At 59.1% G+C, this 57,671-nt stretch carries 46 protein-coding genes, 2 other RNA genes and 1 pseudogene; 26 read left to right on the top strand and 23 right to left on the bottom strand.

Annotated elements, in window-relative coordinates:
• Nucleotides 1-222 precede the first annotated feature (222 nt).
• From ccoN to AC07RO_RS11760, 12 genes are all read left to right on the top strand, one after another.
• Nucleotides 223-1,665 carry a cytochrome-c oxidase, cbb3-type subunit I gene (gene ccoN, locus AC07RO_RS11815; RefSeq protein WP_282372521.1) on the top strand — a complete coding sequence of 481 codons (1,443 nt, stop codon included), beginning with the start codon at nt 223-225 and terminating at the stop codon, nt 1,663-1,665.
• Nucleotides 1,665-2,276 (top strand): cytochrome-c oxidase, cbb3-type subunit II, encoded by a 612-nt coding sequence (ccoO, locus tag AC07RO_RS11810; RefSeq protein ID WP_282372522.1) that lies wholly within the window; start codon nt 1,665-1,667, stop codon nt 2,274-2,276. The genes ccoN and ccoO overlap by 1 nt, the downstream gene beginning before the upstream one ends.
• Nucleotides 2,277-2,281: 5 nt before the next feature.
• On the top strand, nt 2,282-2,503 hold the full coding sequence (locus tag AC07RO_RS11805) for a cbb3-type cytochrome oxidase subunit 3 (RefSeq protein ID WP_192174250.1): 222 nt from the start codon (nt 2,282-2,284) through the stop codon (nt 2,501-2,503).
• Entirely contained in the window at nt 2,500-3,480 is a 981-nt protein-coding gene (gene ccoP / locus AC07RO_RS11800; RefSeq protein ID WP_495086092.1) for a cytochrome-c oxidase, cbb3-type subunit III, read from the top strand. Before AC07RO_RS11805 ends, ccoP begins: the two co-directional genes overlap by 4 nt.
• A gap of 56 nt (nt 3,481-3,536) precedes the next feature.
• Complete coding sequence (gene ccoG / locus AC07RO_RS11795) at nt 3,537-4,952, top strand: cytochrome c oxidase accessory protein CcoG (protein WP_495086091.1); 1,416 nt, start codon at nt 3,537-3,539, stop codon at nt 4,950-4,952.
• Nucleotides 4,953-4,964: 12 nt separating this feature from the next.
• Nucleotides 4,965-5,498: a FixH family protein gene (locus AC07RO_RS11790; protein WP_495086090.1), complete on the top strand. Its 534-nt coding sequence runs from the start codon at nt 4,965-4,967 to the stop codon at nt 5,496-5,498.
• Nucleotides 5,499-5,514: 16 nt separating this feature from the next.
• Nucleotides 5,515-7,986 carry a heavy metal translocating P-type ATPase gene (locus AC07RO_RS11785; protein ID WP_495086209.1) on the top strand — a complete coding sequence of 824 codons (2,472 nt, stop codon included), beginning with the start codon at nt 5,515-5,517 and terminating at the stop codon, nt 7,984-7,986.
• 25 nt (nt 7,987-8,011) lie between these two features.
• Nucleotides 8,012-8,227 carry a cbb3-type cytochrome oxidase assembly protein CcoS gene (gene ccoS / locus AC07RO_RS11780; protein WP_495009876.1) on the top strand — a complete coding sequence of 72 codons (216 nt, stop codon included), beginning with the start codon at nt 8,012-8,014 and terminating at the stop codon, nt 8,225-8,227.
• A gap of 297 nt (nt 8,228-8,524) precedes the next feature.
• Nucleotides 8,525-9,283, top strand: coding sequence for a sulfite exporter TauE/SafE family protein (locus tag AC07RO_RS11775; RefSeq protein WP_495086089.1), 759 nt, complete (start codon nt 8,525-8,527; stop codon nt 9,281-9,283).
• Between the two features lie 89 nt (nt 9,284-9,372).
• Entirely contained in the window at nt 9,373-10,755 is a 1,383-nt protein-coding gene (gene hemN, locus AC07RO_RS11770) for an oxygen-independent coproporphyrinogen III oxidase (RefSeq protein WP_495086088.1), read from the top strand.
• Nucleotides 10,756-10,887: 132 nt separating this feature from the next.
• Nucleotides 10,888-11,622, top strand: a complete 735-nt coding sequence (gene fnr, locus AC07RO_RS11765; RefSeq protein ID WP_192174209.1) for a fumarate/nitrate reduction transcriptional regulator Fnr — start codon at nt 10,888-10,890, stop codon at nt 11,620-11,622.
• A gap of 63 nt (nt 11,623-11,685) precedes the next feature.
• Nucleotides 11,686-12,234 (top strand): adenine phosphoribosyltransferase, encoded by a 549-nt coding sequence (locus AC07RO_RS11760; protein WP_133775824.1) that lies wholly within the window; start codon nt 11,686-11,688, stop codon nt 12,232-12,234.
• 224 nt (nt 12,235-12,458) lie between these two features.
• Here AC07RO_RS11760 and recR read toward each other — a convergent pair whose 3' ends face one another.
• The 4 genes from recR to dnaX form a co-directional block, all read right to left on the bottom strand.
• The gene (gene recR, locus AC07RO_RS11755) at nt 12,459-13,061 is read right to left on the bottom strand and encodes a recombination mediator RecR (RefSeq protein WP_495009873.1); all 603 of its coding nucleotides are present in this window, start codon (nt 13,059-13,061) and stop codon (nt 12,459-12,461) included.
• Between the two features lie 69 nt (nt 13,062-13,130).
• Nucleotides 13,131-14,159 (bottom strand): NADPH-dependent curcumin/dihydrocurcumin reductase, encoded by a 1,029-nt coding sequence (gene curA / locus AC07RO_RS11750; protein ID WP_192174207.1) that lies wholly within the window; start codon nt 14,157-14,159, stop codon nt 13,131-13,133.
• Between the two features lie 183 nt (nt 14,160-14,342).
• Nucleotides 14,343-14,669 (bottom strand): YbaB/EbfC family nucleoid-associated protein, encoded by a 327-nt coding sequence (locus AC07RO_RS11745; RefSeq protein ID WP_037011416.1) that lies wholly within the window; start codon nt 14,667-14,669, stop codon nt 14,343-14,345.
• A gap of 100 nt (nt 14,670-14,769) precedes the next feature.
• Entirely contained in the window at nt 14,770-16,923 is a 2,154-nt protein-coding gene (gene dnaX / locus AC07RO_RS11740) for a DNA polymerase III subunit gamma/tau (RefSeq protein ID WP_495086087.1), read from the bottom strand.
• 210 nt (nt 16,924-17,133) lie between these two features.
• Here dnaX and AC07RO_RS11735 point away from each other — a divergent pair, with 210 nt between their 5' ends.
• The gene (locus AC07RO_RS11735) at nt 17,134-17,910 is read left to right on the top strand and encodes a substrate-binding periplasmic protein (protein ID WP_282372538.1); all 777 of its coding nucleotides are present in this window, start codon (nt 17,134-17,136) and stop codon (nt 17,908-17,910) included.
• Nucleotides 17,911-18,161: 251 nt separating this feature from the next.
• A complete protein-coding gene (locus tag AC07RO_RS11730) occupies nt 18,162-19,868 on the top strand; it encodes an acid phosphatase (protein WP_495086086.1) in 1,707 nt (568 codons plus the stop codon).
• 61 nt (nt 19,869-19,929) lie between these two features.
• Here AC07RO_RS11730 and AC07RO_RS11725 read toward each other — a convergent pair whose 3' ends face one another.
• The 3 genes from AC07RO_RS11725 to coaA form a co-directional block, all read right to left on the bottom strand.
• On the bottom strand, nt 19,930-21,126 hold the full coding sequence (locus AC07RO_RS11725; protein ID WP_495086085.1) for an MFS transporter: 1,197 nt from the start codon (nt 21,124-21,126) through the stop codon (nt 19,930-19,932).
• 99 nt (nt 21,127-21,225) lie between these two features.
• Nucleotides 21,226-21,594 (bottom strand): Rap1a/Tai family immunity protein, encoded by a 369-nt coding sequence (locus tag AC07RO_RS11720; protein ID WP_282373434.1) that lies wholly within the window; start codon nt 21,592-21,594, stop codon nt 21,226-21,228.
• Nucleotides 21,594-22,520: a type I pantothenate kinase gene (gene coaA, locus AC07RO_RS11715; protein WP_074889248.1), complete on the bottom strand. Its 927-nt coding sequence runs from the start codon at nt 22,518-22,520 to the stop codon at nt 21,594-21,596. Before coaA ends, AC07RO_RS11720 begins: the two co-directional genes overlap by 1 nt.
• 313 nt (nt 22,521-22,833) lie before the next feature.
• On the opposite strand from coaA, the gene AC07RO_RS11710 reads away from it, so the two are divergent.
• A complete protein-coding gene (locus AC07RO_RS11710) occupies nt 22,834-23,049 on the top strand; it encodes a hypothetical protein (RefSeq protein WP_495086084.1) in 216 nt (71 codons plus the stop codon).
• A gap of 351 nt (nt 23,050-23,400) precedes the next feature.
• Here the strand turns inward: AC07RO_RS11710 and AC07RO_RS11705 are convergent.
• Together AC07RO_RS11705 and ffs (AC07RO_RS11700) are read right to left on the bottom strand one after the other, a co-directional pair.
• Nucleotides 23,401-24,484 (bottom strand): annotated as a pseudogene (locus AC07RO_RS11705) (type I restriction endonuclease).
• A 396-nt stretch (nt 24,485-24,880) separates the two neighbouring features.
• Nucleotides 24,881-24,977, bottom strand: an RNA gene (gene ffs, locus AC07RO_RS11700) — signal recognition particle sRNA small type.
• A gap of 123 nt (nt 24,978-25,100) precedes the next feature.
• Here ffs (AC07RO_RS11700) and AC07RO_RS11695 point away from each other — a divergent pair.
• From AC07RO_RS11695 to AC07RO_RS11685, 3 genes are all read left to right on the top strand, one after another.
• Nucleotides 25,101-26,402: a site-specific integrase gene (locus AC07RO_RS11695; protein WP_495086083.1), complete on the top strand. Its 1,302-nt coding sequence runs from the start codon at nt 25,101-25,103 to the stop codon at nt 26,400-26,402.
• Nucleotides 26,403-26,902: 500 nt separating this feature from the next.
• Nucleotides 26,903-27,604, top strand: coding sequence for a hypothetical protein (locus AC07RO_RS11690; RefSeq protein ID WP_495086082.1), 702 nt, complete (start codon nt 26,903-26,905; stop codon nt 27,602-27,604).
• Nucleotides 27,605-27,701: 97 nt separating this feature from the next.
• The gene (locus AC07RO_RS11685) at nt 27,702-28,424 is read left to right on the top strand and encodes a hypothetical protein (protein WP_495086081.1); all 723 of its coding nucleotides are present in this window, start codon (nt 27,702-27,704) and stop codon (nt 28,422-28,424) included.
• Between the two features lie 503 nt (nt 28,425-28,927).
• On the opposite strand, the gene AC07RO_RS11680 is transcribed toward AC07RO_RS11685, so the two are convergent.
• Both AC07RO_RS11680 and AC07RO_RS11675 read right to left on the bottom strand, forming a co-directional pair.
• A complete protein-coding gene (locus AC07RO_RS11680; protein WP_495086080.1) occupies nt 28,928-29,113 on the bottom strand; it encodes a hypothetical protein in 186 nt (61 codons plus the stop codon).
• 63 nt (nt 29,114-29,176) lie between these two features.
• Complete coding sequence (locus AC07RO_RS11675) at nt 29,177-29,494, bottom strand: hypothetical protein (protein ID WP_495086079.1); 318 nt, start codon at nt 29,492-29,494, stop codon at nt 29,177-29,179.
• A 102-nt stretch (nt 29,495-29,596) separates the two neighbouring features.
• On the opposite strand from AC07RO_RS11675, the gene AC07RO_RS11670 reads away from it, so the two are divergent.
• Together AC07RO_RS11670 and AC07RO_RS11665 are read left to right on the top strand one after the other, a co-directional pair.
• Nucleotides 29,597-29,860 (top strand): helix-turn-helix domain-containing protein, encoded by a 264-nt coding sequence (locus AC07RO_RS11670; RefSeq protein WP_495086078.1) that lies wholly within the window; start codon nt 29,597-29,599, stop codon nt 29,858-29,860.
• A gap of 475 nt (nt 29,861-30,335) precedes the next feature.
• Nucleotides 30,336-30,551 carry a hypothetical protein gene (locus AC07RO_RS11665; RefSeq protein WP_495086077.1) on the top strand — a complete coding sequence of 72 codons (216 nt, stop codon included), beginning with the start codon at nt 30,336-30,338 and terminating at the stop codon, nt 30,549-30,551.
• Nucleotides 30,552-30,577: 26 nt separating this feature from the next.
• Here AC07RO_RS11665 and AC07RO_RS11660 read toward each other — a convergent pair whose 3' ends face one another.
• A complete protein-coding gene (locus AC07RO_RS11660; protein WP_495086076.1) occupies nt 30,578-31,561 on the bottom strand; it encodes a hypothetical protein in 984 nt (327 codons plus the stop codon).
• Nucleotides 31,562-31,753: 192 nt separating this feature from the next.
• On the opposite strand from AC07RO_RS11660, the gene AC07RO_RS11655 reads away from it, so the two are divergent.
• Complete coding sequence (locus AC07RO_RS11655) at nt 31,754-32,296, top strand: recombinase family protein (protein ID WP_495086075.1); 543 nt, start codon at nt 31,754-31,756, stop codon at nt 32,294-32,296.
• 429 nt (nt 32,297-32,725) lie between these two features.
• Here AC07RO_RS11655 and AC07RO_RS11650 read toward each other — a convergent pair whose 3' ends face one another.
• The 5 genes from AC07RO_RS11650 to ffs (AC07RO_RS11630) all read right to left on the bottom strand — a co-directional run bounded on the left by AC07RO_RS11650 (nt 32,726) and on the right by ffs (AC07RO_RS11630) (nt 37,783).
• The gene (locus AC07RO_RS11650; protein ID WP_495086074.1) at nt 32,726-33,658 is read right to left on the bottom strand and encodes a hypothetical protein; all 933 of its coding nucleotides are present in this window, start codon (nt 33,656-33,658) and stop codon (nt 32,726-32,728) included.
• A 205-nt stretch (nt 33,659-33,863) separates the two neighbouring features.
• Nucleotides 33,864-34,430 carry a hypothetical protein gene (locus AC07RO_RS11645; protein ID WP_495086073.1) on the bottom strand — a complete coding sequence of 189 codons (567 nt, stop codon included), beginning with the start codon at nt 34,428-34,430 and terminating at the stop codon, nt 33,864-33,866.
• A 13-nt stretch (nt 34,431-34,443) separates the two neighbouring features.
• Nucleotides 34,444-36,183 carry a DNA-processing protein DprA gene (locus tag AC07RO_RS11640; protein ID WP_495086072.1) on the bottom strand — a complete coding sequence of 580 codons (1,740 nt, stop codon included), beginning with the start codon at nt 36,181-36,183 and terminating at the stop codon, nt 34,444-34,446.
• Nucleotides 36,180-37,436 (bottom strand): HAD hydrolase-like protein, encoded by a 1,257-nt coding sequence (locus AC07RO_RS11635; RefSeq protein WP_495086071.1) that lies wholly within the window; start codon nt 37,434-37,436, stop codon nt 36,180-36,182. The genes AC07RO_RS11640 and AC07RO_RS11635 overlap by 4 nt, the downstream gene beginning before the upstream one ends.
• Before the next feature lie 250 nt (nt 37,437-37,686).
• Nucleotides 37,687-37,783: signal recognition particle sRNA small type (gene ffs, locus AC07RO_RS11630), an RNA gene on the bottom strand.
• A 236-nt stretch (nt 37,784-38,019) separates the two neighbouring features.
• On the opposite strand from ffs (AC07RO_RS11630), the gene AC07RO_RS11625 reads away from it, so the two are divergent.
• Entirely contained in the window at nt 38,020-38,514 is a 495-nt protein-coding gene (locus tag AC07RO_RS11625) for a GNAT family N-acetyltransferase (RefSeq protein ID WP_495086070.1), read from the top strand.
• Between the two features lie 3 nt (nt 38,515-38,517).
• On the opposite strand, the gene AC07RO_RS11620 is transcribed toward AC07RO_RS11625, so the two are convergent.
• From AC07RO_RS11620 to AC07RO_RS11595, 6 genes are all read right to left on the bottom strand, one after another.
• Entirely contained in the window at nt 38,518-40,323 is a 1,806-nt protein-coding gene (locus AC07RO_RS11620; RefSeq protein ID WP_495086069.1) for a putative bifunctional diguanylate cyclase/phosphodiesterase, read from the bottom strand.
• A gap of 172 nt (nt 40,324-40,495) precedes the next feature.
• Entirely contained in the window at nt 40,496-41,662 is a 1,167-nt protein-coding gene (locus AC07RO_RS11615) for a zinc-binding metallopeptidase family protein (RefSeq protein WP_192174198.1), read from the bottom strand.
• A gap of 944 nt (nt 41,663-42,606) precedes the next feature.
• On the bottom strand, nt 42,607-44,955 hold the full coding sequence (gene ligA, locus AC07RO_RS11610) for an NAD-dependent DNA ligase LigA (RefSeq protein WP_495086068.1): 2,349 nt from the start codon (nt 44,953-44,955) through the stop codon (nt 42,607-42,609).
• Between the two features lie 74 nt (nt 44,956-45,029).
• On the bottom strand, nt 45,030-45,878 hold the full coding sequence (zipA, locus tag AC07RO_RS11605) for a cell division protein ZipA (RefSeq protein ID WP_495086067.1): 849 nt from the start codon (nt 45,876-45,878) through the stop codon (nt 45,030-45,032).
• Between the two features lie 275 nt (nt 45,879-46,153).
• Nucleotides 46,154-49,642, bottom strand: coding sequence for a chromosome segregation protein SMC (gene smc / locus AC07RO_RS11600; RefSeq protein WP_495086066.1), 3,489 nt, complete (start codon nt 49,640-49,642; stop codon nt 46,154-46,156).
• A 3-nt stretch (nt 49,643-49,645) separates the two neighbouring features.
• Nucleotides 49,646-50,305 (bottom strand): GntR family transcriptional regulator, encoded by a 660-nt coding sequence (locus tag AC07RO_RS11595; protein ID WP_192174194.1) that lies wholly within the window; start codon nt 50,303-50,305, stop codon nt 49,646-49,648.
• 319 nt (nt 50,306-50,624) lie between these two features.
• On the opposite strand from AC07RO_RS11595, the gene xdhA reads away from it, so the two are divergent.
• The 4 genes from xdhA to guaD all read left to right on the top strand — a co-directional run bounded on the left by xdhA (nt 50,625) and on the right by guaD (nt 56,857).
• The gene (xdhA, locus tag AC07RO_RS11590) at nt 50,625-52,094 is read left to right on the top strand and encodes a xanthine dehydrogenase small subunit (protein WP_495086065.1); all 1,470 of its coding nucleotides are present in this window, start codon (nt 50,625-50,627) and stop codon (nt 52,092-52,094) included.
• Complete coding sequence (gene xdhB / locus AC07RO_RS11585) at nt 52,087-54,528, top strand: xanthine dehydrogenase molybdopterin binding subunit (protein WP_495086064.1); 2,442 nt, start codon at nt 52,087-52,089, stop codon at nt 54,526-54,528. Before xdhA ends, xdhB begins: the two co-directional genes overlap by 8 nt.
• Nucleotides 54,529-54,676: 148 nt before the next feature.
• Entirely contained in the window at nt 54,677-55,516 is an 840-nt protein-coding gene (gene xdhC / locus AC07RO_RS11580; RefSeq protein WP_495086063.1) for a xanthine dehydrogenase accessory protein XdhC, read from the top strand.
• A gap of 24 nt (nt 55,517-55,540) precedes the next feature.
• Entirely contained in the window at nt 55,541-56,857 is a 1,317-nt protein-coding gene (gene guaD / locus AC07RO_RS11575) for a guanine deaminase (protein WP_495086062.1), read from the top strand.
• Nucleotides 56,858-57,671: the final 814 nt, after the last annotated feature.

Here is a 57,671-nt window from a genome sequence, read left to right as displayed (position 1 = left end):
TGTATCCAATCCCTCCCACTCACGCGCGCGATCCAGCTCGACCTGTCTTCCTTCCCTCAGGCCACTCAGTCAGAACCCAATTGCGCTTCGGCAAACGGGCCTCTGCGTGCACCGCGTCCCTCGCTTCCGTCGATCCCCAGCCACGCCACTGCGTGATGGGTTACGCGCGATCGAAGGTGCGGCTGTGACCACACTAATAAAATACACACCGTGGAACCTGACATGAGCACAGCACCCAGCCCGACTGCTTATAACTACAAGGTCGTCCGCCAGTTCGCCATCATGACGGTGGTCTGGGGCATCATCGGCATGGGCCTGGGCGTCTTCATCGCCGCCCAACTCGTGTGGCCTGACCTGAATTTCGGTTTGCCGTGGACCACATTCGGTCGACTGCGCCCCCTCCATACCAACCTGGTGATTTTCGCGTTCGGCGGCTGTGCCTTGTTCGGCACGTCCTATTACGTCGTCCAGCGCACCTGTCAGGCCCGGTTGATTTCCGACGGCCTGGCGGCCTTTCATTTCTGGGGCTGGCAGGCGGTGATCATCGGCGCCATCGTCACCCTGCCGATGGGCTACACCACCACCAAGGAGTACGCCGAGCTCGAATGGCCGATCGCGATCCTGCTGGCGATTGTCTGGATCGCCTACGGCGCGGTGTTCTTCGGCACCATCGTCAAGCGCAAGACCCGACACATTTACGTCGCCAACTGGTTTTACGGCGCGTTCATCGTGGTGACGGCAATGCTGCACATCGTCAACCACATCTCGCTGCCGGTGAGCCTGTTCAAGTCGTACTCGGCCTATGCCGGCGCTACCGACGCCATGATCCAGTGGTGGTACGGGCACAACGCCGTGGGCTTTTTCCTCACCACTGGCTTTCTCGGGATGATGTATTACTTCGTGCCGAAACAGGCCGAACGCCCGATCTATTCCTATCGCCTGTCCATCGTGCATTTCTGGGCGCTGATCACCCTGTACATCTGGGCCGGCCCGCACCATCTGCACTACACCGCCCTGCCCGACTGGGCGCAATCACTGGGCATGGTGATGTCGATCATCCTGCTCGTGCCAAGCTGGGGCGGCATGATCAACGGCATGATGACCCTATCAGGCGCGTGGCATAAATTGCGCACTGATCCAATTCTGCGGTTCCTCGTGCTGTCGCTGGCGTTCTACGGGATGTCGACGTTCGAGGGGCCGATGATGGCGATCAAGACCGTCAACTCCCTCTCCCACTACACCGACTGGACCATCGGCCATGTTCACGCCGGCGCGCTGGGCTGGGTGGCGATGATCTCCATCGGCGCCGTCTACCACATGATCCCGAAACTCTACGGCCGGGCGCAGATGCACAGCGTCGCGCTGATCAACACGCACTTCTGGCTCGCGACGGTCGGCACCGTCCTCTATATCGCCGCGATGTGGGTCAACGGCATCACCCAAGGCCTGATGTGGCGCGCCATCAACGACGACGGCACCCTCACCTACTCGTTTGTCGAGGCCCTGCAGGCCAGTCATCCGGGGTACATCGTCCGCGCGTTGGGCGGAGGGATTTTCGCCAGCGGCATGCTGTTCATGGCCTACAACGTGTTCCGCACCATTCGTGCAGCGAACACGGAAGAAGCGGAAGCCGCCGCCCAGATTGCCGTCGTGGGGGCTCACTGATGATCAAGCACGAAGCACTGGAAAAAAACATCGGCCTGCTGTCGATCTTCATGGTCATCGCGGTCGCGGTCGGCGGGCTGACCCAGATCGTTCCGCTGTTCTTTCAGGACGTCACCACCCTGCCCGTCGAAGGCATGAAGCCGCGCCCGGCGCTGGAACTCGAAGGCCGCGACGTCTATATCGCCAACGGCTGCGTCGGTTGCCATTCGCAGATGATCCGGCCGTTCCGCGCCGAAACCGAACGCTACGGGCACTACTCGGTGGCCGGTGAAAGCGTCTGGGATCACCCATTTCTCTGGGGTTCCAAACGCACCGGGCCGGACCTGGCCCGGGTCGGCGGTCGCTACTCGGACGACTGGCACCGCGCCCATTTAAACAATCCGCGGGACCTGGTGCCGGAGTCGATCATGCCGGCCTACCCCTTCCTGGCGGACACCAGGATCGACGGCACGCTGACCGGCAAGAAGATGGAAGTGCTGCGCAGCCTGGGCGTGCCCTACACCGATGCCGACATCGCCGGCGCAGCCGACGCGGTGAAGGGCAAGACCGAAATGGATGCGCTGGTGGCCTACCTTCAGGGCCTGGGTACCCTCATCAAGAGCAAACGGTGATCGCCATGGACATGGGAACAATACGAGGCCTGGGCACCGTCGTCGTGATGGTGGCCTTCATTGGTCTGGCGCTGTGGGTGTACAGCCCGCGGCGCAAAGCGGAATTCGACGATGCGACGTTGCTGCCGTTTGCCGACGATCCGGAGGCGATTGCGCAGGTCAGGCAGGCTCAAGACCAGAGCAAAGCCCACGCCCCGTCAACACCCGAAAGGAGCCAGAAACCATGAGCGCCTTCTGGAGCATTTACGTCACGGTGCTGACGCTGGGCACGATCTTCGCGATGGGCTGGCTGCTGATCGCCACGCGCAGGGGCCAGCGCGCCGACACCACCGATGAAACCGTCGGCCATGCGTTCGATGGCATCGAGGAATACGACAACCCGCTGCCCAAGTGGTGGTTCTGGTTGTTCATCGGCACTATTATTTTCGCCCTGGGCTACCTCGCGTTCTACCCTGGGCTGGGCAACTGGGCGGGGCTGCTGCCGGGTTACGACTACGCCGACAACGACAAAAAAATCCCGTTTTCCGACGGCACAACCGGCTGGACCGGCGTGCACGAATGGGAGAAGGAGATGGCGCAATCCGAGGCGCGCTTCGGGCCGATATTCGCAAAATTCGCGGCGATGCCGATCGAGGAAGTGGCCAAAGACCCACAAGCGCTGAAGATGGGCGGTCGGCTGTTCGCGTCGAACTGCTCGGTTTGCCACGGCTCCGACGCCAAAGGCGCCTATGGCTTCCCCAACCTCACCGACGCTGACTGGCGCTGGGGCGGCGATCCGCAGTCCCTCAAAACCACCATCATGAACGGCCGTCACGCCGTGATGCCGGCGTGGGGTGCGGTGATTGGCGATCAAGGCGTGCGCGACGTGTCGGCCTATGTGCTGACGCAACTGGGTGGCCGTACGCTGCCCGCCGACGCGAACGCCGACCCGGCGGCGGGCCAGAAAATCTACGCCACCACCTGCGTGGCCTGCCACGGTCCGCAGGGCAAAGGCGTTGTCGCATTAGGCGCGCCAGACCTGACCCACCCCGGCGCGTTCATTTACGGCGCCAGCTTTGCCCAGTTGCAGCAGACCATCCAGTACGGCCGCCAGGGCCAGATGCCGGCACAGGCTTTGCTGCAGGGAAACGACCGGGTGCACCTGCTGGCGGCTTACGTGTATAGCCTGTCCCATGGGGACGAACCGGCGGCTAAGCCCGAGTGAAGGATATCGCCGTCGCACACGCTGATGATTCGGCCCGAAGGGCGCAGGACGCTGCCATGAGCAATCAGATTCCGCTGCACAACGTCACGCCGCCGACTGAAAAGGACGGCGACACCGTCGACCTGTATGCCTCGCGGGAGAAGATCTACACCCGCGCGTTCACCGGGGTGTTCCGCAATGTGCGCATGGGGGGCGGCGTTGTGCTGTTCCTGCTGTATTTCGGCACGGTCTGGCTTAACTGGGGCGCCCATCAGGCGGTGTGGTGGAACCTGCCGGAGCGCAAGTTCTACATCTTCGGCGCGACGTTCTGGCCCCAGGATTTCATTCTGCTGTCGGGCATCCTCATCGTCAGCGCGTTCGGGCTGTTCTTCATCACCGTGTTCGCCGGGCGGGTCTGGTGCGGTTACACCTGCCCGCAAAGCGTGTGGACGTGGGTGTTCATGTGGTGCGAAAAGGTCACCGAAGGCGACCGCCATCAGCGCATCAAACTCGACAAGGCGCCCATGAACGGCAACAAGTTCGCGCGCAAGTGTGCCAAGCACAGCCTCTGGCTGCTGATCGGCCTTGTCACCGGCCTGACCTTCGTCGGCTACTTCTCGCCCGTCCGCCAACTGCTGCAGGCGTTCTTCACCGGCGAGGCCGATGGCTGGTCGTATTTCTGGGTCGGTTTCTTCACCCTCGCCACCTACGCCAACGCCGGCTGGCTGCGGGAGCAGGTGTGCATTTATATGTGCCCCTACGCGCGTTTCCAGAGCGTGATGTTCGACAAGGACACCCTCATCGTTTCCTACGACCCACGGCGTGGCGAGCAACGGGGCGCACGCAAGAAGGAAACGGACTACAAGGCTGAAGGCCTCGGCGATTGCATCGACTGCACGATGTGCGTGCAAGTCTGCCCTACCGGCATCGACATTCGCGATGGCTTGCAGATTGAATGCATCGGCTGCGCGGCGTGCATCGACGCCTGCGACTCGATCATGGACAAGATGGACTACCCGCGCGGCTTGATCAGCTACACCACCGAGCACAACCTTTCCGGGCAAGTGACCCATACACTGCGGCCCCGTTTGATCGGCTATGGCCTGGTGCTGCTGGTAATGATCGGCGTGCTGACCAGTGCGTTTTACATGCGCTCGCTGGTGGGTTTCGACGTCAGCAAGGACCGCGTGCTGTACCGGGAAAACGCCGAGGGACGGATCGAAAACGTCTACAGCCTCAAGATCATGAACAAGGACCAGATCGACCACACGTATGTGCTCGACGCCACCGGGCTGCCGGACCTGAAGCTGCAAGGCCGCCGCGAGATCAAGGTGCCGGCTGGCGAGATCGTCAGCCTGCCGGTGGAGCTGTCGGTCGCGCCCGAGCAACTGCCGTCGGGCACCAACGAGGTCAGTTTCGTTCTCAGGGACATCGAGCAAAGCGACACTGAAGTCCACGCCCAGAGCCGTTTCATCGGCCCGTCCATTCGCTGAGAGAGGTCGGAAATGACCCCAGTCACCGCAGCAACACCTTGGCACCGGCATTTATGGCCGTGGATCATCATCGGCATTCTGACCTGCTCGGTGGCATTGACCCTGGCCATGGTGACCATCGCCGTCACCCACCCGGACAACCTCGTTACCGACAACTATTATGAGGCCGGGAAAGGCATCAACCGCTCCCTGGATCGCGAGTTGCTGGGCCAGTCCCTCAACCTGCAAGCCCGCGTGGGCCTGGATGAGCTGACCGGCGAAGTGGATGTGCAGCTGAGCGGCGCCAGTCAGCCGGAAACCCTGGTGCTGAACCTGATTTCTCCGACTCAGCCGGACAAGGACCGCAAAATCGTGCTGGCGCGTAATCCTTCGCAACCGGGGCGTTATGTCGGGCAGTTGAGCGACAGGGTCGAAGGCCGGCGTTTTGTCGAATTGCTGGGGGTGGAAAACGGCCAGACCTGGCGCCTGTTCGAGGAAGAACGGATCGTCCCCGGCCAGCCACTGACCCTGGGCGACGAGCCGATTCAGGGCGCGGGCAGGCATTGATGTGAACGCCACTCAAATGCCGACCACCGAGATCAAACACCTGCGGTCTTGCTACCACTGCACGTTGCCGGTCCCTCCGGGCGGGCGCTTCATCACGTCGGTGCTGGGCGAGGCGCGGGAGTTCTGCTGCCCCGGTTGTCAGGCCGTGGCCCACGCCATCGTCGCCGGCGGCCTGGAAAGCTATTACCTGCACCGCAGCGAAGCATCGATCAATCCTCAGGTATTACCGACGCCTCTGGCCGACGAACAAGCCCTCCTTGATCGTCCCGACGTGCAGGCGCCCTTTGTCCGCCATGAGTCCCCCGCCGGCGATGTGGCTGAAACGACGCTGATGATCGAGGGCATCACCTGCGCGGCCTGCGGCTGGTTGATCGAGCGACATCTGCGCACGTTGCCCGCCGTGGTCGAGGCGCGGCTGAACCTGTCCAATCATCGCCTCCACTTGCGATGGCATGACGTGGGGTTGCCCTTGAGCGAGGTGCTGGCCGAGCTGCGCAGCATCGGTTACGCCGGCCACCCTTATCAGGCGGACAAGGCGACCGAGCAGCTGGCCCGGGAAAACCGCCGCAGCCTCCGTCAACTGGGCGTCGCCGGGCTGCTGTGGTTTCAGGCGATGATGGCGACCATGGCGACCTGGCCCGAATTCAACATCGACCTCAGCCCCGAGATGCACACGATCCTGCGCTGGGTGGCGATGTTTCTGACGACGCCCATCGTGTTTTACAGCTGTGCGCCGTTCTTCAAAGGGGCGCTGCGCGACCTGCGCGCGCGCCATCTGACCATGGATGTTTCGGTGTCACTGGCAATTGGCGCGGCGTACCTCGCGGGCCTCTGGACAGCGGTCACCGGCGTGGGCGAATTGTATTTCGACGCGGTCGGCATGTTCGCGCTGTTCCTGCTCACCGGCCGCTACCTGGAACGCCGCGCCCGGGAACGCACCAGCGCGGCGACGGCGCAACTGGTCAATCTGCTGCCGGCTTCCTGCCTGCGGTTGAACGCGGACGGCCAGACCGAGCGCGTCTTGACCCATCAGTTGCGTTTGCACGATCACGTGCTGGTGCACCCCGGCGCTTTGTTGCCGGCGGACGGCCGAATCATCGCGGGCCGCTCGAGCATCGACGAATCGCTGCTCACCGGCGAGTACCTGCCGCAGCCCCGTCAGGTGGGAGACGCCGTCACCGCTGGCACCGCCAATGTGGAAAGCGTGCTGACGGTGGAAGTACTCGCCCTCGGCGCTGACACGCGACTCTCTGCCGTCGTCCGATTGCTGGAGCGCGCCCAATCGGAGAAGCCGCCCCTCGCGCAAATGGCGGACCGCGCAGCGCAGTGGTTCCTGCTGATCTCGCTGGTGCTGGCGGCGTGTGTCGGCGTCGTCTGGTGGCAGCTCGACGCAAGCCGCGCGTTCTGGATTGTGCTGGCGATGCTGGTCGCCACCTGCCCGTGCGCCTTGTCACTGGCGACGCCGACCGCCCTGACCGCCGCCACCGGCACGCTGCATAAACTCGGGCTGCTGCTCACCCGCGGCCATGTCCTGGAAGGGCTGAACCGGATCGACACGGTGATCTTCGACAAGACCGGCACGCTGACCGAAGGACGCCTGACGTTAAGGGCCATTCGCAGCCTCGGCGCGCTGAGCAGTGACGACTGTTTGAGCCTGGCGGCGGCACTGGAAAGTCGGTCTGAACACCCGATTGCCCGGGCGTTCGGTAAGACGCCGCTGACCGCTGAAGGGGTCGTCGCCACGCCAGGGCTGGGGCTCGAAGGCGTCGTTGATGGGCGCCCGTTACGCATCGGTCAACCCGGGTTTGTCTGCGCCTTGAGTGGCGTCGCCGTGCCATTGATGCCCGACGAGCCCGGTCAGTGGTTGTTGCTGGGGGATGACACGCAGGCACTCGCCTGGCTGGTACTGGATGATCGGCTGCGGGACGACGCGGCAAGGCTGGTCACCGCGTGCAAACAGCGCGGCTGGCAGACGTTGTTATTGTCCGGCGACAGCTCACCCATGGTCTCCAGCGTCGCGACTCAGTTGCAGATCGATGACGCCCGAGGCAGCCTGCGGCCGGATGACAAGCTCGCCATTCTGCAACGGCTGCGGGCGGAGGGCCGGACCATTCTGGTGATCGGCGACGGGGTTAATGATGTGCCGATGCTGGCGGCGGCCGACATCAGCATCGCCATGGGTTCGGCCACCGACCTGGCCAAGACCAGCGCGGACGCGGTGTTGTTGTCGAACCGTCTGCCCGTGTTGGTCGATGCGTTTGGCCTCGCTCGGCGCACACGGCGGATCATTCTGGAAAACCTGGCGTGGGCCGGGCTGTACAACGGGCTGGTGCTGCCCTTCGCGGCGCTGGGCTGGGTCACGCCGTTGTGGGCAGCGGCGGGGATGTCGGTGAGTTCGCTGGTGGTGGTGTTGAATGCGTTGCGTCTGACGCGGATGAAACCGCTTTCTGCAGAATCCCTACCTGCCCATCAGACGGTGACCCCATGAATGCACGACCCAAGCCGGAGGCCCGATGCCTGCGCTCTACATCATGATTCCGGTGGCGCTGCTGATTGTGGCGGTGGCGATTTACGTTTTTTTCTGGGCAGTGGACAGCGGTCAGTACGACGACCTCGACGGCCCGGCTCACAGCATTTTGTTCGACGATCAGGATCCGGGGCACAAGGCCGGAGTGGATGAGATGTCGGGGAAAGAGAAATCGGGCGATAAAAAGGATTCGGCCAAGTGAACCCGGTCCCTGTGGAAGATCTCCCGTCGTCCAGACGACGCGCTGTCTCGCAGCAAACACAACCCCTGTGGGAGTGAGCTTGCTCACGAAGACGGCGTTCCAGCCGCTAGAGATGCAGCGGCTATCTCGACCCCTTCGCGAGCAAGCTCGCTCCCACAATTTTTATGTCCGCAGGTAGATCTGCGGTGTTGTCATGTTTGATGAGAGTGAGCTTGCTAACGATGGCTGACTATCGACCGCGGGATATCTGTCGCGATGGCGTAATAACACTCACCGGAACGCTTTCGGATAATGCCCATGCATGACCTCATCCCCCAACTTTTCTCCGCCCTCGTGCTGGGCCTGCTCGGCGGCGGCCATTGCCTGGGCATGTGCGGCGGGCTGATGGGCGCGCTCACCTTTGCCATTCCCAAGGAGCAACGCGGACGACGCTTGCGCCTGCTGATGGCCTACAACGTCGGACGTGTTTTCAGCTACGCCTGCGCCGGTTTGCTGACGGGCATGCTCGGCTGGGCGGCCGCCAACAGTCCGGGGGCGATGCTGTTGCGGGTGATCGCCGGGCTGCTGATGATCACCATGGGCCTGTACCTGGCCGGATGGTGGAGCGGCCTGACCCGCATCGAAGGATTGGGCCGCGGGGTCTGGCGTCACCTGCAACCGCTGGCCAGCCGCCTGATGCCGGTGTCGACGATGCCTCGGGCTTTACTGCTTGGCGCGGTGTGGGGCTGGCTGCCCTGCGGACTGGTTTACAGCACGCTGCTGTGGTCGGCGAGCCAGGGCAATGCGCTGCACAGCGGATTATTAATGCTCGCGTTCGGCGTCGGCACCTGGCCGGTACTGCTCGCCACGGGGCTGGCCGCCGAGCGCATCACCGCCCTGCTCCGTCGGCGCAGCGTGCGCGTGGCCGGCGGGATGCTGGTGATTCTGTTCGGCCTGTGGACACTCCCCGGCCCCCATCAACAGTGGCTGATGGGCCACACGCCTCACACGATGAGTCACGGGATGGATCACACGATGAATCCTCACATGAACCATGCAGACATGGCCCACGAGTAATCGCTGCCCCATCCATTGACCCAGATCAACGCCTTGATCTGCGCGCGCCTTACACTTCCCGCACCGCCAGCCTTCACGGGAACGCCCCCATGCTCGACGACCTTCGTTGGGATTCTGAACTCATCCGCCGCTACGATCTGGCAGGGCCGCGTTACACGTCCTACCCCACCGCCGTGCAGTTTCATACGCAGGTTGGCGCCTTCGATCTGCTGCAGGCACTGCGCGACAGCCGCATGGCGTCGCGGCCATTGTCGCTTTACGTGCACATCCCGTTCTGCGCCAACATTTGCTATTACTGCGCCTGCAACAAAGTCATCACCAAGGACCGCGGTCGCGCCCAGCTCTATCTGCAGCGCCTCGAGCGCGAGATCAGCCTGATCGCCGCTCATGTCGATGATCGCCAAGTGGTCGAGCAGTTGCACTTCGGCGGTGGCACGCCGACCTTCCTCAGTCACGTCGAACTGCGTCAGCTCATGGCCCATTTGCGCCAGCACTTCACCCTGCTGGATGACCACTCCGGCGACTACGGCATCGAAATCGACCCCCGCGAGGCCGACTGGTCGACCATGGGCCTGTTGCGCGAACTGGGTTTCAACCGCGTCAGCCTCGGCGTGCAGGACCTCGATCCGCTGGTGCAGCGGGCGATCAACCGTTTGCAGAGCCTGGAAGAAACCCGCGCCATCGTTGAGGCCGCGCGCACCTTGCAGTTTCGTTCGGTGAACATTGACCTCATTTACGGCCTGCCGCTGCAAACCCCGGAGGGTTTTGCCCGTACCGTCGAGCACGTCATCGCCCTGCAGCCCGACCGTCTTTCGGTGTTCAACTACGCCCACCTGCCCGAGCGATTCATGCCCCAGCGGCGCATTGACACGGCGCAGTTGCCCAGCCCTGAGCACAAGCTGGAGATGCTCCAGCGCACCATCGAGCAACTGACCGGCGCCGGCTATCGCTACATCGGCATGGACCACTTCGCCCTGCCCGATGACGACCTGGCCATCGCTCAGGAAGAAGGCACGCTGCAGCGCAATTTTCAGGGCTACACCACCCACGGTCACTGCGACCTGATCGGCCTCGGCGTCTCGGCCATCAGCCGGATCGGTGGGCTTTATGCGCAGAACACCAACGATCTCACCGAATACCAGACCCTGCTGGCCAGCGACCAACTGGCGACCAAGCGCGGCTTGCGTTGCAACGAGGACGATCAGCTACGGCGCACCATCATCAGCCAACTGATCTGCCACTGCCGCCTCGATTTCGCCCCCGTCGAGGACGAATTTTCCATCCACTTTCGGGAATATTTCCGCGAGCAGTGGCCGCAGTTGCTGACCATGGCCACGGATGGGCTGATTCACCTGGATTCGAAAGGCATCACCGTCACCCCGGCGGGACGTCTGCTGGTGCGCTCGATCTGCATGGTGTTCGACGGGTATCTGGGCGCGCAAAACCGTCAGCGCTATTCCCGGGTGATATAGGCCCGCGTGATCCAGGCATTTCCGCCTGGAGCGGAGGAATCATTTCTGGCCATGGAGGCGCGTGGTAGTCGCAGGGTTAACCGCTGAGTTACCCTTACGACTTATGTGTGTTTCTGCAAAAGGAATTACCCGATGTCTGAGCCAGTCAAACTGCGCGCTCCCACCCAGGCTCACTGCAAGGACTGCAGCCTGGCCCCGTTGTGCCTTCCGCTTTCATTGAACCTGGAAGACATGGATGCACTGGACGAGATCGTCAAACGCGGCCGGCCGTTGAAGAAAGGCGATTTTCTGTTTCGTCAGGGCGACACCTTCGCTTCCGTCTACGCCGTCCGTTCCGGCGCGCTGAAAACCTTCAGCCTCAGCGACAGCGGCGAAGAACAACTCACCGGCTTTCACCTGCCCAGCGAACTGGTCGGGCTGTCCGGGATGGACGCCGAGGCGTATCCCGTCACGGCGCAGGCCCTTGAAACCACATCGGTGTGCGAAATCCCCTTCGAACGGCTGGACGAACTGTCGGTGCAACTGCCGCAATTGCGTCGCCAGTTGATGCGCGTGATGAGCCGGGAAATTCGCGATGACCAACAGATGATGCTGCTGCTCTCGAAGAAAACCGCCGACGAGCGCATCGCCACGTTTCTGGTCAACCTCTCCGCCCGCTTCCGCGCCCGGGGCTTCTCCGCCAACCAGTTCCGCCTGAGCATGTCGCGCAACGAGATCGGCAACTACCTGGGCCTGGCAGTGGAAACCGTGTCCCGGGTGTTCACCCGCTTTCAGCAGAACGAGTTGATTGCCGCCGAGGGCAAGGAAATCCGCATCCTCGATCCGATTCAGCTCTGCGCGCTGGCCGGGGGATCGCTGGAAAGCTGATGCATGATGGTCCGGGCGGGCTTAGACTGGCGTCTTTTGAGTCATGTCCTGCCCGAGATCCATATGATTTTCGATGAATTCAGCATCAAATCCCTCATCCGCCCTGTGGTGGATTTCCCCAAGCCCGGCGTTATTTTTCGTGACATCACCCCGCTGTTCCAGTCACCCAAGGCCCTGCGCCTGGTCATCGACAGCTTTATCCAGCGTTACATTGATGCCGAGTTCACCCACGTCGGCGCCATGGACGCGCGCGGGTTTCTCATCGGCTCGATCGTTGCGTATGAGCTGAACAAACCGCTGGTGCTGTTTCGCAAGCAGGGGAAATTGCCGGCGGACGTGTTGGCCGAGGCCTACCAGACCGAATACGGCGAAGCGCTGCTGGAAGTCCACGCCGACAGCTTGTGCGACGGGGATTCGGTGGTGATGTTCGATGACCTGATCGCCACCGGCGGCACGCTGGTCGCCGCCGCCAACCTGATCCGCCGCATGGGCGCGAAGGTTCACGAAGCCGCTGCGATTATCGATCTGCCTGAACTGGGCGGCTCACAACGTCTGCGCGACATGGAAATCCCGACGTTCTGTTTGACCGAGTTTGCGTTGACGGATAAGTAGGAAGCCACCAATGGAAGACGTCTGATCACAGCACCAGACGTCAGGCCAGCTGGCACTGCTGCTCGTGAGCGAACACGATATTGTGGGAGTGAGCTTGCTCACGAAGAGGCCGGTACCGCCGCCAGATATCTAGCGGTAGGAAGGCCACCTTCGCGAGCAAGCTCGCTCCCACAGGTCCTCATTCGCTGCAAGACAGCGGCGCGTATTGAAGACAGGGAACTCACCTACAACTGAATCGGCTTGCGCCCTGCGAACGAGTGGGCGAGCGTGCCGCCGTCGACCAGTTCCAGCTCGCCACCCAGCGGCACGCCGTGGGCAATGCGCGAGGTGATAAGACCTTTATTGGTCAGCAGTTGGGCGATGTAGTGCGCCGTCGCTTCGCCTTCCACCGTCGGGTTGGTGGCGAGGATGACTTCGGTGAACGAGCCCTGCTCCTCGATCCGAGCGACCAGCTGCGGGATGCCAATGGCTTCAGGCCCCAGACCGTCCAGTGGCGACAAGTGGCCCTTGAGCACGAAGTAGCGCCCGCGGTAACCGGTCTGCTCCACCGCATACACATCCATCGGGCCCTCGACCACGCACAGCAGCGTGTCGTCGCGACGGACGTCCGAGCATTGCGGGCAAAGTTCTTCTTCGGTGAGGGTGCGGCATTGTTTGCAGTGACCAACGCCTTCCATCGCCTGACTCAGTGCCTGGGACAGACGCGAGCCACCGCTGCGATCACGCTCCAGCAGCTGCAACGCCATGCGCTGGGCGGTTTTCTGACCGACGCCAGGCAGAATGCGCAGGGAGTCAATCAACTGGCGAATCAGGGGGCTGAAGCTCATTGGAGAAACGTCCGACAAAAACACGAGACGCGGTTTATACCCGCGCCTCCGATTACCGTCAAATCAGGGTCACGAGACCTTGACCACCAGCTTGCCGAAGTTCTTGCCGTCGAGCAGGCCAATGAACGCGTCCGGCGCGTGCTCCAGACCTTCCACCACGTCTTCGCGGAATTTCACCTTGCCGTCCTTTACCAGCGGAATCATGGCCTGCATGAATTCTTCCAGACGGTGGTAATACTCTTCGTAGACGATGAAGCCCTGAATCTTAGCGCGCTTGGTCAGCAGCGTGCGCATTAACAACGGCAGTTGATTCGGCCCTTCCGGCTGGCTTTGGGCGTTGTAATGGGCGATCAGTCCGCACAACGGCACCCGCGCACGCTCATTGAGCAGCGGGATGACCGCTTCAAGCACCTTGCCGCCGACCAGTTCGAAATAGATGTCGATGCCGTTCGGGACGGCCGCTTTCAGCTGCTCGGCGAAATCATCACTGCGGTGATCAATGCAGGCATCGAAGCCCAGCTCGTCGACCACATAACGGCATTTGTCTTCACCACCGGCAACACCCACCACGCGCAGGCCATTGAGCTTGGCCACCTGACCCACCACCGAGCCGACCGCCCCGGAAGCCGCGGCGACGACCAGGGTCTCGCCCGCTTTCGGTTTGCCGATGTCCATCAAACCCATGTAACCGGTGATGCCCGGCATGCCGAGCACGCCCACCGCCATCGACGGGCTGGGCAGATCTTTCGGCGCCATCAATAGGTTGCTGCCGTCGGAAATGCTATGGGTCTGCCAGCCGGTCTGACCCACCACCAGATCGCCTTCCTTGAATTTCGGGTTGCGCGACTGCTCGACCACGCTGACCGCGCCGCCTTCCATCACCGCATCGATTTCCACCGGTGCCGCGTAGGACGGGGCGTCACTCATGCGACCGCGCATGTAGGGGTCAAGGGACAGGTAGAGGGTGCGCAATTGCACCTGGCCGTCTTGCAGGTCAGGCAACGCCTCGCGCTCAAGTCGGAAGTTTTCCGGGGTCGGTGCGCCCTGTGGACGGGATGCCAGGACCACACGCTGGTTGAGGATCAATTCTTGCGTCATCGGAATGGGCTCCATGATGAAGGGTTGCGAGGGTATAGACAGCAGACCGTGGGCAGCCGGACGGGTTCGGTCGAATGTGGGGCTCCATATGACGCGCGTAATCCGGGGCGGCCCTGGCGCCGTCCCCACACAAAAATGCCAGGCACGAGGGCCTGGCATTCGGGTGTCACAACGGCAGTCCGATCAGAACGGCAGTTTCATGCCCGGGGGCAGCTGCATGCCGGCGGTCATGCTGGCGGTCTTCTCCTGGCTGGCCGCTTCGATCTTGCGCACGGCGTCGTTGACGGCTGCAGCGATCAGGTCTTCGAGAATTTCCTTCTCTTCCTGCATCAGGCTGTCGTCCAGGCTGACGCGCTTGACGTCATGACGCCCGGTCATGACCACGCTGACCAGACCGGCGCCGGATTGGCCCGTCACTTCAGCGTTGGCCAGCTCTTCCTGCATCTTGGCCATTTTTTCCTGCATCTGCTGAGCCTGCTTCATCAGGCCTGCCATGCCACCTTTCATCATGGGAGTTACTCCTCGGAAGTCATTGGATAGAAAGTCGTTGAACAATCGGGGCGCCCCATCAGCTTAGCGCCCCCGGAAATCATTGGTCCTGAATCAGCATCTAGACCGGCGCCTGCGCCGGCGCATCCACCGGCACAATCGTGTCCTCGCGAATGGACGCACCGAACTGCTGCATCATCTGCTGAATGAACGGATCGCCGTGAATCGCCGCCTCGGCCTGCTTCTGCCGATCGGCACGCCGACGCGCCGCTGCCTGAGCCGGGGTTTCCTGCTCGGGCTTGATCAGTTCGATACTCAGGTTGAGGGTGCGTTCATGGTATTGGTTCAGCGCGTCGTTCAGACGGCGCTGCTGCGTCGAGTTGAACAGCGCGCTGTGGGCCGGGTCCAGGTGCAGCAGCCAGTTGTCGCCCTCCACCGAAATCAGCGTGCAGTTGGCGGCGATGCTGCCGGTCATGCCGGAAATCGGCAGTTTCGGGAACAGCTCAAGCCAGTCGGCTGCCAGCCCGGTGGCGGGCTTGGCGGCCGGCAACAGCTCGGGCTCCTTCTCCACCGCTTCGACCGCTTCGTGGGCCAGGTCGTCAAGATAAGCGAACGATGCCGGGTCGATGTCGATGTCCGGCTCGTTGTAGTCGTCATCGGGCGGCGGCTCGTCGTCACGCTCCATGGGCGCAGGCACATAAGGCGTCGCGTCGGGCACGTGCTCAATCATCTGCAATGTCACGGCGTCGGCGGCGGCTTGCCGTTGCTCTAACGACTCGACTTCAGGCGCCTCAGGCACAGGGCTCGCGGGGACCGGCGCCGGCATTGGCGTCAGATCAGGCTGCTCGGCCACGGTGTCGAGGACGGGCTCGGGAATCTCGGCGACGGATTCGGAAGCGGGCTGCGAGGACGGCTCTGGTTCAGGCTCTGCTTCGGGCTCGGCAGCAGCGGCTGGCGGCGTAACCTTCGGCTCGTTCCAGGGCAGGTCGATCTCCTCCTCAGCCTTTGGCTTAGCAGGTTGAGCATCGGGCACGGCCACCGGAGCAGGCTTGTCGATAACAGGCGCTGGCGACGGGGCGGTGACGGGGTTGGGTGCTGCGGATGCTGAACTCGCCACCGCTGTCCGGGAATCAACCGTGGCCGGGTTGATCCCCACTGACTTTAACGGCTGCGTCGGCGCGTTGTCGGCGTCTGCGGGCCGGAACGCCAGCATGCGCAGCAGCACCATCTCGAAGCCGCCTCGGGGGTCCGGCGCCAAGGGCAGATCGCGGCGACCGATCAGGCCCATCTGGTAATAGAACTGCACGTCTTCGGCGGGCAATGACTGGGCCAGAGCCAGCACGCGATCCCGATCGCCATGGCCGTTGTCGACACCTTCAGGCAGCGCCTGGGCGATGGCGACCCGGTGCAACACGTTGAGAATCTCCGACAGCACGCCGCTCCAGTCAGGGCCCTGTTCGGCCAGATGGCGCACGGCTTCAAGCAACGAGCGGGCATCGCCCTCGATCAACGCAGCCAGCACGTCGAACACCTGGCCGTGATCCAGCGTACCGAGCATGGCGCGCACATCGGCCGCCAGCACTTTGCCTTCGCCAAAGGCAATCGCCTGATCGGTGAGGCTCATGGCGTCACGCATCGAGCCATCGGCCGCGCGGCCCAGCAGCCACAGCGCGTCGTCTTCGAACGGAACGTTTTCGACGCCAAGGACGTGGGTCAAATGCTCGACTACACGCTCGGGCGTCATGTTTTTCAGGGAGAACTGCAGGCAGCGGGACAGAATGGTCGCTGGCAGCTTCTGCGGATCGGTGGTGGCGAGGATGAACTTGACGTAGGGCGGCGGCTCTTCCAGCGTTTTGAGCAACGCATTGAACGAGTGGCTGGAGAGCATGTGCACTTCGTCGATCAGGTAGACCTTGAAGCGGCCGCGACTGGGTGCGTATTGCACGTTGTCGAGCAGCTCGCGAGTGTCCTCGACCTTGGTGCGGCTGGCGGCGTCGATCTCGATCAGGTCGACAAAGCGGCCTTCATCGATCTCGCGGCACACCGAGCATTCGCCACAGGGCGTTGAAGTGATACCGGTTTCACAGTTCAGGCACTTGGCAATGATCCGCGCGATGGTGGTCTTGCCGACCCCCCTTGTGCCCGTGAATAAATAGGCGTGGTGCAGGCGCTGGCTGTCCAGCGCGTTGATCAGGGCCTTGAGCACATGGGTCTGGCCGACCATTTCGCGGAACGAGCGCGGACGCCATTTACGTGCAAGAACCTGATAACTCATTGAAAACCGTCGCGACTGGGTTGCGGAAGACCGCCAATGCTAGCGGAGCAGGGGCAAAATTGCATCTGGTGTCCGACGCTTATCGCTTTATTATGGCTGGCCTGGCTCCGCAAGACGGCTCCGCGAGATGGTTCCCCCATAAGGTTCCGCACCTGGATTCCGAAGACACAGCAGGCTTGAAGCGTCGCACTGTTACTTCGAGGGATCCGGATGCGAGTGTGGGTGAGTGGCTTGGGACTTTTGGGCGCCGTGGAGTTACTGAGCGCACCTGCTGCGGCGCAAGGCCCGCCCCTGCGTTTCGCCGTGGCCGACAGTTGGTCGATGCCGCTGATGCAAGTGGGTCCCGACGGACCTGAGACCGGCATTCTTTTCGACATCATGGAAAGCCTGGCCCGGCAGATCGGCCAGACTGCCGAATATCGCGTGTATCCACGGCTTCGGGTGCAGGCGGCGACCGAGCGCGGTGACGTCGATGTGCGCTGTTACGCCGCGCAATCCTGGTTGCCGGACATGTCGGGCGACTACACCTGGAGCCTGCCACTGCTGACCCAGCGCAACGTGCTGGTCGGCAGTGCCTACGACACCGCACCCTTTCAGTTGAGCGCGATTCTCGGCGATCACATCGGCACCGTGCTGGGCTATGCCTACCCGGTGCTGGACCCACTGTTCGCCACGCGCGATTTGATCCGCGAAGACGCCAGACTCCAGGAACAGGTCCTGCAAAAGCTCTCGGCCCATCGCTACCGATACGCCGTGGACACCCAGTGGTCGCTGGACTGGTACAACCGCGACCAGAAAGCCGACGAGAAGCTCAGGGCCGTGTGGATCATCGATGAACAGCCGGTGGGTTGCGTCGCCCGCAACGACCCGAGCGTACCCGCGCAACGCATCATGCGCACGCTGCTGAGGATGAAGATGTCCGGGGAGATCGAGCGGATTGTCGAGCGGTATCAGGTGCATTCGGGCAACCCCGACGACCCGTATTGAGGCTGCGCCGCTTTCCTGTTGTGAGACTGGCTGCGACTTTCGATTGTGGGGCTGGCGCCGATCGTAGGACCGGCTTTAGCCGGGAAAGCGTCACGCGTCACACCGCAAATTGGATGTCGCCTGCACTGGCCCTTTCCCGGCTGATGCCAGTCGCACTGGGGGGCGCGCCCATCGCTGTAGCAATCCCGTCATATTCCCTCGCTAGGCTCCGGCGACACATGTTGTAACAACTCGACCTGCGAGCGCCCGCCATGACCAAGAAACCGGAAGATCCCGCACAGGCTTCGGCCCCCCAGACACCGGTGGATGGCAGCCGTCGACGCTTCCTCGGCGGCGTCGCGGTACTGGGCGCCGGCGCGACCCTCAGCGGTGTGGTGGGCGCGGCCGAAGCAGCCCCTGAAGGCAAGCCTGCGACGGACACCCTGTTGACCGGCCCGGCGCTGGACAAAGCGCTGCAGGACAACATCAAAACCATCGTGGTGATCTACGGCGAGAACCGCAGCTTTAATAACCTGTTCGCCAATTTCCCGGGCGTTGAGCACCCTCTTTCAGCCGTGAAAGCCGAGCAATACCGCCAGCGCGACCGTGACGGCAAGGTCCTCGACAGCCTGCCGCAGTGCTGGGGGGGCGTCTGCCAGATCGGCCCGCAAAGCGTCGACGGCGTCACCTACGCGACGGGCGTGCAGTATCAGGAAAACCTGCCCAACGCGCCCTTCCCCCTCAAAGGCCCGAGCGGCGAAGACCTGCCCCTGAGCGTCGTCACCCGCGACCTGTGGCACGTGTTCTATCAGAACCAGATGCAGATCAACGGCGGCAAGAACGACGCCTTCGTCGCCTGGGCGGATTCCGGCGGTCTGACCATGGGCTACTACGCCCAGACCCAATATTCCCTGCGCCTGTGGGACGTCGCCAAAGAGTTCGTGCTCTGCGACAACTTCTTCCAGGGCGCTTTCGGCGGTTCGTTTCTCAACCACCAGTACCTGATCTCGGCCCGGGCGCCCTTCTACCCGGACGCGGTGAACTCCCCCGCCAAGTCACAGATCGCCGTGCTGGAAAGCAGCGATCCGCTGGACTACCGGCTCAAACCGCTGGAGAAATCACCCGCCAGCGCCATGACCGGCCCGCCGCAATTCGGCCCGAGCGCGTTGACGCCGGACGGTTATGGCGTCAACACCATGGCCCCGCCCTACTGGCCGACCTGGCTGCGGGACAAGGAAAAGCCGGATTACTCACAGCCGGGGCTGGCCAACGTGCTGGTGCCGCAAACCCATGACCACATCGGCGACAAGCTGTCGAAGAAGAACGTCGACTGGGCCTGGTACGCCGGCGCCTGGCAGGTGACGCTGGACGAGTACAAGGACTCGACCGGCATTCCGAAGATTCCGAACTTCCAGTACCACCACCAGCCGTTCAACTACTTCAAGCAGCAAGGGCCGGACAATCCGGCAGAGCGCAAGAAGCGACTGCGCGACGGTGGCCTGGGGGATGAATCCAGCACCAATAAATTCCTCGCCGACGCCGAGGCCGGCAAGCTGCCCGCGGTGACCTTCTACAAACCCCAGGGCAACCTCAACATGCACGCCGGTTACGCCGACGTGGCTGCGGGTGATCGACATATTGATCGCGCCATCAAAGTGCTGCGCAACAGCCCGCAGTGGAAAAACATGGTGATCGTCATCACCGTCGATGAAAACGGCGGCTGGTGGGACCACGTCGCGCCGCCGAAGGGCGATCGCTGGGGACCGGGCACGCGGGTGCCGGCGATTGTCATCTCACCGTTCGCGCGCAAGGGCACGGTCGACCACACGGTGTACGACACTGCCTCGATACTGCGTCTGATTACGCGGGTGCATGGTCTGGAGAAACTGGAAGGATTGACCGAGCGCGACAACGCCATGGCGGCACGGGGTCAAACGCCGATGGGTGATCTGAGCAACGCGCTGCAGTTTCCGGTGTAGCTCGTTCCAGTGTAGCCGCGCGCGCAACCATCGCTGGCAGGTGGGCTGATCTTATATGTAATCAAGCCGCCTGCCGACCGCCGGGCTCGTTCGGCAAGCAAACCGTTAGCACCGCCAGCACCACCGCGACCCCCGCAATCACCCCATACACCGCAACGAACGAACCGCTGACGCTCGCCAATAGCCCGGCGCAGTAATTTCCGAGCATGCCGCCGACGCCTTGCATGATGTTGGCGATGCCGAAGATGGTCACGGCCAGCGCCGCACGGGACGCCATCTTCGACACGTACGCCGGGATCAGTCCGAAGATCGGGTAGAAGGCCACGGCGAACACGACGCCTGCCACGAGCGGCCAGTAGCCGGTCGGCGCGATGACCAGAATCAACGCCGCCGTCGCCACGCAGACGTACACCAGCAACATCGCCGCCCGCAGGCCGATGCGGTCCGACAACGCGCCGAGCGCCAGGCCGCTGAACATGCCGACGAAACCGATGCTGGCCCAGATCTGCGCGGTGTACTCGACGCCGAAATGCAGCTCCGTGCGCAAGTAGGACGACAGGTAGTTCTGAAAGGGAAAGGTCGAGAAGCCGATCAGAAAATTCATCGACCAGACTGCGTACACCCAGCCCTGCAGCGCCTCACGCAGAACGCCTCCACGTGGCGCGCCATCACTGGCACTTTCATCGTTGCTCATAAAGAGCAGCGCACGTTTGAAGACCAGAAACACGCCGACGGCCAGCACGACCGTGATCAGCCCAACGATCCACCACACCGTGCGCCACTCGCCCTGGGGCGCATAAAACGGCACCAGCAGGCTATTGATGAACACGCCGTAACTGGTGCCGCTCGACACCAGCCCCATGGCCATGCCGCGGTACTTGTAGGGCACGGCGCGCGCGATCACGTCGACCATCGGCACGAATACCGTCGCCGCCGTGCCAGCCAGAATCGTCAGCAGCAGACCGATCAACACCACGTTCTGTGCCAGGGGCATAAGGAGCAAGGCCAGCGCACACACGGCGCCCGATCCGAAAATCACCCAACCGCCGCCAACGCGAGGCGTCAGCCATGCCGCCAGCAACGCACTGGCGAGAAACCCGGCCTGCCCCGCTGCGGTGATGGTGCCCACGTAGGCGATATCGAAGCCCAGGCTGGCGCGCATGTCCGGCACCAGTTGGGCAAAGAGGTAAATCCCGAAACCGTATGTCGCGGCCACGAGACCGGTAAGCAGTAACACAATCAGTGCGTTGATCCGCATCGTCGGCATCCTTGCTGAAGGCCGTCGCAGACGCGGCGGCACAGGTCGACCCGGAGCATCTCGTCTGGATCAAGCAAAGGCTAGCGCAAAACGTGAGGGTTACTGGCAGGGAAACGCGTTTTTCAACGCCGCGACGACCAGCACGGACTCATTCAGATGCAGACTCTCGGGATGCGCCTGCAAGGACTGCACAATGATGCGCATCGACTGAATCATCGGAATACCGCCCTCGGGCACGCACACCAGTCGGGGCAATCCGCCCGCTTCGTGGAACAGGTCCAGGGTGTCCATCGTCGCTTGCAGCACCCCGACGCAATGGCCGACACCCACGCCGTTCTGCGCCACGGCGCCGCTCATGCTGCTGATCCCGTCCTGGCATTCAAGCAGCAACTTGTTGCCGTCCGCCAGAGCGCCAGCGCTGACGCACAACGCGAATAGCGCCGACGCGGCCGCGATGGACTTCCTCATCAGCGTAGCCACAGTTCCTTCACCGAATGATCCGACGCCTTACGCACCACAAGGCTGGCGCGCTCGCGGGTCGGCAGGATGTTTTCCAGCAGATTGGGACGGTTGATGTCGTGCCAGATCTTGCGCGCCGCGTCCGGGGATTTCTCCGGCGGCAGGTCGGCCAGCTCGCGGAAGTAAGCGCCTCGCGCGCGAAACGCGGTGCGTTGCAGCATCAGAAAACGCTCAACGTACCAGCGCTCGATGTCGCCTTCTTCGGCGTCCAGATAGATCGAGAAATCGAAGAAATCCGAGACGATGCTGCCCGGCTTCTGCCCGTCGTTGCCCTCGGTCTGCAGCACATTCAGCCCTTCGAAAATCAGAATGTCGGGCTGGCTGACCTTGAAGAACTGGTCCGGGACGATGTCGTAGCTGATGTGGGAATAGACCGGGGCGGTGATTTCCGGCGTGCCGGCCTTCAGGTCGGAGAGAAACTTGACCATGCGCTTGCGATCGTAGCTTTCCGGAAAACCCTTGCGGTGCATGATGCCGTCGGCGACGAGCCGGGCGTTGGGGTGCAGAAAGCCGTCGGTGGTGATCAGATCCACCCGGGGATGATCCGGCCAACGCGCCATCAGCGCCTGCAGCACCCGGGCGAAAGTGCTCTTGCCCACCGCGACGCTGCCCGCCACCGCCACCACATAGGTCTGACGTTTGGCAGGGCGTCCGAGAAAGGTGTCCTTGATGCTGTCGAGGTTGCGTGCAGCACTGACATGCAGATTGATCAGGCGCGACAACGGCAGGTAGATGTTGGCGACATCCTCCAGCGAGATGTCCTCATTCACGCCTCGCAATGCGGCGAGGTCTTCTTCGGACAACGTCAATGGCGTACTGGCGCGCAGCCCCGCCCACTCCGCGCTGCTCATTACCAGATAGTCATCAGGGGCCATCAATCGCGTTCCAGTCAGGTGTCCGTATCGACAATGGTGCGAAGACTATCGTATTGATCCAAATGGAGGGCAGATTTATTTGGGTCTGTCGGGGCGATTGGCTTTGCGCCGAGTGTCGAGGGCCAGACGATACGGTGCCGGGTTCGGCTTGCAGAATCTGGCTGAAACGCCTGAAACCGCTTCTGAGAAACTGAATGGCGGCCCTGCCGCAGAACCTGACATCAGGGCCCGCAGACCTCTTTAATTCGTCCCGAAAAACCTACCTCAGGCTAGGCTGTACGGTGAGATTTCCAATTGATGAGGGGAACACCGTATGCAATTGCTATCAGCTGAAATCAAGCTTCTGCTCGCCCTTCAGGCAGGACAGTCTGTGGTCAAGGGTGACGATGTGCACACACTTCGCCAGTTGATCACCAAGGGGTATGCAGTGAGTAAGGATGCTTCTGATGAAAACGGGGACGAGTTCATCGAAGTGCGCCTGTCGCCATCAGGCCGGGAGGTTGTGAGCGACCTATATACAGACGAATGACAGTCCAGCGGCCTGAGCGCGAGGTGAGAGCATGATTGCAGGACAGCTTGTAATGAGACTTCTGGGATTCCAGCCCCGCCTTTGCTTCCGGCCAGAGTGGGACCATTCTAGCGGCAGTCGTCAGGAACTTTACGGCCTTAACTCTGTGATTCAGCGTGGGTTGGCAACGGGCTGGTCGGATTAAACTGACCAGATTGGGCGCATGTCAATTCTTGGGTGGGGCGCGGCATGATGCCAAACGCGGACTATGTGAGTCACCATTGCGATAGCGCTAGCTCGTCCGCCCGCCCCCTACGCTGGAAACGCACCTAAGCATTTGCCAGCGCAGGCATCTCGTACCGACTGACTGAATTAGCTGTAGTGTGAAATCACACCCTTCAGGTGATCGGAGAAGCTATATATATATCGTCGACCGAATCAATTGCATGCCGGGTTTCGTTTTTCTCGCGATCAAAAATACCTATGTACTTTTGACTCCGATTGAAATGTAGCCGGCATATGGGTTTCCTATTGTTGTCGTCAAGCAGGATGCCGAAATAGCTCTGCGTATCCCGGTGCACAATGCGCTTGGCGTCAACGACCGATCTCACGATAGCTTTAACGACATGGAAACCTTCCAGTTCTTCGAGCGTGGTTTGAACCCGATCGTCCTCTGTCTCTTCCACCGTTTCACTCGCTGGATTGCTATCAACAGGGGCCATCGCGAATGTCGGCTGGATCGGACCACTGATGGCGGACTTAAGCCGGTCATTGACTTGATCGCCCAAGAACTGCGCAGCAGCCTTTCGCGTCAACACTGCGAATTGCTCACGAACTTTCTGGGTGATGATTCCTTCGTAAACACGGGCCGCGAAAAACTTAACAAATTCATCGTCAGGTTTGGTGAATTGAGCGGCAATCTCCCTCTTAATCTGGCCTACGTACTTCAGCTCCCCAGCCGCGCTGATGATGGAGTCCACGTCAAAAGCGGATTTTGTGAGCTTCTCCAGCTCGGGCAGGGCGTGTTCGTCGAGATCGAGCAGATCCAGCTCCAGAAACGGCTTGTCGTCCATTTTATTGGGCGCGTCGAGGTCGGTATAAAACCGGTAGACCCGGCCGTTGGTGAGTATGGAAATTCGCGCACTGGTGACGTGGAAGTAGCGAAACAATTGACTGGCATGATTGATATGAAGGGGTTCGCCGATTTTTTTGCACTCGATCAGGATTTGCACCTCGCCATTTTTCATAATGCGTAATCGATTTTCTCCCCTTTTTTGGTTCCAACATCGCAGATGTATTCTGGGACTACTTCCAGCGGATCAAATACATCATATCCAAGCACAGAATTGATGAACGGCATCACAAATGCTGTCTTGGTTGCTTCCTCAGTCTGGATGGCAGCAGATTGCTGCTGGATTTTGGCCGATAACGCGTTGACTCTCGCTAGAAATTCCATAGCTCGCTCCTTGCTCGGGAAAATCAGAGTAGTACCAAGACCCCATACCGGCAATTCAAAATCAAAACGAAATTTTCAGAATCAGAGACGTCTTTCACGAACGCCACCACAGTCCTACAAAGCGCGATCACGCGCTGGCTAAAACTCAGCGCAAAACAAGCTCAAAGGCTTACAAGCCGTGATCATTGCAATTCCTTCAGATGGAACCCGCGCAAAGACTGGATCACCATGAAACAGGTCTGTTGCAGTGGATTGGAAGGAAGATTCCGGAAAAATGAAAACGTTGGGCCGGGGGAACGCAAATGACGCAGACAGTCGCATCATGCGCGGTGCAGTGGGAATTACTAAAAGCAGAAGAAACGGCGGAATCTAGAGAGGAGAGCGTTATGGAGGCAACCCCACCAGCCACACCCCGGCACACAATGTTCCCGCTGTGGCTGCTGCCTTCCGGCTCTGACCAGGTTCACGGGTAATCGTTGCGGGGGCTCTAGGGCAAGGGTTTGAAGGTAGTGGGGTTGCCAGATATCTATCGTGCGTATTCATTGCACGGGCAGTCAAAACTCTGAGGTGTAGCCAGCATTGTCACACTTTGCTGTCACACATCGGTGTCACACACATGGCATATCTGATCCGTCGCGGAGCCTTCTATTACCTGAATCTCCGGCTGCCCAAACACCTGTTCCCAAGGTGTCACACCTTACGCCTGAGCTTGAACCTGACGACTCGACAAGCTGCAACATTTGTTGCCGCCTCAATTGCTCAGCAGGTGCATCAGCACTTGTCCACCCACCCTACAGAGCCTCTCGAAACGCTTCGCACGCTGTGCATGAAATGGCGTAGTGCAACCCCTACGCCTCCTTCGGCAAACGCTCCAGATTACACAATGAAGCGACTACCGAAGCAGGCTTTCCGAGGCCCAATGCTTGGCGAGCTTTCAAAGAAGTACCTAAGTGAAGGAAAAGCGGGAGGAACGTGGCGAGAAGTCAGCACGCACGAGGTTGAACGGGCATTGCGAGACTTGTTCGAGCTCATGGGGGACATGCCTGCTGGTGCATTCGACGCGCATCAAGCCCGACTCTTAAAGGAACGCTTAGGCCGGTGCCCCCAATACTTCGCTCTGCTGCCACAATTCAAGGGCAAGACGTTAATCCAAGTGATTGAGTCCGGCGTCACATACAAGACCATCACTGCCGTGACCGTGAATAACCGCCTTCGCAAGCTCTCGGCGTTCATGAACTGGTGTAAATCCAATGGCTACGTTGCGGAGAATCCGCTGATGGGGATCAAGGTCATGACGGGCGCTGCCAAGGACGCTCGATTGTCGTTCGAATCAGCTGACCTAACGGTCTTGCTCGATTTGGATGCGCTTATGACTGAGGCCCGCAAGCATCCGTGGCGCTTCTGGCTCCCCTTGCTTGGAAGGTTTACAGGCGCTCGATTGGAAGAGCTATGCCAACTGCGTATCGATGACTTCATCCAGTTTCAAGGCATTCCGTGCATCCGTATCGATGACAGCAACGAAGGCCAAAATCTGAAGAACTCCAGTAGCCGCCGCACGATACCCCTTCACCCATCTATGGTCGAACTTGGCATCCTGCGGCATGTTGATTCAGTCAAAGCCAGCGGTGCAGATAGACTGTTCCCTGAACTTGAGGCTGTGCGAGGAAAGCTTGGTCATGCCCCCTCCAAATGGTTTGGCAGGTACAAGACGAAACGCGGAGTCACCGATCCTCGCAAGACCTTCCACAGCTTCCGTCACTCGTTTATTGACGACCTACGGGATGCAGGGGTTCAAGACTCGTTGATCAAGCGGATGGTGGGACATGAGGACGGCTCCGTCACCTTCGGTATCTACGGCAGCAGGATACCAATCAAGGCAATGAACGAGGCATTAAGGCACATCAATAACCTCCGATAAACTCCAGAAAAGTACAGTGAAATTGCCCGCTCACTCGACTGCCCCACCTCACACAAAACGGTAAACCCAATGATTACGAGGCGAATTGATGGTCTGGACTAAGCAAGGGGCGTTCTTCACCGTGAAAACCAGTTTTCAAAACGCGGCAACCGAAAATGTCAACCCATAGGGGTTGCTTTTCGTCTGAATTCGTGTAGTATTAACGACCTGCCTCAGTGGGCAGAACAGATCGCCGAGAAACCTCTACGTGGCCAGTGCTGAAAATGCATGAAACCGCAGGAGGTTTTTTAACGCCTGATTTGTGGCTGATCACCATTTGACGATCACAGCAAACCATGAGAACTGCCATGACCATTGCGAAGCAATTGAATACCAACATGAGGTTAACGACATCGAATAGCTAAGTTCCTGACCCTCCGAGTGAGAAGAATGACGAGCCTCCGATGCCGACCGTGAGTCGGTTTTTTATTGCCCATTTTTCAACCAAACGGAGGTAAACCATGCAACAACACAGCATCAATGACTTCACCCGAACCATTTACGTCTTGCCCAGCGCCGCTGGAATCCACCTCGACTACAGCCTTGGTGAGGAGATTCCACTCTTCGCCCCATTACCGACAGATACTTTGGTATGTGGCGTAGGCTACAACTCGATCAGCAGACGTAAAGCAATTGGCCTGACCTACCACGCAACCACATGTCGCGCTTACAGGCGCTGGATTGACATGCTTCGTCGCTGCTACGAATCAGATGCTCCGGCATATTCGGGATGCACAGTATGTAGGAAGTGGCATGACTTTCAAGAGTTTGCTGACTGGTTCACTGCTCAGCCCTATGCGAATGAGCCGGACGCGGAGCTGGACAAAGATATTCTCGACCCACTCAACAGAATCTACTCACCCGAATTCTGTTCACTGGTTCCCAGGCTGATAAATCAGATGTTTCGAGACACCCGTAGTCAGCGCGGCAGACTGCCGATCGGAGTGAAAGAAGGGCCAAGGCGCAAGGGCTTTACTGCACGCATCTCAAGATATGGTAAACAGGTTCATCTCGGCACTTATGGGGATGTCTTTAGTGCTTTCGAGGCTTACAAAGAAGCATTTTCGGCATACTGCTCTGAAATCGCGGATAAGTACGAAGGGATGGTTGACCCTCGTGTGCTTGAACGCCTTCGTACCTGCTACCGGCATATCCACGACTGATCCACACCACGCTCTACCGCAGGCTGCTCCTTAGCCTGCGGCAAACAACACCAATGAGGCCAACGCCTATGAAATGAACTGACACAGGAGAGAACTGATGACCACGCTCGTCCGCAATAACGCACTTCCCCACGCCGCATCATCTACCGACATCCGTCGCACACTAACCAAGCTCCGAACCGCTACAGTCGACCAATTCGTCGTCGACAAGGCCACTGGAGAGGTCTTGGGCAGCTACACCACTCATGATCTTGATCCGATTCCTTACGAGTACGAACAGCCTCAGATCAATAAAACCCGAGCGGAACATCCTTGCTATGAGCTTGATCCCGCTCTACGCCCTGATGTTGCCGAGATTGAAGTGGAGAGTTTGCCAGATGGTGTCGTTGACCTCGACGCCGAGCGCAGCAAACGCGGACCCAAGCCCAAGGTTAAATCCAACCAGCACGCGAGCCTATTCAAGATGGCATATGCTGAACACCATGGCTGGGTTGATGATTACGTTTTTGGTGCCTGCTACACCGTGGCTGGCGACAGCAAGGGGACGCTGAACGTGACCCCTTCCTACGTATTATTGGCGTGCCTTCTGGATGCGATCAGTGTCGAAATCGTAAAGCGCGTGATTCGCCTTCAGGCATTGCGCACCATGAGCGACCAGCAAGCACGGAGAATCTGTCAGTGTGCACGGCTTGCCATTGGCGGAATGGAACTCTATCTTGAACGGCATCCGCTTGTACTCCAGCAGCTACGATTCGAAGTGGATTTTGCCGCCTCGTACCGCCGAAAAGACGACATCGAGCTACTGCAAGGAATGCCGTGATTTAATTACGCTAGGATAAGAGAAGCAAACGGCCTGAGTAAGAGATCGCACCGGGTTGATGAATTACGCTCGGATATGGATGTGAAGCATTTGCAGCATGAGGCTTATGCCTCAGACCGATAGGTCTAAGCTTGAAACATCTTGACCGGAGGTGGGGGCTCAATCTTCAGAAGTGTTACTGGGGAATAATATTGATGACAATCAATTCCCCAAAAAAGGACAAGTATCACCTGTGTCGTTGCGAGACAGAGTCATCCTCAATAACTCCGTTGATTTTCTCTGCACCATGCCCTCAAGAGCGGAAAGCTCATCTGGTGTGGTTGTTATGTATTTTTCTTGATGGGGATATCCATCTGTACTGACGTACAGGTTGGAACTTCAGTGGTGCGAAGATTGACCCAAGGACCGTAGTGGACACCCCGCATTGTGGGCTGATGACTGCACAAACCCAAGCTGGGCGGAAAACTGATCGCCGTCACATCTCCCCTCCCAAGGGATGACCCCTATCGCTGGCGCAGCATAACTTGTTTGATCTGTTTGTCGATCTTCCTGTTGTGCCAATCATTGCTACGCATGGTTATGCCCCAGATGAATAGCCACAGACCGCAAGTCGGGATGCTGAGCAGCAGGTGCAAGATGTGATTGGTCTTCCTCTTCTGACTGGTCAGATAGTAGTGCTGATCGTTCATGTTCGTCCTTGTTCGGCTGGAGGTTGGTCCGAGTAATTAGTTCACGTCAGTTCTTGAGCAGATTCAACGCAACCAACCATTAGCTGTCATGGCTGTTTTCCCGCTGGGAAGCTGAATCAATGCTGACTTGTCGCCGTCCTTGGGACCTTCGATGAAATTGACCTTGGTAGCAGTTGAGATCGTTCTGCACTTACCTGACTCAATCAGGCGGCCAGCCTCATCTTCGTCCTGATCTAGAGACGCCTCAACCATCTTGGTCCAATCCCCTGCCTTGTAACAAACCATCGAACCAGCAACGAGGGTCCGTTTAGGGTAGGTGTCGGCCATCGCTGTAGATGCGATCAGAGGCAGCAGGCACAGCACGCGAGTAATGGTGTTCATCAAGCGATCCTAGAATACGGAGGTAAAGACAATAATATCTGATATTCAGATATCCGGAAAGCAGATATAGGTTGAGCAGCTACCCCGCCGTAGCAGACAGCCATGCCAAAGACGATCCATCGCACCGAACACGAAATTTTTTTGTCGATACTGAAACGACATAGGAAGGAAGCAAAGCTGACTCAGGTGCAATGCTCGAAGGAGCTAGGACGACCTCAATCGTTTATGAGCGATGTGGAAAGCGGATCACGAAGGTTAGACATCGTGCAAATCCGTGATCTATGTAGGGTCGTGGGGATCACGCTGGTGGAGCTTATCGGGGAGTTTGAGGAGCGTCTTTCCGAGGATAACCATCCAAAGCTCTAAGGGATATTTTGCTAACTCACTATCGACTCACCCTCTAGCCAGATCAAGAAGGTCATGGAGTGTTTTCCAAGGCTGCTCCGTCTGATCGTCAGCATGCTTACACCCCGGCGAGTGCGGGAACCTTTCTTCTGACTGACTCAATGGCTGAGCAACCATGCAGCCGGAGCAAACGACACTCCCCCCCATGAGCACGAAAACAGCATTCCATTCGTAAATATCCATGTGCTGCATTCTCCATGTTTGAAGCAGCAGGATAACTGTGTCTAAACCCCCTGAACACCATCGAAAACGTACATCCGAATGAGGTTTCCAAGCTGGGGTGAAAGTTGTAGCACGCCTGCAGCCCAGTAACGAAAAGGCCTGTGCTGGTCTCAGATCAAGGCGGCCACGTTGAAAGATGGTTTCTGGACGTTTCCAGACGGGAAAACCGTTCCAACTAGGCCAGACTCAGTGTTTTCTGCGTGAAGAATGCACCATGGAACTGCTATCTGTCGAAATCAAGCTTTTGCTCGCCATCCATGCTGGCCAGCCCGTTGTAAAAGGCGAGGACGTGTATACGCTCCGACAATTAATCGCTAAGGGTTACGCAGCGGGTGCGGACGCTTCTGACGAGGACGCTGACGAGTACATCGAAGTGCGTCTGACGCCATCAGGTAGGGAAATCGCAATCGACCTCTATACGGATGAGTGACGGCCCGCATGTCGATCAACAAGCATTCACTGGTCCTTTTTCAAGGAACGAGACTTGCGCCCCTTGATCCCCTTGCGTGGAGCTTCCGTCACATTCCTAAAAACGACAGTAGGGCCGGTGATGTCAGGAGATTCATGGATTTCCATCTGTAGATTCAGACCTAAAACCTCCAGCGGTTCAAACATCCGCAGGCGAGAGATCGTTTCGCCAGTGTGGCTGCGAGAATACTCACCTGAGAACACTAAGGGCTTATGCTCCTCAAGCCATTGAATGCTGCCTGTACACCTCAGCAGTGCCACAGGCACAGGGCCCTCGGCTGTATCCAGAGCGTGAGGTTCATTCAATGTGACGTTGAAATGCACCGGAACCGCTGGACCATTTATCTCCAGTGCATTCAATAACTCCGGATGGTTGCCAAGCGTCTTCGTAAAGACTTCACGCGGGGTGACGGTCACGCCGGTATTCAAATTGCGAAGCGTAAGGTTTGCTTGATCCCCGTCTAAGGCCTCGTTCAAGCTGTCTGTGCTGACTGTCGGGGGCAGTGACTCTATGCCAAATTCGACCCTATCAAGGTTACGAATCTCAGTCCGGTGAGGCATGCCGACAAGCTCTGGCCAGCTCTCGAATTCAGATGGCGATAACTTCTTGAACTCCCGAGTATCAATTGCAAAACGCTCCGCCTCCTCGATTGCGGCAGCACTGAAGCCGGACGTGGACACAGCTGTAACGCGGGAAAGATTGAATCGTTGTCTTCTGCCAACCAGCTGCTCAATCCAAGCTGCGTTGGCTGGTCCCTCTGATGGGCGGTCTCGACACTCAATGAGCCACTTGAAGTCGATAGTACCGACTTTCCCTTCGACCATTATATCCAGCTCTGCTGCTGGCCTTCCCTCAATAGTATTGCTGAGCACTCGGGGCGTGATCGTCCAGTCCGGTGGTAGCTTCAAGCTTTCAATGTATATGACGACGTTTTCTAACTGCTTGCCATCGTTCTTGGTCTTCTTTGCCATAGGTAATTCGCCTACCGGTAGGGTTATCCCTTAAAGATATACGGTTGCAAAGAGATTAGGCGTGTTCAATTGGGTACACCCTTGGGACCACTGGTCGATGAATACGCTAGCCGTGTTCAATAGGCTTGATTTAGATAATGAACACAGAGATACTGCAAGCCTCTAAACCCTAATGAACACAGGAGACAGCAAATGGCACAGGTAGCGTATCGCCGGGTATCGTCGCTGGATCAATCCACGGCTCGCCAGTTGGACGGCCAAACCTTCGACGAAGTGTTCGAAGACAAGGTGTCAGGCGCTACCACTGAACGCCCTGCATTGCAGGACATGCTTCGATTCGTCCGCAAGGGTGATTGTGTCCACGTGCATAGCATCGACCGTCTCGCACGCTCTCTTGAAGACTTGCTGTCATTGGTCAAAGGATTGATCGCAAAGGGCGTGGCCGTCAGATTCCATAAAGAACAGTTGCACTTCACCGGCGAAGCCAATCCCATGCAGGAATTGATGTTGTCCCTACTGGGTAGTGTTGCCCAGTTCGAACGCTCGATGATCCGTGAGCGCCAACGTGAAGGCATCGCCAAAGCCAAGGAGAACGGTGTCTATAAAGGACGTGTGAAGACCATCGATGATGCTGCTATCCGCACTGCAATGGCTCAGGAAGGGGCGACCTTTCGCAAGGTTGCTAAAGCCCTTGGTGTTGGCGTCTCGACTGTACAGCGTGCAATGAAAGCCTGATCTACACACATGACACCAGAGCCCGCTATGCGGGCTTTGTCGTCTCTACTCCTGAGACAACTATGATCAAACCTCAGCAATCACCACGCCGTCAGCAAGCCCAACGGGGCCGTCAGGACTTACTTTTGGATTACCCAGAGCCACGGCTTGTGAGCGAGTAACCTGCTTGATAGCTCAGGTGATGACCCCGTTTCCAAATGCCATACATTCCAACATTATTTTTGCCAGACAGATTCGAAGCTGTCAGCACAGTGCAAGGTCTCTCCGGGCGGCGGCGGAAATTCTGCCGGGGAACAGTGGTGAACCTTCTGGACGGGACCAATCGCCACCTCATCGCGCGCTCTCATGGCGATCCTAACTTCAGATCATCAGACTCAACTTTATCCGCCCGCTCAACCCACAATTCGCGAATATAAATAAGTGTACGAATCACTTCGCAATGTAGTGGAACGCTAGCCTTGAGTCAGATATTGTTTTGTCCCAACGCTCAACAAAAACCTCAAACTTAGTAAAGTCTTGTGCGTAGGTTTCTAACCACTTACATATCCCATCGCATACAGCCAGATAGAGAGTGTGTAAGTCAAAGTAGAAGGTGTCATCTTCACCTGTCTGCTGTCCTGCGGGCACATGCCCAATAGATATGGAGATTCTACGAGTGATCTTCCTTTCAACCTTCGTGGAGCTAAGGTTCGACATATGGAGCAATCCATTCCTCAGCTCCCAAAGTTCATCAGATGTAATCGATACTGATTTGAGATCGACGTATGTATCTAGCCAACGCCTGAAAACTGGCTGTTCTGCTCGGGTTTTTTCGTATCCATATTCGACATGTGCAAGGCTATCGATGCAAGACATCAATAACTTGGCAGCAGATGCGTAGAGTCTATTATTGAATAAAAGCCTGTACGCGATGATGAAATCATCGTTAATGAGCTGGGTGAAGTGGAAGTTATTACCTTCCGTATATTTAACAAGCCAATCCTCCATTTTTCCGAGTGCTCCCGTTTTCTGTTGAACATCGTCCATATCCAGAGGTGCATGGCTTGCCTCGTAATTAATTCTTACCTCCCCATCCACAACGCATGTAATAATTGATAGAGGTCTTGCTGACTGATGCTTTTCGAAGACATATTCAAATAAACGCAAATGAGTTCCTAGCCTACACATCGAATTATATTTTTCCAATGTCAAGCCAGACGGAGCTTTAGTTATTGTGGATTTCTTATAGTCCCTTGTCGCCGCCATTTTCAGAAACGAATTCTTTTCTTCGTCGGTGCCCTCTCGCTCATAGAGAATATACCCTAGATTCGTCACTATCCCTTGATTTATCAGAAGGTAAAAATTATAGATTACTTCTCTCATGTGCTGCCCCTCGCTTACTTCATCCCTTTCTACGCAGGCTCCACCTCGCCTGTCTCTCGGTTAAACATTAACCCTTCTCGCTTCAGCTCCCCAGACTCATAACGTGCTTCCTCTTCAATATGTGACCCTCATTGAACCTGCCGGAACTTAGCATCAATGTTTTGCAGGTCATTAATTCGTTCCGGCCAATAACATCATTTGCAGACTACCAACCATTGACACTGCTGAAGCTAATGTACTTAGCTAATTGCTGCTCTAGGACTAGCAAAGTTGGTTCAAACTCACGTAAGGCGGCGTCACTTTTATCCTTGAGTGCGCCCATGTGGGCAAGGTCATTTTGTAAAGGGTATGTCTGACTAGCCAAACAATTTTTATAGAAAGCTATAGCAGCTCCAAGGTCTTTTATTTCTTCTAGAGTCTTATGGATCCCGTCATTATCGTCAAACAGAAAAACAGACTCCCTGAACGCCCTTATGAAGTCCGCACCTGCTTCAGTCATGCTTTTTTTTATCTTTCCCCATGCGGCTTGATGATAATCTAGAGCAGCAATATAGATATTGAATCGTCTGTTGTACAGATCTAGCTTTATCTTGGCGCTGGCAATTTCCTTCTGAGAGCGCACTACTCTATAAGTCGCAAGTCCTATGACGAAACTTGCAACCGCCACTACAGCGACAATCCCGCTAATAATAATTGTGGCAGTTGGAGTCGGGGCAGTATTGGCAGTCTCGCCGGTGGAAACAAAAACACTACAGAAGCTGCAATACATCATGCCCTGACCTCACTCATACTGCATCTATCAGTGAAATGCTGTACTCGCCATGGGTCAGTGTTTGATGCAATTCAATGTTAGAAGCCGCAACCCATTCGCTCCAGATTCGGTCGATGTCGTCGGAGCATTGCCTTGTAAAGGATATGGTAAGATACGCTTCCCAATCCCCCCTAAGATCGAAATCGTCATAGTTAGTACCTGCCTGAAAGTCCACTGTTTCATCTACTTCTATGGTGTCTGGCTTGCCATGAGCGATGGTGTCACGAAAACTCTTCAACTCTTTGATTGTCGAGTACGGACGCTCTGAAAAGTTAGGATTCAGTCCGAGCACCTTCAACACGGTCTCGACCTTCTTGTCGAAAGCCCGCCGCTCTTTAAAATCCACAACGATTTGCTCGCCGATAAAATTCAGACGCGATTCAAAAGTGAAGGCTAACATAACGAGACAGGCAGTTATGTCGAGGGCTATACCTTGCCGTTCCCCCTTTGCCTCCATTTCTTCTATACGGGTCTTGAGGTGGTGAGCCGTATTGGATATATCGTTGTGGATGTGAACCCTCTTCTTCGCAGTCTTATGTACTCGGAGCGTTGTCGTTTCAGGCCCTTGATGCGGTAGTTTCGTCTGCAAGAGACTATTCTGTCGAGTTACTGGCTCAGAACTCGTTACACATACATTTTCCTCATCCAACCGTTTCCCATCATGATCGTCAGCAGGCCCTTCGAGACTATCGCTTTCCGATGCTTGTAACATCTCACTAAGCAACGGAGGCTTGTCAGCTGCACTCAAAGCTTCCTTCGGGGATGAGTTGGATAGAGAATTGGAAAGCATTATTGGGTAGTCGTCTTTTGTCCTCAGCACCAATATGTTGCCGAGCTTTTCCCGCTTACACTTTAGCAAGTTAGCTTTATCCACCCATTCACCTTCGGCGATTAGCAAGTTAGCCATCACCTTTGGCTCTTGATTGCTTCTATCCACAGAAGTGGGCAGAGGCACTGCAAGCCATCTATCGTAGTCAAGGGCAGCGCGTGAGGCATGCAAGCTCCCACCCTTTATATCGGATTGAATCATCACGACACCCTGAGCCATACCCGCCTGAATGCGATCACGCTTGACAAACTGTTGCGGAAAAACTTTTTGTCCAAATGGATATTCTGAAATCAGCGCCCCGCCACTCTCTAGAATATCCTCAGCAAGTTTCTTATGCTGACTCGGCGCTATCATCTGCAAACCATGGGCTAATACAGCAACGGTGTGCCCGCCCGAGTCAAGCGCAGCCCTGTGTGCCAGACCATCGCACCCTAGAGCTAATCCACTCACAATACTCCATTGATTCTCAACAAAGTACTCAGTTATTCGGCGCGTAATAACTTGGCCATGCGGAGTAGGTTCCCTAGTGCCAATTATGGCAACAGATTTCAGCGTACTGGAATGTAAGCTTCCACGGACATATAGAATGAAGGGATCATCCTTTGTTGATGACAGCAATGCCGGATAGCCGAAATCAAGTTGACTAATAATTAACGCTTCGTTCTTTTCAGCAAGCTCCACTTGCACTTCTGCTTGCTCGTTTGCCAAAGACCAAGCATCCGGATTGGACAGCGCCTTATTAAGAGATCCATTTATCCGAACTAGAGCATCAATGGGTAGCTCTTCGAAACCAGCAATGTTCGCAACCTTTTTTAATGTCGCCGGCCCAACACCCGGAAGCATTGATAGCGTCAAAAGCTTTCTTGTTGCGATAGAAACCGTCATCTGTTACCTACATTTTTTGTCAACGCGAGCAATGTTACACCAGAAGCACCCGCTGCTCGCAGAGCCGTTTCGGCATAGATCAGGGACGCTCCTGAGGTCACCACGTCGTCAATCACTACGACGTGCTTCCGAGCAAAACCAGAGTCCGGGATCGCTCTGAGATGGTCACGTACGTTTACAAAACGCTGCTCTCTGTTTAGCCCGCCATTACCGTGATGCGACAAAGCTCCAGCCCGATACTCCAAGATGTCCGGGATGAACTCGAGATTCACACCTGTGATTGGCGACTCCTCGTGCGAGGCCGCAAGCTGAGCCAGCATTGCCTCCAGACGTCGCACACGACCCGGCTTAGCAGGCACAACAGCTACTACCAACTCTCCCACGCCGAAAGCGAACAGTGGATTGCGGCCTATAACCACATTTCGGATAAACTTACGCACTGCCTGTATCCAATAGTCTGGAACTATCAGCAAATCCTTCATCCGGTGAATATCGTTGGTAACCCCATGCCAAACCACCCGTCTCTGAGCATCCCGAGAAAAATGCCGACCAAGAAAATGAATTTGGGTTGGTCTGCCACCCTGCACTAGCGGATTAAAATAATTTGCCTTCTCAAACCGCAAGCCCACATCTTGAGCCGCCGGACCGTTGAGCATTTGTAAACGCTCGGCTATTGGCAAATATTCCGCTGGCCTTTCAAGCACGCTCTGCAAGTCATCTGGGGTCTGAATGATTGCATCAGGCATACGCTCCAACGCTTTCCAGTCATCACCACGACGGGGATTCGGCCAAGTGGTTTGATCTAGCACACACCAGCATCCGGCGTCATATGCCGCCTGTATGTCAGACTTTCCATCCCCAATCAGCCAAACGTTTTGAGAAGAAACTATCCCCGCCGCTCGCATTGCAAGCGACACGCCCTCACCACTTGGCTTAGTGTGCGTCACGTCCTCAAAACCAACTATTGTGGCCCATTCGACATTGGGGTACGCGATAGTCAAAAGCGTCTCTGCGTAGTGTCTAGGCGATCTAGTAAACACACCGAGCTGGACTCGCTCATATCGCTCTTGCAACGCTAGAAGCCTAGCCTCGGAATAGACGATTCGATTCGGCAATGTACCGAACTGTGCTCGAAGCCTCAGAACATATGCCTGAGATTGCCTATTCAGAAACTCACGACCTCGGAAACGTTCGAGGTCACCGGTGCGAAGCAGGGTATCGTCAAGATCAAACAGAATCAGATCGACTGGCATTACTCGTCCTTGATGGAATGCAAAATTGGCAGACTGAAGCTACCAAAATGCCATCAGGATTAGCAAGCTAAGACGACGATGCCACCAAGTCTGTATTTACATCCAAGGCGAGGCAGCTTGGACATCAAGGATGGTCTCGTCTAGGATCGCTAGCATGGTGCACCACTTAAGTGTACCTAAACGCTGTCACACTTCGAGATTTTTGACTGAGAAAGCCTTGAGAATTCAAGGACTTGCGTTATGGAGGCAACCCCACCAGCCACACCCCGGCACACAATGTTCCCGCTGTGGCTGCTGCCTTCCGGCTCTGACCAGGTTCACGGGTAATCGTTGCGGGGGGACCGATGGGGTCACCATAACGACGCTCGCCAGTGGCGAGCCGCGCCATTGTACCGGTCTCGCGCGAAGTTACAACCTCTTGTTTCAGATTAAGATTTTGAGCGTCATCAGCCCCTCGCCGCCTGCGCGATGCAGCGGCTGAGGGGCCGAATGCGGCACAATGGCGCCTGCATTTTCACCTCCCTCCAGCAAGTGGCTCGCCCCCTGCCCGGCCCCGCCGGGGCGCAAGACACAGGAACCACCGATGCATTTCGCGCTCACCCCATACGAATCCCTCCCCCCCACGCAACAGCGCCAGTTGCTGGAGATCGAACTGCTCCCCGAGCAGATCCGTCACGTCGGCGACATTCATGGCGGTCTGCACACGCTCACTGCACGTCCCGCCGTCGACCGGCAAGGCTTCGTGCTGCTGATCGACGACATCCCCCGGGGCTTTTTCGTCCTCAAGCGCAGGTCACTGCTGCCGGACTGGGCACGTGACCGCCCGCGCATCACCACCACATTGCACGCGCTGATGATTGATAAAGGGTTTCAGGGGTTGGGACTGGGCAAGCGATGCCTGCGCGCGCTGCCAAGGTTGGCGCGAGCGTTATGGCCAGACACGGAGCAATTGATGCTGGCCGTGGAGGCCGGCAATCACCCGGCGCGCCAGCTGTACCTGGCGCTGGGTTGGCAGGATTTGCCCGAAAGCGATGCGGCTTACGCCAGCTTTGAGCGGTTGATGCTGCTCACTCTGTAACGCTCAATGGGCCAGTGACCGCAGCTGCCGAACCTTGCGGCGTCGCTCGACGTTCATCCAGTGTTCGAGGGCGGTGACGGTCATGGGCCGCGCGACGAGGAAGCCTTGCACTTCGTGGCAGCCCAGTTCGCAGAGAATTTCGTAGACGCCTTCGGTTTCCGCGCCTTCCGCGACGACGCGATAGCCGAGGCGCTTTGCCAGGTCGACGATGGCTTCTACCAGGCCTCGGTCCTTGTCATTGCTGTCGATGTTTTCCACCAGCGACTTGTCGAGCTTGACCGTGGTGGCCGGCAGTTGCCGCAGGTAGGTCCAGTTGCTGTAACCGGTGCCGAAGTCATCGATGGCGATGTCGATGTTCAATCCACGCAGTCGCTCCAGCTGCAGGCGGGTCACTTCAGGGTTGTCGCACAGGGCGCTTTCGGTGAATTCAAGCTCGAAGCCGCTCGGGTCAAGACCGCTGACTGACAAGTGCTCGAACAGCGCGTCGCTGAACGATGAGTTCGCGAGGTCGATCGCCGATACGTTCATCGCCACTTTGAAGGCATAGCCCTGGGCCTGCCAGATCGCCGCTTGCGCAACGGCCTTTTTCAGCACCCACAGGCTGAGGGAGCGAATCAGCGCGGTCTTTTCCGCCAGGGGAATGAATTCCATCGGGCTGATCGGACCCAGCATGGGATGTTGCCAACGCAGCAGCGCTTCGACGGTCACAATACGGCCGGTCGCCACTTCCAGCCTCGGCTGATACACCAGCGACAGTTGATCCGGGCTGCGCACCGCCTCGGCCAGCGCGGCCAATAGTAGAAAGGCTCGTTGCTGAGCGAAGTCCAGATGGGGCTCGTACCAACGCCAGCCCGTCGATTTGCCCCGGGCTTCGTCCGCCGCGCTGACCACCAGCCGAATCCAGTCGCGCTCATCGCAGCGGTCCAAACCCAATGGCAGCACACCGATGCCGACGTCCATCTGAATGGGAATATTGCGGCAGATCAGCGGCTGCCGAAAATGCTCGAGCAACTGGCGAAACACCCTCTCGGCCTGCTCGGGGCGGGCATGACGGGTGATCAGCGCGATGCGCGTAGGGCTGACTTTGTACAGCGCGGTGTCGGCAGGCAACTGGCTGCGGCAGTTATCGATCATGCAGCGCACCAGCTCCTGGGCAAAGCTGTAGCCCAGCGCCTTGACGATGCTGTCGAGGAACGCCGGTGCGACCATGTCCAGCGCGACCAGCGCGTATTTGCGGCGATCGTGCAACGCCTCCAGATCCTCCTCAAGACGCAGGCGATTGAACAAACCCGTGGGCTGATCGACGAAGCTGGCACTGCGCAGGTTATTAAGGCGCTTCATCACCAACTCGCCGTACATTTCCAGCATGGCCTGGTCGCGCGGATCAAGTTGCGGCCGGGGCGTGGTGTCAATGATGCACAGCGTGCCGAGGGCAAGACCATCGGCGGTCACCAAGGGCACGCCGGCATAAAAGCGGATGTGGGGCTCCCCGGTCACTAGCGGGTTATCGCTGAAGCGCGCGTCAAGCATCGCGTCAGGAACCTGAAACGCCTCATGGCTGAGGATGGTGTAGGCACAGAAAGCGATATCGCGCGGCGTCTCGCGCTCCTCAAGGCCTGCCCGTGCCCGAAACCACTGGCGGTGCTCACTGACGATGGAAACGAGGGCGATGGGGACCTGGAAATAATGGGTCACCATCGAGACGATGTGGTCGAGCACATCGTCAGCCGTCGCATCGATGAGCCCCATGTGGATGATGCGTGAAAGCCGGGAACGCTCGTTTTTGGGCAATGGAGCACTGGTGGCCATAACTGAAATCCCTTCTAGACCGCTTCGCCAACCGCTTCGCCAGTAGTATCAAAACGATATGTATAGGGAAAATAGCACCGCTTTTTGCGGTGTGCAGGGATCGCGGACAAGCGGTGAATCCCTTTCACCGCTTCGTACGGATCGCTTTTTTTCACGCACTCACATGAGTGTGCTACTGCACTTGCAGGACCTCATCGGCCTTGCCGCCCGCGCCCTGTATGACCAAATGGATGAAATGCAGCTTGGTGATGACGGCTGGCGGCAACACGAACGGATAGAAATCCGCCTGCCCCATGGCACGGGACAACTCGTTGAGCATGCCGGCAAGTTCGATCCACGCATTGACGAACGCCAGGAACGCCGGCCCGCCCGGATGCTGAGGGTCGTACAAGGTTTCCAGGGGGAACGGCTGGTAGTCGAGGTCCATGTCCCGAGCGCTCATGCCCAGGCTGAGTGCGGTGTCGACGGCATCCATCATGTGCAGGTAATGCGCCCAGGTTTCGGCCCAGTCTTCCCATGGGTGCATGGTCGCGTAGGCGCTGACGAAACTCTGCTGCCAGTCGGCCGGCGCGCCGTTCTGGTAGTGATGATCAAGAGCGTCGGCGTAGCTGGCACGGTCATCGCCGAAGAGGTTGCGGAATCCGTCCTGCCAGTAAGTGTCGGCGATCAGGCGATCCCAGTAGTAATGCCCCACTTCATGACGGAAATGCCCAAGCAGCGTTCGGTAGGGTTCGTGCATCTGCACGCGAACCTTCTCACGAATGGCGTCGTCGGCTTCTTCCACGTTGAGGGTGATCAAGCCACTGGCGTGGCCGGTGGTTGGCAGGTTGCCTTCCAGGTCGACGCCGAGGAATTCGAAGGCCAGCCCGCGCTCTTCATCCACGCTTTTCGGGATGACCTGAAGGCCGAGGGTGATCAACTGCGCCACCAGCCGACGCTTGGCGGTCTCGATCTTGCCCCAGCGCTCGGGGTTTTCCGGCACGGACAGGTCGGGGATGGTCTTGTTGAGGCTACAGGCGATGCAGAAGTCGCCGGCGTTCAGCGCCGGGAATATCCAGTTGCAGGCCGCCGCGGTGTCCAGATTGGCGCAACGACGGTAGAGCCCGGCCTGGGGCTCGTCGCTGAGACGCCAGGTTTGCGCTTCGGGGCCCGGTTCCAGCGCGGCGATCTTGCTCTGCTCGGGCAGATAACCCAGGGCCGCCGAACACGCCAGGCACTGGCTGTTGCGGAAAAACACCGACTGCCCGCAATGGCACTGCCAGACCTTGCTGTTGCGCTTGCTTTCGCCGGCGAATGGCGCCGCGATCCGTGTGCTGAGTTGCTCGAAGAACTGGAACATGGCGATATCCTGATGGGGCTGCTAGCACTAGATCGTCAAGGGTGACGGGGGTTCCGTGGGATTTTCTTACTCTTGGGTCCCGCTTATCGGCGGGACTGTTTCGCCTTCGGCGAGTTACTTGAAAAGTCGAGAGTCGCACCATCCCCAAGTAACCAAGGGTGCTTGCTCTCGGTTGGGCCCTTCCTTCGTCAGGGTTCCTTCACTCCGGCCTTGCTCCGTGGGCCCGCGCCGAACGGACATCCATGTCCTGACGGCGCTCTCGCCGCATCCATGCGGCTCGACCCACTCCGCAAGACCTGCGTTCAGCCTGCACCAAAGTCGCGTTTGGCGGTGTCTGGGATTTTTGTGCATGAAAATCAAAAGCAGATCTAGAGCGGATCAAGGGTGGATTGAGGGAAGATCAAACGCGAAGGACTTGTGGGAGTGAGCTTGCTCACGAAGAGATTGGTACATCCACCGGATTTCTAGTGTTTGAAATACAGCATTCGCGAGCAAGCTCGCTCCCACAAGGAGGAGGTGTGATCAGCAAAATTGTTGGCGCCTGAACCGGCCACTTCCCGGCTGAAGCCGGTCCTACTGAGACATTGCATGCGTCCAGTGGGATTGGCTCTGACTGTAGGACCGGCTTTAGCCGGGAAGCTGTTGATCTGCTTTGAAGCGCTTTTGATCTTCATCGCAAATGGCTCAAACACCGGAAATCGCGACTTGGGTGCAGGCTGAACGCAGGTCTCGCGCAGTGGGCCGAGCCGCATGGATGCGGCGAGAGCGCCGTCAGGACATGGATGTCCGTTCGGCGCGGGCCCACGGAGTGAGACCGAAGTGAAGGAACCCTGACGAAGGAAGGGCCCAACCAGGAGCACAAGCCCTTGGTTACTTGGGGCTTTATCAAGTAACTCGCCGAAGGCGAAACAGTCTGCCCCCAGGCAGACGCTCTTGATCTTGATCTAGCTGACCTCAACGCCATGTTGCTTAAGAAACGCCACAAACGCCTCTTCGTCGAGCACCTTCAGCCCCAGCTCATTGGCCTTGGTCAACTTCGAGCCCGCCCCCGGCCCGGCCACCACCGTGTGGGTCTTCGCCGAGACCGAACCGGACACCTTCGCCCCCAGTCCCTCCAGCTTTTCCTTCGCCACGTCCCGGCTCATCAACTCCAGCGAACCGGTCAGGACCCACGTCTGCCCGGCCAGCGGCAAGCCCTCCACCACCTTCTTCTCGCTCTGCCAGTGCATGCCGAAATCCTTCAGCTGCTGCTCGAGCGCCAACGCCCGCTGCGCATGCTCCGGGACATCGAAAAACGCCCTCACCGCCTGCGCCTGCTTCTCCGGCAGCGTCTGCCGCATATCCAGCCAGTCCGCCTTGACGACCGCCTCAAGGGTGCCGAACTTGTCCGCCAGCTTCTGCGCCGCACCCGGCCCCACCGACGGAATATTCAACTTGTCCAGCATGCCGCCCAGGGTCGCGCTTGCCGCGAACTCCGCGCCCAGATCGCCCGTGTCCTGCAGCTCCATCTGGCATTCGCCGAGCAACGCGCCGATCACGTTCTGGTTGTGCTCGTCCTCGAAGAAACTGTGAATCTCATGGGCAACTTCCAGCCCCACGTCCGGCAGATACGTCAGCACCTCCGGCAGCGCCACAATCACTCGATCCAGCGAACCCAACGACCGCGCCAATACCTTGGCCGTCTCCTCGCCCACATCTGGAATGCCCAGCGCGTAAATGAAGCGGGCCAGCGTCGGCTTCTTGCTGTCGTCGATGGCCTTAAGCAGCTTCTTGCTGGAGATCTCGGCAAAACCCTCCAGATCGATAATCTGCTCGTAGGTCAGCTTGTATAGATCGGCCGGCGAGCCGATGAGTTTCTCGTCTACCAGTTGCTCGATGGTCTTGTCGCCCAGCCCCTCGATGTCCATCGCCCGGCGCGAGACGTAATGGATGATCGCCTGTTTGAGCTGCGCGCCACAGGCCAGACGGCCGACGCAGCGATACACCGCGCCCTCGCTGATGGTTTCCTTGCCCTTGCTGCGCTTGATCAGTTGCGTGCGCTCGACCTGTGAGCCGCACACCGGGCAGGTCTGCGGGATCTCGACGGCGCGCGCGTCTTTCGGGCGGCGCTCCTGCACGACCTGCACCACTTGGGGAATAACATCGCCCGCGCGGCGGATGATCACCGTGTCGCCGATCATCAAGCCAAGGCGCGCCACTTCGTCCATGTTGTGCAGCGTTGCGTTGGCGACGGTGACACCGGCGACTTTCACCGGCTTCAAACGGGCCACCGGCGTGACCGCGCCGGTGCGGCCGACCTGGAATTCCACGTCCAGCAGCTCGGTAAGTTCTTCCATGGCCGGGAATTTATGGGCAATGGCCCAGCGCGGTTCGCGGGCGCGGAAACCCAGCTCACGCTGGGAGGCAATGCTGTTCACCTTGAACACCACGCCGTCGATTTCGTACGGCAACGACAGACGTTTCTCGCCGATGTCGTGGTAGTACTTCAGGCAGTCTTCGATGCCGTGGGCGATTTTCATCTCGCGGCTGATCGGCATGCCCCACTCTTTCAGTTGCTGCAGGTTGCCGGTGTGGGTGTCGGCGATGTCATGGGACACCTGGCCGATGCCATAGCAGCAGAATTCCAGCGGGCGGTTGGCGGTGATTTTCGAATCCAGCTGGCGCAGGCTGCCAGCGGCCGCGTTGCGCGGGTTGGCGAAAGTCTTGCCGCCGATTTCCAGCTGGCTGGCGTTCAGACGCTCGAAGCCGGCCTTCGACATGAAGACTTCGCCGCGCACTTCGAGGGTGTCCGGCCAGCCTTTGCCGTGCAGCTTCAGCGGGATATTGCGCACGGTGCGCACGTTGACGCTGATGTCTTCGCCGGTGGTGCCATCGCCGCGGGTGGCGCCACGAACCAGCGCGCCGTTCTGGTACAGCAGGCTGACCGCCAGGCCATCGAGTTTCGGCTCGCAGCTGTATTCCACCTTCTTCGAGGCAGCGGGCAGGTCCAGGCCTTCGTTGACCCGACGATCGAACTCGAGCATGTCGGTTTCTTCGAAGGCGTTGCCCAGGCTCAGCATGGGGATTTCGTGGCGCACCTGGGTGAACGCCGACAGCGCCGCACTGCCCACCCGCTGGGTCGGCGAGTCCGGTGTCACCAGATGCGGGTTCTCCGCCTCCAACGCTTTGAGCTCGTGGAACAGCCGATCGTATTCGACGTCCGGGATGCTCGGCTCGTCGAGGACGTGATAGCGGTAGTTGTGCTGATCCAGCTCAGCGCGCAGTTCAAGGATGCGGGTTTCGGCGGCTTTCATAGGTGTGTTCTCGAAATGCAAAAGAGCAGCCGAAGCTGCTCATTTGGTGATGCTTGAATCTGTGGGAGCGCCAATCAGCGACGCTGGGTCAGGGCGCGACGTTCGAACTCGACGATGCGCTGACGGTAGTGCTCGATGGTCTGCGCGGTCATGACGCTGCGCTGATCGTCTTTCAATTCCCCGTTCAGCTCATGGGCCAGTTTGCGAGCGGCGGCGACCATGACATCAAACGCCTGCTTCGGATGACGCGGCCCTGGCAGACCCAGGAAGAAGCTGACGGCGCGGGTGCTGAAGTGGTCGATATCGTCGAGATCGAACACACCCGGCTTGACCGCATTGGCCATCGAGAACAGCACTTCGCCGTTGCCGGCCATGCTTTCGTGACGGTGGAAAATGTCCATTTCGCCAAAGCGCAGACCGCTTTCCAGAATATTCTGCAGCAGTGCCGGGCCCTTGAAGCCGCTTTCGTCCCGGGAGATGACACTGATCACCAGCACTTCTTCAACGGGCGGCAGGTCCTTGTTTTCGGTGATGCGCTGGTTCGGCTTGTCGTCCGGGAAATCATCGTCGCGGGCACTGAACAGGTCAGGGCCGGCGCTCAGGTTCAGGTCGCCCTGATGCGGCTCGTCCTTGCGCTTGCCGCGTCGCGGTTCACGTTCGGCGCGCTCGCGGGGCGCTGCACTCATTGTCGGCAAGTCGTGCTCGTCGAGTTTCGGTTCTTTATGGGTGTCCAGAACGCGCGCAGGGCCCAACACTTCGGCGGACGTCGGTTCGTCGTCGTCCGGCAGGTTGGATAAGCTGCGGTCCAGTCTGAATTTCAATTTGCCCTTGCCGCCGCGCATACGGCGCCAGCCGTCAAACAGAATACCGGCAATGACAATAATGCCGATGACGATCAGCCACTCTCGCAGACCGATTTCCATGTAGTCCCGTGCCTCTAATAAAATTCTGAAAATTAAGGGCGTCAAACCCCTTTAAAACGTGGAGCCAACTCTATGTTCTGAATGGCCTTTTACCCACGCGAAATGGAAAAGTGGACATTAAGCTAGCACGACCAAAGGCAACTTTACACCGTCTGTTACATCTGGCAGGTCACAAGCATCTGTCACGCTGCGGCGGTGGTTCCTGTACTGGACGCCCGTGCGCCACTTTTCCCTGCAAATCTGCATGATCGCCACGCGATCAACTGCGCATCCCGCTATGACTCCACCAGCGCCATCGCCTCCTCTACGTCCACTGCCACCAGCCTCGAACAACCCGGTTCGTGCATGGTGACGCCCATCAACTGGTCAGCCATTTCCATGGCGATCTTGTTGTGGGTGATGTAGATGAACTGCACGGTCTGGGACATCTCTTTGACCAACCGGGCGTAGCGCCCCACGTTGGCGTCGTCCAGCGGCGCATCGACTTCGTCGAGCATGCAAAACGGCGCCGGGTTGAGTTTGAAGATGGCAAAAACCAGCGCCAGCGCGGTCAGGGCTTTCTCACCCCCGGACAGCAAATGGATCGTGCTGTTTTTCTTGCCGGGAGGACGCGCCATGATCGTCACCCCAGTATCGAGTAAATCTTCGCCCGTCAGTTCCAAATAAGCGCTGCCGCCACCGAAAACTTTTGGAAAAAGTGCCTGAATTCCGCTGTTTATCTGATCAAAGGTCTCTTTGAAGCGGTTACGGGTTTCCTTGTCGATTTTGCGGATCACGCTTTCCAGCGTGTCCAGCGCTTCGACCAGATCGGCGTCCTGGGCGTCCAGATAGCGTTTGCGTTCTGACTGCTGCTGATACTCGTCGATCGCCGCGAGGTTGATGGCGCCCAGACGCTGAATCCGCGCGGCGATGCGTTCCAGTTCTTCTTCGGCGTCTTTCTCGTTGGCTTCGGCGGTCAGGGTCGCCAGCACGCCATCCAGGTCGTAGCCGTCTTCGTGCAATTGCTCCTGAAGCGCCTTGCGTCTTACGGTCAGGGTCTGCCATTCCAGGCGCTGCTGCTCCAGTTGCCCACGCAACAGCGCCGATTGCTGCTCGGCCTGGTTGCGACGTTTCTCGGCCTCACGCAGTTCGCGGTCGGCGTCTTCCAGGGCGTTCTTGGCGGTACGCATCTCTTCGTCGACGACCATGCGCTTTTCCAGCAGCTCTTCGAGCTTCATGCGCAGTTCTTCAAGCGGCGCGGCGCCCTCCTCCAGGTTCAGGCTCAGCTGCTCGCGCTTCTCGGTCAGGCGCTCGGATTGCATCTCCAGCCGCTCCAGGGCCTGGCGCGTGGAATCATGCTGCGCACGCAGCGAACCCAGGCGCACGGCCAACTGATTGGCGTGATCCTTATGCTGGCGTGCTTCCTGACGCACCCGGTCCAGGCGCTCGCGCAGGCTGTCGCGCTGGGCCAGCAGCAACTCGCGCTGTTCAGTGTCCAGCGCCATGCTGTCGAGGGCGTCCTGCAATTGCAGGCGGGATTCGCCGAGGGTTTCCTGCTCCATGGCCCGCTGTTCGGCGAGCTCGGTCAATTCTTCGTCGAGCCGCGTGCGGCGCAGGGTCAACTGCTCGACCTTGGCTTTGGCGGCGGACAACTGCGCCTTGAGTTCGCTCTGCTGACGGGCTTCGTCCTGCAGGCGACGGCGCAATTGCTCGCGGTTGTCTTCCTGGGTGCGTTGCTGTTCGCGCTGGGTCGACAGTTGCTCATCCAGCGCCGCCAACGTTGCTTCGCGTTCTTCACGCTCGGCTTCCAGACGCTGCAATTCCTGACCCCGCGCCAGCACCCCGCTTTCGGCCTCGCTGGCGCGGCGCACACGGAGAAAATCCCGACCGACCCAGTAGCCTTCGCGGCTGATCAGGCTCTCACCGGCGCCCAGTTGCCCGCGCAGCGCCAGCGCATCGTCGAGGGTTTCAACGGGTTTGACCTGGCCCAGCCAGTGGGTCAGATCGACCTGCGTATCGACCTTGTCCAGCAGGCTGCCAGGGATGCGCGTGATGTCAGCGCCGGGACTCACCAGGCGCAGGTCGCCCTGACTGAATCCGGCCAGATCGAGACCGGCGAAATCATCCACCAGCACCGCGTGCAGATCGGCGCCCAGCACGGTTTCCACGGCCATTTCCCAGCCGGCCTCGACCCGCAGCCCTTCGGCCAGACGCGGACGCTCGCTCAGTTGATGGTCGCGCAGCCACTCGGCGGTGCCGGTGCCGGGATCGAGTGCCGCCTGTTGCAGGGCTTCCAGCGACGCAAGCCGGCCGTTCAACCGCTGCAGATCGCCTTGGGCCTGTTGTTGCGATTGGGTGGCCTGTTGCAGATCGACGCGCAGTTGCTCAAGGCGCTCGATCAGGTGTTCTTCTTCGGCGGTCAGTTCTTCAAAGGCCATGTCCCGCGCGGCGAGGTCTTCGCTGAGCTCGAGAATTGCGGCGTCTTCGGGGTCCGCCGCGAGCAATTGGCGCTCTTCCCCCAAACGCCGCTGACGCTCGGCCAGTCGTTCCAGGCTGGTTTCCAGCTGCTGAATGCGCGATTGCTGCACTTCCGCCTGACGCCGGGGTTCGGCGGACGTGAGGTTGAAGGCGTCCCACTGTTCCTGCCAGCCATGCATGGCGGTTTCGGCGTCTTCCAGCGCGGCGGCAGATTCTTCGGCGGCGGCGAGGGTGATCTCCTGCTCCGGCTCGAGCATTTCCAGCTCTTCGCCGAGGGTCGCCAGCAGCGTGCGGTCGTGACCCAAGTGGGATTCGGTTTCCAGGCGCGCACGCTCGGCTTCGCGCAGGTCGTCCTGCAACTGCCGCAAGCGTTGCTGACCGTGCTGAATGCTCTGCTCGACCCGGGCGATGTCGCCGCCCACGGAGTAGAAACGCCCCTGCACCAGGTTGAATCGCTCGGACAGGTCGTGATGACCGTCGCGCAGGCGCTCGATGGCGGCGTCGGCGCTGCGCTGGTCGGCGACCAACGACTCGAAGCCGACTTCCTGATTGCCGATCACCGATTCCCGCTGCGCCACCTGCTCGTTCAGCGCCTGCCAGCGCAGCGCCGACAGTTGCGCCTTGAGCTGACGCTCTTCGGCCTTGTATTCCTGATACTTCTCGGCGGCCTGGGCCTGACGCTGCAGACGCTCCAGCTGCCGACCCAGTTCTTCGCGCAAATCGGTCAGGCGCGCCAGGTTCTCGTGGGTGCGGCGGATGCGGTTTTCGGTATCGCGACGGCGCTCCTTGTACTTGGAGATGCCGGCGGCTTCTTCGATAAAATTGCGCAGGTCCTCGGGCTTGGCTTCGATCAGCTTGGAGATCATGCCCTGCTCGATGATCGAGTAGCTGCGTGGGCCCAGGCCGGTGCCGAGAAAGATGTCGGTGATGTCGCGGCGACGGCATTTGGTGCCGTTGAGGTAATAGCTGTTCTGGCTGTCGCGGGTCACTTTGCGGCGGATGGAAATTTCCGCGTAGCTGGCGTATTCGCCGACCAGGGTGCCGTCGGAGTTATCGAAAACCAGCTCGATGCTCGCCTGGCTCACCGGTTTTCGGCTGGTGGAGCCGTTGAAGATGACGTCGGTCATCGACTCGCCGCGCAGGTTCTTGGCCGAGCTTTCGCCCATGACCCAGCGCACCGCGTCGATGATGTTGGATTTGCCGCATCCATTGGGGCCGACCACGGCCGCCATGTTGCTGGGGAAGTTCACCGTCGTCGGGTCGACGAACGATTTGAACCCGGCCAGCCTGATGCATTTGAGGCGCATGAATCAGCTGGCCGCCAGGGCAGACAACACCGATTGGCAGCTGCGCTCGGCGTAGCAGGTCAGCACGTCGCGGATCCGCGCCAGATCCCGCGCTACCACCGCTTCGAGCAACTGGCCGAACAGGGTCAGGTACTCGCTCATTTCCGCCTGGCGTTGATCCAGGGCGAGGAAATAGAAACGGCTCATGGAGGGCTGCAGGTTCTCGACGGTCTCTTCCAGGTACGGATTGTTGGCGAACGGATAGGCCGCGCGCATGACATTGAAGCTCTCTTCAACGAAGCCCTTCACGTCCTGGCGCTCGCAACTGGCGATGAGCCGCTGCTGAATCTGCTGGAACGCCGCGAGGTCGACCGGCTCTTTCCAGCTTCGCGCCACGGCCAGACCGAGGAGGATGTACATCTCGCTCATCAGGGCGCAGAGGCTGGTGATGTTGTGTGGGGTCAGGACCGAGACCTGCGCGCCGCGACGGGGCAGGATCACGATCAGATGGCGGCGCTCGAGAATCAGCAACGCCTCGCGCACCGAGCCACGGCTCACGTTCAGCGCGGCCGTGACCTTCTGCTCCTGAATCCGCTCCCCTGGCTTGAGCTCGCCGCGGATGATGCGCTCGGCAAGGTGGTGAGCGATCTGCTCGGCGAGGCTGTCAGGTGCCTTGAACGTCATTTCTTACCTTCAACTTCTTTGGTCGCAAACAAGCGGCGGAGTGTATCGCACTGCAGGTCTGTGGCGCAGGGCCATACTGTGGAAACTGGCACGAATTAAGCAGAAACACGGACATGTTTCTGATCACAGGCACTCAGTCGTTAGACGTTATCGTCAGGTGGGTTATCGGCCATTTCTCGAAATAATGAATTTCTTGACCTTTGAGTCAGAAATTAATTGACCCGATAGTCAGAGCTGATAGATTCATCGACATGTTCGATGACCCATCCGCCGGCAGCTGTGACCAGTGCTTATTAACGACAAGAACGAGGCGCGACCCGTGATCCAGTTTCTCCTGAACCAAGAGCTGAAAACCGAACAGGCTCTGGACCCCAATGTGACGGTGCTCAACTACCTGCGCGAGCACCTGCATAAGTCCGGCACCAAAGAAGGCTGCGCCAGCGGCGATTGCGGCGCGTGTACCGTAGTCGTTGGCGAGCTGACCACCGACGCGGCGGGCCGGGACCAGCTGAGCTATCGCAGCCTCAATTCGTGTCTGACCTTCGTGGCCTCGCTGCACGGCAAGCAGCTGATCAGCGTCGAAGACCTCAAGCATCAGGGCCGCTTGCACAGCGTTCAGCAGGCGATGGTCGACTGCCACGGTTCCCAGTGCGGTTTCTGCACGCCGGGTTTTGTGATGTCGCTGTTCGCGCTGCAAAAGAACAGCGCCGAATCCGCCTCCTCTGAAACAAAACATGCCCAGGCCCACGAAGCCCTGGCCGGCAATCTGTGCCGTTGCACCGGCTATCGACCGATTCTCGCGGCGGCCGAGCAAAGCTGCAGTCAACCGCCAGCGGACCAGTTCGATGCCCTTAAGGCTCAGACCATCGCCCGCCTGAAGGCCATCGCGCCGACGCAAACCGGCGAGCTGAACAGCGGCGACAAGCGCTGCCTGGTGCCGCTGACCGTCGCCGATCTGGCGGATCTCTATGACGCCTATCCCCAAGCCCGGCTGCTGGCCGGCGGCACCGACCTGGCGCTTGAAGTGACGCAGTTCCATCGCCCGCTGCCGGTGATGATCTACGTCGGCAACGTCGCGGCGATGAAGAAGATCGAGCACTTCGAAGACCGCATTGAGATCGGCGCGGCGACGGCCCTCACCGATTGCTACGAAGCACTGAGCCGCGAATACCCGGATTTCGGTGAACTGCTGCACCGTTTTGCATCGCTGCAGATCCGCAATCAGGGCACCCTCGGCGGCAACATCGGCAACGCTTCCCCGATTGGTGACTCCCCGCCCCTCCTCATAGCGCTGGGCGCGAAGATCGTGCTGCGCAAGGGCGAACAAACCCGCACCCTGGCGCTGGAGGATTACTTCATCGATTACCGCGTGACCGTGCGTCAGGAAAGCGAATTCATCGAGCGCATCATCGTGCCCCGCGCCAATCCCCGGCAGACGTTTCGCGCGTACAAGGTGTCCAAACGGCTGGACGACGACATCTCGGCGGTCTGCGCCGCGTTCCGCGTGCACATCGAAAACGGCGCCATCGTTGACGCCCGCGCGGCGTTCGGCGGCATGGCGGCGATCCCCAAACGTGCGGCCCATTGCGAGCAGGCGCTGATCGGCCAGCCGTGGACATCGGCCACCATTGAGCGCGCCTGCGCCGCACTGGCCGAGGATTTCACCCCGCTGACGGACTTCCGCGCGAGCAAGGAATACCGCCTGCTCAGCGCGCAGAACCTGCTGCGCAAATACTTCATTGAAGTGCAAACGCCTCACATCCAGACGCGGGTGACAGCTTATGTCTAATCATCATTCAGCCAGGTCCCAGGAAGAAATGGTCGCCCTGTTTCAACAGGACCTGGCCACCGGCGTGGGCCGCAGCGTGAAACACGACAGTGCTGACAAGCACGTTTCCGGCGAAGCGATCTACATCGACGACCGCCTCGAATTCCCCAACCAACTGCACGTGTATGCGCGCTTGTCCGACCGTGCCCACGCGCGCATCGTCCGCGTCGATGTGTCGCCCTGCTACGCCTTCGACGGCGTGCGCATCGCCATCACCCACGAGGACATTCCGGGCCTCAAGGACATCGGCCCGCTGCTGCCCGGCGATCCGTTGCTGGCCATCGACAAGGTCGAGTTCGTCGGTCAGCCGGTGATTGCCGTGGCTGCCCGGGATCTGGAAACCGCACGCAAGGCGGCGATGGCCGCGATCATCGAATACGAAGACCTGGAACCCGTGCTCCATGTGGTTCAGGCCTACCGCAACAAGCACTTCGTGCTCGACAGCCACACCCACCAGCGCGGTGATTCGGCGGCGGCGCTGGCCTCTGCTCCCCACCGGATTCAGGGCACGCTGCACATCGGCGGTCAGGAACACTTCTACCTGGAGACGCAGATTTCGTCGGTCATGCCCACGGAAGACGGCGGCATGATCGTTTACTGCTCGACGCAGAACCCGACCGAGGTGCAGAAGCTCGTCGCCGAAGTGCTGGACGTGTCGATGAACAAGATCGTCGTCGACATGCGCCGCATGGGCGGCGGCTTTGGCGGCAAGGAAACCCAGGCCGCGAGCCCCGCGTGCCTGTGCGCGGTGGTTGCGCGCCTGACCGGCCAGCCGACCAAGATGCGCCTCCCGCGCATGGAAGACATGATCATGACCGGCAAACGGCACCCGTTTTACGTCGAGTACGACGTGGGCTTTGACAACGACGGGCGCCTGCACGGCATTCAGCTGGAGCTGGCGGGCAACTGCGGTTATTCGCCGGACCTGTCGGCGTCCATCGTCGACCGGGCGATGTTTCACGCCGACAATTCGTATTACCTGGGCGACGCCACGATCAACGGCCATCGCTGCAAGACCAACACCGCGTCGAACACGGCCTACCGCGGCTTCGGCGGCCCCCAGGGGATGGTCGCCATCGAAGAGGTGATGGACGCCATCGCCCGGCACTTGGGCAAGGACCCGCTAGCGGTGCGCAAGGCCAACTATTACGGCAAGACCGAGCGCAACGTCACCCACTACTACCAGACGGTCGAGCACAACATGCTCGAAGAAATGACCGCCGAGCTGGAGGAAAGCAGTGACTACGCCGAGCGGCGCAAAGCGATCAAGGCCTACAACGCCAACAGCCCGATTCTGAAGAAAGGCCTGGCGCTGACCCCGGTGAAATTCGGCATTTCCTTCACCGCCAGCTTCCTCAATCAGGCCGGCGCGCTGATTCACATCTACACCGACGGCAGCATCCATCTCAATCACGGCGGCACCGAAATGGGCCAGGGCCTGAACGTTAAAGTCGCGCAGGTGGTGGCCGAGGTGTTTCAGGTCGACATCGACCGCGTGCAGATCACCGCGACCAACACCGATAAGGTGCCGAACACGTCGCCAACCGCAGCCTCAAGCGGCGCCGACCTGAACGGCAAGGCCGCGCAGAATGCAGCAGAAATCCTCAAGCAGCGGCTGGTGGAATTCGCAGCCAAGCATTACCAGTGCGATGAATCGCGGGTCGAGTTTCGCAACGGTCATGTGCGCGTCGGCGAGCAGGTCATCAGCTTCGACACCTTGGCGCAGCAGGCATGGATGGGCCAGGTATCGCTGTCGAGCACCGGCTATTACAAGACGCCGAAGATTTTCTACGACCGCAGCCAGGCGCGGGGTCGGCCGTTCTATTACTTTGCCTTCGGCGCGGCCTGTACCGAAGTGCTGGTCGACACCCTGACCGGCGAGTACAAAATGCTGCGTACGGACATCCTACATGACGTCGGCGCCTCCCTGAATCCAGCCATCGACATCGGTCAGGTCGAGGGCGGCTACATTCAAGGGATGGGCTGGCTGACCACCGAGGAACTGGTCTGGAACGACAAAGGCAAGCTGATGACCAACGGCCCGGCGGGCTACAAGATTCCGGCCGTGGCCGACATGCCGGCGGACCTGCGGGTGAAGCTGGTGGAGAACCGCAAGAACCCCGAAGACACGGTGTTTCATTCCAAAGCCGTGGGTGAACCGCCATTCATGCTGGGCATTGCCGCGTGGTGTGCGATCAAGGATGCGGTGGCGAGTCTGGGCGATTACCAGCACCAGCCGAAGATCGACGCGCCGGCGACACCGGAACGGGTTTTGTGGGGGTGTGAGCAGATGCGGGCGTTTCAGCGCGATGCGGAGTTAGCTGCCGAGATCGTTTCAGAATCTGCTCCGGGGCTCCGCGTGGGAATGCAGCCCGAGACGCTCCGCGTCGATTAAACAGTGGCGGCCTGTGCTGACGCTTTCGCAAGCAAGCTCGCTCTTACAGTCCCAGTGCGATCCCTGTAGGAGTGAGCTTGCTCGCGATAAGGCCGACACGGGCAATGACGATGTTTGATCTGCCAACCCGCCGATCAGGAGAAATCACATGAATAACTGGATCAGCGCCCTCGCCGACTTGCAGCAGCAGGGCGAGGCTTGCGTGCTGGTGACCATCATCGAGGAGCGTGGCTCGACGCCGCGCAATGCCGGCTCGAAAATGGTCGTCAGCGCCGGGCGAATCTTCGACACCATCGGCGGCGGGCATCTGGAATACAAGGCCATGGAAATCGCCCGGGAGATGCTCGCCAGCGGCAGCCAGCAAACCCGTCTGGAGCGCTTCAGCCTCGGCGCCAGCCTGGGTCAGTGCTGCGGCGGCGTGAACGTGTTGCTGTTCGAACCCATGGGCCAGCCCCAGGCGCACATCGCCGTGTTCGGCGCCGGCCACGTCGGTCGGGCGCTGGTGCCGCTGCTCGCCAGCCTGCCCTGCCGCGTGCGCTGGATTGATTCCCGCGAGGCCGAATTTCCCGCGCAGTTGCCGGAAGGCGCGACGCAGATCCTCAGCGAGGACGTCATCGAAGAAGTCGACAACCTCCCGGCTGGCAGCTATTGCATCGTCATGACCCACAATCATCAGCTGGACCTTGAGCTGGCCGCCGCGATTCTCAAGCGCGGCGACTTCAGCTATTTCGGCCTGATCGGCTCGAAAACCAAGCGCGTGAAGTTCGAGCATCGCCTGCGTGATCGTGGCTTCGACGCCGCAGTGCTGCAGCGCATGCGTTGCCCGATGGGCCTGACCGAGGTCAAGGGCAAACTGCCCATGGAAATCGCCGTGTCCATCGCCGGCGAAGTGATCGCCACCTACAACGCTCATTTCGGCGAGCAGAGCACCATCGCCGAACCTGTCGCCAAGCTGCTGCCGGTGTCCCGCCGCAGCCAGGCCCAATGAATCCCCGAAGAACGATCAACTGACATGACCACAGATATCAGCACTGCCAAAAAAGCCTACCGCGCCGCCATCATTCACAGCATCGCCGACCCTGCCGACGTGGCGGTGGAGGCGTCGTATGAGTATTTCGAAGACGGCCTGATGCTGGTGGAAAACGGCAAGATCCTCGCCCTCGGCACTGCCGAAGACCTGCTCGGCACGCTCACTGACGACGTCGAAATCGTCACTTATCAGGACGCGCTGATCACCGCCGGTTTCATCGACACCCACATTCATTTGCCACAGACCGGCATGGTCGGGTCCTACGGCGAGCAGTTGCTCGACTGGCTGAATACCTACGTGTTTCCCTGCGAGAAGCAGTTCGAAGACCCCGAGCATTCGGCGCAGGTGGCTGACATCTTTCTCAAGGAATTACTGCGCAACGGCACCACCACCGCGCTGGTGTTCGGCAGTCGGCACAAGGAGTCGGTGGAGGCGCTGTTCAGTGCCGCCGAGAAGCTCAATCTGCGCCTGATCGCCGGCAAGGTAATGATGGACCGCAACGCCCCGGATTACCTGGTGGACACCGCCGAATCCAGCTACGTCGACAGCAAGGCGCTGATCGAGCGCTGGCACGGCAAGGGCCGCCTGCATTACGCCGTCACCCCACGCTTCGCACCGACCAGCACGCCCGAACAATTGACCCTCGCCGGGCAGTTGCTGACCGAGTACCCCGACCTGTACATGCAGACCCACATCAGTGAAAACCTGAAGGAGGTTGAGTGGGTCAAGGCGCTGTTCCCGGAGCGCAAGAATTACCTGGACGTGTACGACCATTTCAACCTGCTCGGCGAGCGCTCGGTGTTTGCCCACGGCGTGCACCTGTGCGACCAGGAGTGTGAGCGCCTGGCGGAAACCGGGTCCGCCATCGCCTTTTGCCCGACCTCCAACTTCTTCCTCGGCAGTGGGCTGTTCAACTTGCCGATGGCCGAAAAGCACAAGGTCAATGTAGGACTCGGAACAGACGTCGGCGCTGGCACCAGTTTCTCGCTGCTGCACACGCTGAACGAGGCGTACAAGGTGATGCAGCTGCAAGGCGCCAAATTGAGCCCGTTAAAATCGCTGTACCTGGCCACGCTGGGCGGCGCACGGGCGCTGCGGCTGGAAGACAAGATCGGCAACCTGCAGCCGGGCAGCGAGGCGGACTTCGTGGTACTGGATTTCAACGCCACCCCGCTGCTGTCCTACCGCATGAGTCAGGCGACGAGCATTGAAGAGCAGCTGTTTGTGTTGATGACCCTGGGGGATGACCGCACCGTCAGCGAAACGTATTCGGCGGGGGTGTTGGTGCATAAGCGTTGAGGCTATGCCGCAAACGGTAGGAGCGCTTGCCCGCAATGCAGTGGGTCAGCCGACGTTGATGTCACAGGCCCGCCGCTTCGCGACCGTCGTAACCTCCGATTGCTCCTACAGGAGATCTGCGCTCGACGCGGATTTTCGATGACAGCTGGAAACTGTAGGAGCGACCGGGGTGGCGCTCCACCTTGCTCGCGAAGACTGAGGTACATCCAACCCAAATCTGTCAGCTGTGCCGCAGCATTCGTGAGCAAGCTCAGTCCCACAGATCCCCGGTCCGGCCAGAGTTGCCGGCGTCAGCACAGAATTTGTGGGAGTGAGCTTGCTCGCGAAAGCATTCTGTCAGTCGCCCTGGATGAGGCCGACGCACCGCATTCGTGAGCAAGCTCACTCCCACAGGTCCCCGGTTCGACCAGAGTTATCGGCGTCAGCACAGAATTTGTGGGAGCGAGCTTGCTCGCGAAAGCATTCTGTCAGTCAGCCTGGGTGTGGCTGACCCACCGCCTTCGTTAGCAAGCTCACTCCCACAGGTCCCCGGTCCGACCAGAGTTATCGGCGTCAGCACAGAATTTGTGGGAGTGAGCTTGCTCGCGAAAGCATTCTGTCAGTCAGCCTGGATGAGGCCGACGCACCGCATTCGTGAGCAAGCTCACTCCCAGAGGTCCCCGGTTCGACCAGAGTTATCGGCGTCAGCACAGAATTTGTGGGAGCGAGCTTGCTCGCGAAGGCGTTCTGTCAGTCAGCCTGGGTGTGGCTGACCCACCCCATTCGTGAGCAAGCTCAGTCCCACAGGTCCCAGGTCCGACCAGAGTTGCCGGAG

Source organism: Pseudomonas sp. GW821-FHT07F05, assembly GCF_059418765.1.
The sequence above is the reverse complement of the archived record's forward strand: the minus strand, read 5'-3'. Positions and strand labels throughout refer to the sequence as shown.

Bases quoted from the DNA above. Each gene is read 5' to 3' on its own strand.
- ccoN (WP_282372521.1), top strand. From the start codon at position 223: ATGAGCACAGCACCCAGCCCGACTGCTTATAACTACAAGGTCGTCCGC.
- ccoO (WP_282372522.1), top strand. From the start codon at position 1,665: ATGATCAAGCACGAAGCACTGGAAAAAAACATCGGCCTGCTGTCGATC.
- AC07RO_RS11805 (WP_192174250.1), top strand. From the start codon at position 2,282: ATGGACATGGGAACAATACGAGGCCTGGGCACCGTCGTCGTGATGGTG.
- ccoP (WP_495086092.1), top strand. From the start codon at position 2,500: ATGAGCGCCTTCTGGAGCATTTACGTCACGGTGCTGACGCTGGGCACG.
- ccoG (WP_495086091.1), top strand. From the start codon at position 3,537: ATGAGCAATCAGATTCCGCTGCACAACGTCACGCCGCCGACTGAAAAG.
- AC07RO_RS11790 (WP_495086090.1), top strand. From the start codon at position 4,965: ATGACCCCAGTCACCGCAGCAACACCTTGGCACCGGCATTTATGGCCG.
- AC07RO_RS11785 (WP_495086209.1), top strand. From the start codon at position 5,515: ATGCCGACCACCGAGATCAAACACCTGCGGTCTTGCTACCACTGCACG.
- ccoS (WP_495009876.1), top strand. From the start codon at position 8,012: ATGCCTGCGCTCTACATCATGATTCCGGTGGCGCTGCTGATTGTGGCG.
- AC07RO_RS11775 (WP_495086089.1), top strand. From the start codon at position 8,525: ATGCATGACCTCATCCCCCAACTTTTCTCCGCCCTCGTGCTGGGCCTG.
- hemN (WP_495086088.1), top strand. From the start codon at position 9,373: ATGCTCGACGACCTTCGTTGGGATTCTGAACTCATCCGCCGCTACGAT.
- fnr (WP_192174209.1), top strand. From the start codon at position 10,888: ATGTCTGAGCCAGTCAAACTGCGCGCTCCCACCCAGGCTCACTGCAAG.
- AC07RO_RS11760 (WP_133775824.1), top strand. From the start codon at position 11,686: ATGATTTTCGATGAATTCAGCATCAAATCCCTCATCCGCCCTGTGGTG.
- recR (WP_495009873.1), bottom strand. From the start codon at position 13,061: ATGAGCTTCAGCCCCCTGATTCGCCAGTTGATTGACTCCCTGCGCATT.
- curA (WP_192174207.1), bottom strand. From the start codon at position 14,159: ATGACGCAAGAATTGATCCTCAACCAGCGTGTGGTCCTGGCATCCCGT.
- AC07RO_RS11745 (WP_037011416.1), bottom strand. From the start codon at position 14,669: ATGATGAAAGGTGGCATGGCAGGCCTGATGAAGCAGGCTCAGCAGATG.
- dnaX (WP_495086087.1), bottom strand. From the start codon at position 16,923: ATGAGTTATCAGGTTCTTGCACGTAAATGGCGTCCGCGCTCGTTCCGC.
- AC07RO_RS11735 (WP_282372538.1), top strand. From the start codon at position 17,134: ATGCGAGTGTGGGTGAGTGGCTTGGGACTTTTGGGCGCCGTGGAGTTA.
- AC07RO_RS11730 (WP_495086086.1), top strand. From the start codon at position 18,162: ATGACCAAGAAACCGGAAGATCCCGCACAGGCTTCGGCCCCCCAGACA.
- AC07RO_RS11725 (WP_495086085.1), bottom strand. From the start codon at position 21,126: ATGCGGATCAACGCACTGATTGTGTTACTGCTTACCGGTCTCGTGGCC.
- AC07RO_RS11720 (WP_282373434.1), bottom strand. From the start codon at position 21,594: ATGAGGAAGTCCATCGCGGCCGCGTCGGCGCTATTCGCGTTGTGCGTC.
- coaA (WP_074889248.1), bottom strand. From the start codon at position 22,520: ATGGCCCCTGATGACTATCTGGTAATGAGCAGCGCGGAGTGGGCGGGG.
- AC07RO_RS11710 (WP_495086084.1), top strand. From the start codon at position 22,834: ATGCAATTGCTATCAGCTGAAATCAAGCTTCTGCTCGCCCTTCAGGCA.
- AC07RO_RS11695 (WP_495086083.1), top strand. From the start codon at position 25,101: ATGGCATATCTGATCCGTCGCGGAGCCTTCTATTACCTGAATCTCCGG.
- AC07RO_RS11690 (WP_495086082.1), top strand. From the start codon at position 26,903: ATGCAACAACACAGCATCAATGACTTCACCCGAACCATTTACGTCTTG.
- AC07RO_RS11685 (WP_495086081.1), top strand. From the start codon at position 27,702: ATGACCACGCTCGTCCGCAATAACGCACTTCCCCACGCCGCATCATCT.
- AC07RO_RS11680 (WP_495086080.1), bottom strand. From the start codon at position 29,113: ATGAACGATCAGCACTACTATCTGACCAGTCAGAAGAGGAAGACCAAT.
- AC07RO_RS11675 (WP_495086079.1), bottom strand. From the start codon at position 29,494: ATGAACACCATTACTCGCGTGCTGTGCCTGCTGCCTCTGATCGCATCT.
- AC07RO_RS11670 (WP_495086078.1), top strand. From the start codon at position 29,597: ATGCCAAAGACGATCCATCGCACCGAACACGAAATTTTTTTGTCGATA.
- AC07RO_RS11665 (WP_495086077.1), top strand. From the start codon at position 30,336: ATGGAACTGCTATCTGTCGAAATCAAGCTTTTGCTCGCCATCCATGCT.
- AC07RO_RS11660 (WP_495086076.1), bottom strand. From the start codon at position 31,561: ATGGCAAAGAAGACCAAGAACGATGGCAAGCAGTTAGAAAACGTCGTC.
- AC07RO_RS11655 (WP_495086075.1), top strand. From the start codon at position 31,754: ATGGCACAGGTAGCGTATCGCCGGGTATCGTCGCTGGATCAATCCACG.
- AC07RO_RS11650 (WP_495086074.1), bottom strand. From the start codon at position 33,658: ATGAGAGAAGTAATCTATAATTTTTACCTTCTGATAAATCAAGGGATA.
- AC07RO_RS11645 (WP_495086073.1), bottom strand. From the start codon at position 34,430: ATGATGTATTGCAGCTTCTGTAGTGTTTTTGTTTCCACCGGCGAGACT.
- AC07RO_RS11640 (WP_495086072.1), bottom strand. From the start codon at position 36,183: ATGACGGTTTCTATCGCAACAAGAAAGCTTTTGACGCTATCAATGCTT.
- AC07RO_RS11635 (WP_495086071.1), bottom strand. From the start codon at position 37,436: ATGCCAGTCGATCTGATTCTGTTTGATCTTGACGATACCCTGCTTCGC.
- AC07RO_RS11625 (WP_495086070.1), top strand. From the start codon at position 38,020: ATGCATTTCGCGCTCACCCCATACGAATCCCTCCCCCCCACGCAACAG.
- AC07RO_RS11620 (WP_495086069.1), bottom strand. From the start codon at position 40,323: ATGGCCACCAGTGCTCCATTGCCCAAAAACGAGCGTTCCCGGCTTTCA.
- AC07RO_RS11615 (WP_192174198.1), bottom strand. From the start codon at position 41,662: ATGTTCCAGTTCTTCGAGCAACTCAGCACACGGATCGCGGCGCCATTC.
- ligA (WP_495086068.1), bottom strand. From the start codon at position 44,955: ATGAAAGCCGCCGAAACCCGCATCCTTGAACTGCGCGCTGAGCTGGAT.
- zipA (WP_495086067.1), bottom strand. From the start codon at position 45,878: ATGGAAATCGGTCTGCGAGAGTGGCTGATCGTCATCGGCATTATTGTC.
- smc (WP_495086066.1), bottom strand. From the start codon at position 49,642: ATGCGCCTCAAATGCATCAGGCTGGCCGGGTTCAAATCGTTCGTCGAC.
- AC07RO_RS11595 (WP_192174194.1), bottom strand. From the start codon at position 50,305: ATGACGTTCAAGGCACCTGACAGCCTCGCCGAGCAGATCGCTCACCAC.
- xdhB (WP_495086064.1), top strand. From the start codon at position 52,087: ATGTCTAATCATCATTCAGCCAGGTCCCAGGAAGAAATGGTCGCCCTG.
- xdhC (WP_495086063.1), top strand. From the start codon at position 54,677: ATGAATAACTGGATCAGCGCCCTCGCCGACTTGCAGCAGCAGGGCGAG.
- guaD (WP_495086062.1), top strand. From the start codon at position 55,541: ATGACCACAGATATCAGCACTGCCAAAAAAGCCTACCGCGCCGCCATC.